Genomic DNA, 56,907 nt, shown 5'->3' with positions numbered 1-56,907 from the left:
ACGAACTCTCCGAGGGAGCGCTCGGAGCGGTCGTCCTCGCCGACACCCGGCGGCTCCAGGAGTGCTTCTCCGCCGTGGACTTCTTCGAGCGGCGGGGCATCCAGTTCGTCGTCGCGGTCAACGAGTTCGACGGCTCCTACCGCTACGAACCGGACGAGATCCGGTCCGCCCTCGACCTCAAGCCGGAGGTGCCGGTCGTCCTCTGCGACGCCCGGATCTCCAGCTCCGGCATCCGCACCCTGCTGACCCTCGTCCAGCATCTGCTCACCACCCTCCCGGCCGCCGCGCCGAGCTACGGAGCCACGCCATGACGTACGACCCGACCGGTCACCTCCTGCTGACGCCCATCGACAAGGACGCGCCGGCCCGTGTGCAGCGGCTGCGCGAGCTGGGTCTCGGGGAGCGGCCGGAGCCGGCGTTCGACGAGTTCGCCCACCGCCTCGCCGAGGTGACCGGGGCCCCGTTCTCGATGGTCAACTTCATCGACGAGAACCGGCAGTTCTTCGCCGGCCTGCACACCCCGGAGGGCACCCACTCGGGCAGCGACCTGGGTGCGGCCGCCGCGGGCTCCGGTGGCGTCGGGCGCTTCATGGCCCGTGACCACGGCTACTGCCCGCACGTGGTCGTGCGCCGGAAGGCGCTGGTCCTGGAGGACGTGTGCGACTACCCGCGCTTCGCGGGGAACCCGGTCGTGGACGAGATCGGCATCCGCTCGTACATGGGGGCGCCGCTGATAGACCGTACGGGGGTCGCCCTCGGCACCATCTGCGTGGTCGACACGGACGTACGGCCGTGGGGGCGCGCCGGTCTGGAGACGATCAAGACGATGGCGGCGGAGCTGATGGAGCAGATCAACCGCCGTGAGGACGGCATGTTCTGACCGTCGGCGTCCGGACACGCCCGGGACGCGTGGAGCCCCGGTACGGCATCGGCCGTACCGGGGCTTCCGGCATGTCGAGGCGCGACGCGCGGAGTTCGGGCGCGTCGAGGGGCCGCGGTTCCGGTGGACGGAGGCCGGGCGCCGACGGGCCGCGGTTCCGGCGGTCCGCGGGTCAGGCGTGGACGGGCTCCGGGGCAGGGGTGCGGACCAGCTCGGACAGTCGCTCCGACCAGCTGCCCTTGTCCTGGCCGAGGGCGACCTCGGCCAGCCTCAGGAGCTGGATGTCGGAGGTGCCGGCCGGGGCGAAGATGTGGTGGGCGTCCCGGAGGTAGCGCTCGATGGCACGGTCGGTGAAGAGGCCGGCGGCGGCGTGGATCTCCATGGCGTTGCGGCCGGAGTCGATCGCCGACTCGACGTTGACGAGCTTGGCGTTCATCAGCTCGGCGTCGCAGGAGAGCCCCTGGTCGAGCAGGTGCACGGCGTGGTACGCGGCGAGCCGGGCGGTCATGAGGCGGGACTGCATCTGACCCAGCTTCAGCTTGACCGTCGGGAGGTCGTGGAGCGGCTTTCCGTACCGGATGCGCTCGGAGGCGAAGCGGGTGGTCTCGTCCAGGATCGCCTGGTGGATGCCGAGCGAGACGGCGGTGAGGTTGGCCCGTCCGTACAGGACGCTGGAGGAGTACGCGACGGACAGGCCGTCGCCCTCGTCGCCCAGGCGGTTGGCGGCCGGAATCCGGCAGTTCTCGAAGATCAGCTCGCCGAAGCTGAACCCGTGGAGACCCATGGCCTGCTGCTGCGGACCGGTCCTGAAACCGGGGCGATCGGATTCGACCAGGAAAGCGGTCAGTCCCTTCGAACCGGGACCGGTCCTGACCACCACGCCGTGGAGGTCGCCGACGTGACTGTTGCCGACGAAGACCTTGCTGCCGTTCAGGATGTAGTCGTCGCCGTCCCGTACCGCGCTGGCGCTCATGCCGAGGACATGGCCACCGGACTCGGGCTCGGTGACCGCGATGGTCGGCAGGCACTCGCCCGCGGCGATGGCCGGGAGCCAGGTCTTGCGCTGCTCGTCGCTGCCGAAGTGGACGATCTTGGCGGTGCCCAGCTGGGAGGCCTGGACCATGGCGCCCATGGCGCCGCTGACCCGGGACAGCTCCTCGATGATGATGGTCTTCGCCAGGTGGCCGGCGCCCATGCCGCCGTACTCCTGGTTGATGGTCGCGCCCAGCCAGCCCTGCTCGGCGATCAGCCGGGACAGCTCGTGGTGGACCGTCCGGGACTCCTCCATCTCGGGTATCCGCGGCCGCACCTCACGCTCCGCGAAGTCGCGGACCGTCTCCCTGAGCTGATGATGCAGCCGACTGCTGAAGTAGCCGTCCATCCGAGTTCCTCCCCTGCGAGACGCCTGGTCGGTTCTCCGCCCAGGTGGTGCATCGGCAGTGGTCCCGTCCCGAACAGGCCGACACTTCATGGTGTTGATCTTTCCGGGACGGATCAATATCGCCACGAGTTTTGTCCGAAACCCGAACGGTTGACGATCGGTTCCGACTGTGTTTTCGGTGGTCCCGCCCTGCTCGGGCCCATGAGCAGCGGATTCCGCTTGGGCATTTTTCTGCCACATGCCAACGGCAACGATCCGACCGGCATATGCGTACGAACCACTCTGTTCGCCACATGGGCACCTTCCGTACCCAAGACGGCTCATCCCGGAACTCGCCCCGTCGCCCCCCGCCCCGCACGCGAAGCCCCCAAGGCGCTACGGAGCGTGACCGTCACCCCCTCTCGCCTCCCCGTGCCCGAGGCGCCCGGAAAGGGGTTCGTGACCACCGGGGAAAGTGCGGTATTGTTCTCATGCGCGTTCAGCCAGGGGAAACCCCAGGTCAGACGGGCAACGGGACGTGGCGCAGCTTGGTAGCGCACTTGACTGGGGGTCAAGGGGTCGCAGGTTCAAATCCTGTCGTCCCGACTTGAGAAAGTCGGATTCCGAGGGGCCGTTTCAGAGCGATCTGAAACGGCCCCTCGGGCGTTTCCGGGGGCGGCGCAGTGCGCTCCGGTCGTGCGCCGCCGCGCGCCCCGGTGTGCGTTCGGTGCACCGGGGCGCGCGGAATCGAAACGGGCGCCACCGCCCCGGCGGGGTGCTCTGCTGTGCTCATGACGCACGGCTCGAACACCGAGGAACGCGTGCCGTTCCTCCACACCCTGTCGCCCTCGGCGCGTGAGGCCTTCGACCGGCTCGGCAGCCGGCGCCGCTACGTCGTGGGGGACGTACTGATCAACGAGGGCGACCACGCCCGGGAGTTGGTGGTCCTCCACGAAGGGGTGGTGAAGGTGACGGCCCGACTGGACGGCGAACGGGTCTCGCTCATGGACATCAGGCTCGCCGGGGACGTCGTGGGCGAGGTGGCCGTCATGGACCACGGGCCGCGGTCCGCCACGGTCACCGCCTGCGGCGACGTGCTCGCCACCGTCGTCCCCGGGCACGCGCTGCAGCCCTTCCTCGGGGCGCACCCCGAAGTGGCGCTCGCCCTCGGCCAGGTGCTCTGCGGCCGGCTGCGCCGCTCCGACCGCCTGCGGCTCGAACTCGGCGGATACCCGGTCCTGGTGAGGCTGGCCCGGGTCCTCGTCGAACTCGCGGAGTCGTACGGCGAGCCGGGGTGGAAGCAGTCGGTACGCATCGACGTGAACCTCTCCCAGGCCGAGTTCGCCGCCCTCACCGGGTCCACCACGCACACCGTGCACAAGGCCCTGGCCCAGCTGCGCGAGGACGGGCTCATCACCACCGGGCACCGGCGGACCTTCGTACGGGACATGGCGCGGCTGCGGACGGCCGCCCGGCTGAGTGTGCCCGCCGTGCCCGGGCCGGGGCCACGGAGTCGCACAAATACGGGTTGATCGACGGCTCGGAACCTTCCTCGCAGAGTGGGCGTGCACCGCACCCGACAAGCCATGGAAGGTGGCGATCCACCATGAACGAACCCTCCCTCCGGCAGCCCGACCCCGTACCGCACCGTCGGCTGTGCCTCGCGGCCGACGTGGAGCGGTACAGCCTCCTCGACACCCGGGCCCAGTCGGCGGTCCAGGCCGATCTGGTCCGGCTCCTCGACCGGGCCGCGAGGCTGACCGGACTCGACCGCGCCGGCTGGGCGCGCCAGCCGCAGGGCGACCAGGAGTTCGCCGTACTCCCCGAGTCCACCCCCGAGGCCGTGGTGCCCGGGGCCTTCGTGACCGAGCTCGCCGCCGGCCTCGGGGCCCTCAACTCCCGTCCGGGGGCCCCGCGAGTCAGGCTCCGCCTCGCCCTCGACGCCGGTGTCGTCGCCGACGCCGCACTCGGCCACGCCGGACCCGCGCCGGTCGCCGTGGCCCGCTTCGTGAACGCGCCGCCGCTGAGGGCCGCGCTGGCCGGCCTCACCTCGGCGGACCTGGCCGTCATCGTCTCGGACCGGCTGTTCCAGGACGTGGTGCGCTTCGGGCACCCCGGGCTCGACCCGGCCGACTACGTGCGGGTGGACGTGCGGGTGAAGGAGTTCGGGGGCTACGGCTGGATCCGCGTACCCGGCCACGGCCCGGACGACGTACGGCCGTGGGTGGAGGGGACGCGGGGAGAGGGGACGCGGGGGGTGAGGCACGAGCCGTCCGGGTCGGCCGCGCCGTCCTCGCGGCCCGCGCCGTCCGGGTCGTCCTCGCCGTCCTCGCCGGACGGTTCGGGGCCGGGCCGGCCGGCCCTCTCCCAGTACGTCCAGCAGGGTGCCGCCGTCGGGCGGGACGTCAACGGTGGCCTGCGGATCGGCCTGCCCGTCGTCCCTCCGCCGGCCGGTCCCCGGCGCGCCGGGTGACGGCCCCGTACGACACCGGGGAGCAGTACGAAGGCGGCGTCGCGGGCGGCGGTGGCCAGTGGGCGGACTTCGGGGTGAACGTCGGCCACGCCGTGTACGGCGACATCCACATCCATCCCGCCGCCCCGGCGGACCTCCCGGCCAGGACCCGGACCGCACCGCCGGGTCGGCGTGCGGAACCGGGCCACGCATCCGTGCGCGCGGCGGTCGTCGACCTCGTGCGCGCCTGCGAGAGAGCCGTCGCCGCGCTGTCCTCAGCGGCCCTGACGAGGTGGGAAGGAAGAGACGATGACATCGACTGAACCCGGGGGCGCGTTCGCCCTGATCGACGGGGCGCTGCTCGGAGTGCCGCAGCGCGCACGGCCGTCGCTCACTGTGCGTGTCGGCCGCACCCCCGTACGACTGTCCCCCGAGGAGAGCCGGAACGCCCTGTACGGACCGCGGCGCGACCCCGCTCTGGGGGCGGAGGTCTGGCGGCAGGCGGTCGCCGCCGCCCTGCGGGAGCCGCGGGGCGGCGAGGGCAGGGGACGGCTGTTCGTCGTGTGGCTGGCCATACCCGGTCTGTACCGGAACCTCTACCGCATTCTGCGCCACTTGCGCGTCGAACGGGCCGACCTGGAATCGGAGGCCGTCCTCGGCGTCCTCGCGGCCCTCGACAAGGCGGAACCGGACGAAACGACCCCGGACGGCGCGGACTTCGACGGCCGGGACTCCGACGGACCGGGCTCCGACGGACCGGAACCCGAGCGATCCGCCCCGGAGCGCCCCGATCCCGGTGGCCTGATCGTGAAGGAGGCGGTGAACCGCATGTGGGCCTACGCCGGCCGCTTCCGGTGGGAGGTGCCCGTCGTGGACGTCGCGGCCTTTGCCGCCGCCCGCGCCGCCGCCGTACCGCCGGAAGGGCCGCCCCCGCCGGACGAGGCCTGGGAACTGCACGTCACGCCCCCGTCCCGCCCCGACGGGCTGGCCGCGACCCTCTGCTTCGCCGAGTCGCGCACCCGGCGCGAAGGGGAGCGGATCGGCGCGCTCGCGCACCACGCGGGCCTGCGCGACCTGGTGTTCCGGGCCCGCCGTCACGAGGACGCCGAACTCCTCGGCACCCTCGTGCTGCGCCCCGCCGGAGGCCGGCGGTGAGCCCCCGGTCCGGGCCGCCGCTGGGCTTCGCCGAGGCCTTCGACCTGCCCCTGAGCGTCGACCTGCGCACGGCCGCCCGCGCCTTCGGCGTCTGCCCCGCGACGGCGTACAAGCTGATCCGCCTCGGCACCTTCCCCTGCCCGGTGCTGCGCGTCGGCGGACGCTACCGCATCCCGACCGCGTACCTGCTGCGCTCCCTCGGCATCGAGGAACGGCCCCTGTACGCCGTCGACCTGGAAGCCGGCGCCGCGCACGCCGCCCGGTTCGACACCACCGACCCCCACGAAACGGAGGACCCCGCATGATGGCGTCACAGGCTGCCCGGCCCGAGCCCGACCGGCCCCGGACGTGTTTCGTCGTCGGCCCCATCGGTGATCCGTACGCCGCGCACGGCAGCCCCGAGCGCGAGGCGTACGAGCACCACCTCGGGGTCTACGAGCAGGTGATCGCCCCCGCCTGCGCGAAGTACGACATCGAGGCCGTGCGTGCCGACGGCATCCCGCAGGCCGGTGACATCAACGCGCAGATCTGCTCGCACGTCATCGAGTCCGACCTCGTCATCGCGGATGTCAGCGGCGGCAACCCCAACGTGATGTACGAGCTGGGGCTGCGTCACATCACCGGCAAGCCGACGATCCACATCGGGGAGGCCGGGCAACTGCCCTTCGACATCGCGTCCATCAGGACGATCCGGTACCAGCGGTCGCGCAGCCGGCTGGCCGACGCGCGCAAGGAGATCGAGAGCGCCTTGGAGGCCGGGCTCAGGGACGGCTTCGAACTCCTCACCCCCGCACGGGTCCTGCGCGGAATCCAGGAGGGGGACGGGCCGTCGTCCGTACCCGGAGAGAAGGGCGAGGGCCCGGGCGCGGACGACGAGAGCCGGTGGGACGACGACTCGCCCGGTCTGCTCGACGACTTCGCCGCGATCGAGGAGGGACTGGACGAGATGGTCGCGGACATGGAGGCGATGACCCGGACGATCGAGACGATCGGCGCGCTCACCGAGCGGTCCAACGTCGAGATGTCCGGTCTCACCCAGGCGAGCGCGCCCGCGAGCGCCCGGCTCGCGGCCGTGGCCCGCTTCGCGGAGGCGCTCGGCGCCCCGGCCGCGGAGCTGAACACGGTCGCGGGCGGGTTCGCCGAGCGCATGCCGACCCTCGACAGCGGAGTACGGGCGGCGCTCGGCTTCATCGAGACGGCACCGGCCGAGGAACGCGACGAGGGGACCACGGAGTTCCTGGAGCAACTCATGTCCCTGGACGAGGCCGCCCAGGAGGGGCTGGCGCAGATGGGTCTGCTCGGCGCGTCCGCGGGCGAGATGGTCCGGTTCAGCCGGCACTTCCGCAAGCCGGCGAAGGACATCTCCGCCGCCGTGAAGCGGACCGCCTCGGCCATCGCGTGCATGGGGGAGTGGGCGGGCAAGGCGCGGGCCCTGGCCGCCCACGGCGCCACCCTCTGACAGACGGTGCCGCGGGACCCGGACCTTCGAGGTCCGGGTCCCGCGGTGCGACGTGCATCCCGGCGGCCGTACCCGGACGGCTGTCGCTCCGGCCCCACCCCGGCTGCCGGCCGCCGGCCGCGCTCCGGCCTCCGGCTTCGGGCCTCTGCCTGTGCCCCGGTCTCCGGCTTCGGGCTCTGTCCGGGCTCCGGCCTCCGGCTACGGCCTTCTGCCCGCCCCCCGGCACCTGTCGCTCTGGCCGTCCCCCGGCCCCCGGTGCCATGATGATCCCCGTGATCAGGAGCGCCGAGTGAACCCCCGCCCCGACCTGCCGTCCTGGCTGACCTGGTGGGAGCGGCCGTTCCCGAACGCCCACACCCTTCTCCTGCACGGACGCCAACCGGCCCTGATCGACAGTGGGTTCGTCGGCCACGCCGAGGAGACCGCCGCCTGGGCCCGCGCACGGGCGGGCCGGATCGACCTGGTCGTGAACACCCACTGGCACTCCGACCACGTCGGCGGCAACGCCCTCCTCCAGGCCGGCGGAGCCGCCGTCGCCGCCGGCGCGCCCGAGGCGGAGGCCATCACCCGCCGGGACGCGGGCTGTTGCGCCGCCGAGTACCTGGACCAGCCCGTTCCCCCGTACACGGTCGACGTGTCGCTCGACGACGGTCAGGTCCTCCGGCTCGGCGACACCGACTGGGAGGTCGTCCGCACCCCGGGGCACACCCCGGGCCATCTCGCCCTGTGGCAGCCGGAGGAGCGGCTCCTCGTGGTCGGGGACGCGCTCTCGGACTACGACGTGGGCTGGGTCAACCTCGCTCTCGACGGACCCGACGCGGCCACCACCGCACTCGCCTCCCTCCAGCGGCTCGCCGACCTCGCGCCCCGCGTGATCCTGCCGTCGCACGGCCCGGTGCCCGCCGACCCGGCCGCGGCCCTCGCCGCCGCGCTGCGGCGGGGACGGCGCCTCGTCGACGACCCCGAGGGCGCGGTCCTGTACGGGGCCCGGCGGATCTTCGCGTTCGCCCTGATGATCCGGGGCGGCATCCCGGCCGACGAGGTGGAGCCGTATCTGCACGCCCGCGCCTGGCTGAAGGACGCGGCGCGGCTCCTCGGCCTCACTCCCGAGGTGCTCGCCTCCGACCTGGTCACGGGCATGCTCGCCGGCGGTGCGACCGTCCTGCGCGACGGCCGGTTCCACGCCGCGGCCCAGCACACCCCGGTGCCGCCCGAGAAGCTGCGGGTGCCGTACCCCGGGGCCTGGCCGCTGCCCGAGCCGCACGGGGTCAGGCGACGGTGAGGACGTCCTCGGGGGCCTCGTCGAGCACGAACCCGTTGCCGAAGCGGACGCGGACGGTCACCCGGGTCCGTTCCCGCTGGTAGGCGGTCCACTCGGGTTCCAGGGCGACGATCTTCTCCTCCAGCCGGCTCCGGCTCCCCGGCGGCATCTGGTGTCCGAAGTCGTCCAGCAGGGACTTGAGGCGTTCGTACTCGCGGGCGGCGTCGTTCGGCCGCTTCTCGTGGGTGTCCACGCGCTCGACGACGCCTTCGAGGCCGGCCGCCAGCGCCAGGAACCCGGCGAAGGCGGCCTCCGCGGCACCCGCGTCCGCCTCCGGCTCGTCGGAGGTGACGGGCCCGTCGGCCCGCGTGACCGCACCGGTCAGCCTGAGGTCCGTCGCCAGCCTCACCCGCTGACCCTCTTCGAGTGCCATCGCTCCCTCGCCCGTCCCCTCGGATCAGCCGGGCCGTGACCCCGTGTGTCCGGGAAGCCCGAGGGAGCCCATTATCCGGGTCCCCCGTACGACGCCGCCGGGGCGGGGCGGGAGCCGGGGCTCCCGCCCCGGCCGGGTCAGCGGGCCAGGCGGGCCTCCAGCCACTGGAGGATCTCGGGGGTCACCGGGTCCGTGATGTCCGCGAACTCCTCGTGCTTCTTCAGGAACTTCGCCACGTAGGGGCAGACGGGCACGATCCGCATCCCGGAGGCGCGTACGTCCGTGAGGGCCTGTTCGACGAGGATCGAGGCGAGGCCCTGGCCGGCGTACGCGTCGTCGATCTCGGTGTGGAAGAAGACGCGCCGGTCGTCGCGGTCCCGGTACGCGGTGAGGCCGGCGCGCTGCTCGTCGACCAGGATCTCGTAGCGGTGCCGGGGCTCGACGTTCCGGACGACGGGGGCGTTCCCGGGGGTGGTGGTCTCCTGCTCGGTCATGGCGTGCCTTTCGTTGCTGCGTCGGGGTGGGGGAGAGAGTGGGGGAGAGAGTGGGGGCTGCGCGATCAGCCGCGGGGCGGGTTGCCGCGTGGTGTGAGGGCCGCGTTCGGGAGGGCCGGGGCGGGGAGGCGGTCGCCCGGGTAGCCGTCGACGTGGCCGAAGCGTTCGGAGGCACGTTCCCACGCGTCCCTGGCCTCCACGATGTCCTGGTGGCTGCGTCCGATGAAGTTCCACCACATGACGATCCGCTCCTCGAAGGGCGTGCCGCCGAGGAGGACGGCCCGCGCGCGGTGGCCGGACTCGTTGGTGAGGGTCAGGGTCGTGTGCCCGGTGCCGACGTAGCCCAGTTCGGCGGGACTCACCCGGGTGTCGCCCAGGAGGACGGATCCCTCGTCGACGAGCAGGCCGTGCTCGAAGGAGGGGTCGACGGTGAGGGTGACGGTGGCACCGGCGTCGAGGAGCAGTTCGGCGCCCAGGAGCGGGGTGAACGTGGGCACCGGGGAGGTGTCGCCGGCCAGCGTGCCGAGGAACACCCGGAGTTCGGCGCCGTCGAGGCGCACGGGCCGCGGCGCGTGGTGCCGGAAGTCGCGGTCGGTGTGGCGGTGTTCCTCGGGCAGCGCCACCCAGAGCTGTACGCCGTGCAGGACGGTGGTGCCGGGGGTGGAGACCTCGGTGTGGCTGATGCCGTGGCCGCCGGTCATGAGGTTCAGCTCTCCGGGCCGTACGATCGCATGGCTGCCCAGGCTGTCGCGGTGCTCGATCTCGCCGCTGAACAGCCAGCTGACCGTCTGCAGACCGGTGTGCGGGTGCGGGGCGACGTCCATTCCGCCGGACTCGGCGACCTCGTCGGGGCCGTAGTGATCGGCGAAGCACCAGGCTCCGATCAGCGTGCGGGACCGCTGGGGCAGGGTGCGTCGTACGGTCATGGCGCGCGGTCCGCCCAGCGGTACGTCCCGGGCGGTGAGGATCTCGACCTCGGTGTCGTGCATGACCGGCCCTTCTCGCACAAGGCGATGTAGTTTCGTTTTCAACAATTATGAGTGATCATAGCCCCAGAACCCGTGACGTGCACGGGTTCGCCGAAGGAGCGCATCGTGAGTGACGTGACACAGGCCGCCGGCGGCCCGCGGGTGTACCTCGACAAGCAGAGCCCGGCGGCCTACCAGGCCCTGGTCAGGACGGCCGACGCCGTGCGCGCGACGGCCTCGGAGGCCGGCCTCGACCGCATCCTGGTGGAACTCGTCAACCTGCGGGTGTCGCAGATCAACGGCTGTGCCTACTGCCTCGACGTGCACACCAGGGCCGCGCTGCGGGCGGGCGAGACGACCCGGCGCCTCGGCGTACTGCCCGCGTGGCGGGACGCCGATCTGTTCACCGCCCGGGAGCGCGCGGCGCTCGCCCTGGCGGAGGCCACCACCCACCCCGCCGACGCCCTGGCGCAGGAGCGGGCCTACGACGCGGCCCGCGAGGTGCTGAACGACGACGAGGTGTCGGCGGTGATCTGGGTGGCGATCACCATCAACGCGTTCAACCGCGTCTCGATCCTGAGCAAGCACCCCGTACGGGAGGCGTGAGGTTCCCTCCGGGTGGGCGAGTGGCCGTGTCCGTCGGCGGGGCGGGCCGTTGTGAGGGTGTGACTTCTACCCGACGCATCACCTCACTCCTGGCCGTGGCCGCCGCCTTCTCCTGCCTCGGCGCCTCCGCGGCCCAGGCCGTCGCCGCCACCGGCCCGCTCGGCCCGCCGATCAACCCCGTCAGCGAGCTCGACGCCCTCTCCACCACCGGCATCCCGGCGGAGTCCCGCGCGCAGTTCCCCGGGATCGCCGGTCAGCTGGGCGGGCTCAACCGTGTGAACGACCTGAACCAGCTCCGCCAGCTCACCGACCTGGCCGCGCCGGTCGCCGGGGTGCTTCCCGAGATCTCCTGACCGGTCCGCGGTCCCGGGCTCCGGGGCGGCGCGGAGCCGGGTGTATCCCGGCGCGCGTGACGGTCATCGGCGGGGCGGTACCGCGTCACAGCGCGCGGTGCCGCCCCGTCGGCCGTGCGGCGGGCCGGGTCACCAGCCGAAGCGGCGGTTCACCAGGCCCGCGAACTCCTCGAAGCTCAGCACGCGGTCGCCGTTCAGGTCGGCCTCGTCGAAGAGCGCCGAGGCGTCGTCCGCGGTCCCCACGCCCCAGAGCGGGATCACGCCCTGCGCCGCGAGCGTCGGGCCCTTGGCCTGGAGCGCGAGGATGACCTCGGTACGCGTCAGGGTGCCGTCCCGGTCGAGGTCGAGCGCGTCGAAGAGGGTGCGGGCCTTCTCGCTCATCGTGTGTCCTGTCCTGTGTCCCCCGGCCGGGTCGGTCCCGGTCGCCGGTCGTGTCGGTCGTGGCGGCCGTCGCGGCCCGGTGGTGCCGTACTGCCCGGTGGTGCGTACTGCCCGTGGTGCCGTACCGCCGGTGGTGCGGTACTGCCCGGTGGTGCCGCTCTGTAGGACGTCGTCCGCGTCCCGGGCGTTGCCTCGGAGGTTGTCCACAGGTTGCGGCGGGCCCGGCCGGGGTGTCCGTCCCGGCCTATAGGCTTGACGAATGGTTCTCACCGACGAATCCGCCGAGATCTCCGACGCAGCGCGGGTGCTCCACCGCGTCTTCGGTTACAGCTCCTTCCGAGGGGAGCAGCAGGAGATCATCGAGCAGGTCGTCGACGGCGGCGACGCCCTCGTCCTGATGCCTACCGGTGGCGGCAAGTCGCTCTGCTACCAGATCCCGGCCCTGGTCAGGGACGGCACCGGTGTGGTGATCTCGCCGCTCATCGCCCTCATGCAGGACCAGGTGGACGCGCTCAAGGCCCTCGGGGTGCGGGCCGGATTCCTGAACTCGACGCAGGACCCGTACGAGCGGCAGGCCGTCGAGCAGGCCTTCCTCGCCGACGAGCTCGACCTCCTCTACCTGGCCCCCGAGCGGCTGCGGACCGAGGGCACGCAGAGGCTGCTCGACCGCGGCAAGGTGTCGCTGTTCGCGATCGACGAGGCGCACTGCGTCGCCCAGTGGGGCCACGACTTCCGGCCCGACTACCTCGCCCTCTCGATGCTGCACGAGCGCTGGCCGAAGGTGCCCCGCATCGCGCTGACCGCGACGGCCACCGAGGCCACGCACAAGGAGATCGCCGCGCGGCTCGGCCTGGAGGACGCCCGGCACTTCGTCGCCGGATTCGACCGGCCGAACATCCAGTACCGGATCGTCCCGAAGAGCACCCCGCACAAGCAGCTGCTCGAACTCATCCGGAACGAGCACCAGGGCGACGCCGGAGTCGTGTACTGCCTCTCCCGGTCCTCGGTGGAGAAGACCGCCGCGCTCCTCGTGGAGAACGGCATCGACGCCGTGCCGTACCACGCGGGCATGGACTCCCGTACGCGCGCGGCGAACCAGGCCCGCTTCCTGCGGGAGGACGGGGTCGTCGTGGTCGCGACGATCGCCTTCGGCATGGGCATCGACAAGCCCGACGTGCGCTTCGTGGCCCACCTCGACCTGCCGAAGTCCGTCGAGGGCTACTACCAGGAGACCGGCCGCGCCGGCCGTGACGGAGAGCCCGCGACGGCCTGGCTGGCGTACGGCCTCCAGGACGTGGTCCAGCAGCGCAAGCTCATCGACGGTTCCGAGGGCGACGAACAGCACCGGCGGGCCCTGGGCATGCACCTCGACGCGATGCTCGCGCTCTGCGAGACCGTCGACTGCCGCCGCGTACGGCTGCTCGCCTACTTCGGCCAGGCGGGCGAGCCCTGCGGCAACTGCGACACCTGTCTCACCCCGGCCGAGTCCTGGGACGGCACGGTCGCGGCGCAGAAGCTGCTGTCCACGGTGTGGCGGCTGGCCAAGGAACGACGCCAGAAGTTCGGTGCCGGTCAGATCATCGACATCCTCCAGGGCAAGAAGACCGCCAAGGTCATCCAGTTCGACCACGACGGGCTCTCGGTGTTCGGCGTGGGCGCGGACCTGGGGACGGCCGAGTGGCGGGGTGTCGTCCGGCAGCTGCTCGCGCTCGGCCTCCTCACGGTGGAGGGCGACTACGGCACGCTCGTCCTCACGGAGGGCAGCGGCGAGGTGCTCGGCGGGCGCCGCACCGTCACGATGCGGAAGGAGAAGGCCCCGGCCGCCACCCGCAAGGAGTCCGGCGCGCGCTCGGGCAAGGGCTCCCGCGTACCCGTCGACCTGCCCGCCGCCGCGGCGCCGGTCTTCGAGGCCCTCCGCGCCTGGCGGGCCGCGACCGCCCGCGAGCAGGGCGTCCCCGCGTACGTGGTCTTCCACGACGCGACGCTGCGGGAGATCGCGACGCTGCTCCCGAGCACCGTCGAGGAGCTGGGCACCGTCGGGGGCGTGGGCGAGGCCAAGCTCACGAAGTACGCCGAGGGCGTCCTGGAGGCGCTGGCCGAGCACGGCGCCGGGGCGGGTGCGGGGAGCGCGTCCGCCGGGACGGGGGCCGGCACCGGGGCCCCGAGCACGGGTACCGGCGCCCCGAGCACCGGCACCAGTGCCCCGAGCGCCGGTCCCGGGGCCGACTCCTTCTCGTACGACGAGGAACCGCCCTACGACATGGACGAGTCGGAGGAGCCGCCGTGGGACGACTGGCGGTAGCCGGACCCGGCTGATGCGGGGCCGGGTCAGGCCGGCTGCGGTGTGAGGCGGCGCAGGCCCCTGCGGTCGTAGTAGTGGGTCATGGCGAGGCCGAAGGCCAGCGCCAGGACGACGCCGACGGCGATCATGATCCAGCCGCGTGCCAGGCCCGCGTCCGCGCGGGCGTCGAAGTAGAGGATGGACCGCACCCCGGCGCTCAGCTGGTGCATCGGCTCGAAGACGCTCAGGAAGCGGAAGAAGCCCGGGGTGGCCTCCAGGGGCACCGTCGCCCCGGAGGAGGGGAGGGCCAGGGCGATGAAGACGAACATGGACACGAGCTGGCCGATGCCGCCGAAAGCGGCGTTGATGGCCTGGACGCCCAGACCGACGGCGGTCGTCGCGCAGTAGGAGAAGAGCCACAGCATCGGCAGGTGGGACGCGTCCATGCCGAGGACCGCGATCGTGGCCACCATCACGAGCGTGGTGGTGAGGACGGAGATCCCGGCCGTCATGAGCATCTTGAGGACGAGCGTCTGGGTGCGGCTGATCGGCACCGTGGGGTGACGGGAGTGCCAGGGGCCGATCTCGCTGTCCGCGTAGCCGAGTGCGGTGTCGACGCCGCTGTTGACGAGGTTGCCGCCGATGAAGCCGCCGAGGACGAGCAGCAGGGTGTAGTAGAAGGCCGACAGGCCCAGGCCGCTGTGCCGTCCGATCGGATGCCCGACGCGGGTGGTGACGCTCACCGGGTCGGTCAGCAGCAGCCGGGTCGTGGAGTCGGCGGAGGCGGTGGTGGGCGAGGCGGTGAGTTGCTTGCCGAGGGTCAGCGAGGTCTGGTGGGCCGCCGCCTGGCTGATCTGGGACGCCATCGACGAGCCCAGGCTGCCGAGCCCCGGGTTGGTGAGCACGGTGAGCGTCGGCCGGGTCTTCGCCCGTTCCGTGGTCAGGGCCGCGACGGAGGCGGTGAAGTCCTCCGGGACGACGAGGGCTCCGTAGACCTTCCCGGAGGCCAGCGCGTCCTGGGCCTCCGAGGGGTCGAGCCGCTGCCACTCCACATGGGTCCCCGAAGCGCCGGTGGCGGCGATGGAGTCGGTGATCCGGCGGCCCAGGTTCTGGCTCTGGCCCGGCAGCGGTTGTCCGCTGTCGGCGTCGACGAGGGCGATGGGCAGTCGGTGGAGGCTGTCGTTCGGGTTGAGGATGCCGCCCATGTAGAGGAATGCGAGGCCCAGGGCGACCAGGGAGCTCAGGACGGTGGGGACGAGCCACAGCTTGGGGCGCCGGACGAGGCTGCCGGCCCGGACCTGCGGGCCGGGGGTGTGCGGGGGGTTCTCGGACGTCATGGTGCCATCGTCGACGGGCGCGCGCCGGAGCCCGGGATTGCGGGCCGTACGGGGTGGGCGGGCGTGTCGGCGGGGCGGGGTGGCCGTGAGTCGGCCGGGGCCCTTCGCGGGGCTCGCCGGGATGCCGTCGGTGCCGGGGTCGGCCTCCCGGGGGCTCCGTGACGGACCTGACTCCAGCCCCGCCGCAGCCCCTGCCGCGCCCTCACCGCAGCCCCGCCGGGTCCCCGCCACGTACCCGCCACGGCCCCGGATCCCGGGGAATCCGTTCCGGTTGCGCGGCCCGGAACGTCACGTTTGAGTGGGTTCGACCCCCCATGCGTCCCTGGAGCTGAGATGTCGATGGCGTTCGGTTCACCCTTCGGTTCGTCCGACCCGTTCAGTGACATGCTGAACCGGTTCTTCGGAATGTCGCCGGCGTCGTCGCCGCCCGCCGTGCAACGCGTTCCGATCGGGCGACTGCTGACCGAGTCCTCGCACGAACTCCTCAACCTGGCCGCCCGCAAGGCCGTCGAGGACGGCACCTCCGACCTCGACACCGAGCACCTGCTGTGGGCGGCGACCCGCGTCGACCCCTCGCGCAGGCTGCTGGCCCAGGTCGGGGTGGACCCCGAGGCGCTCGCCGCCCAGCTCGACCAGGTGCTGCCCCGGGAGTCGGGCGAGCCCTCCTCGGAACCCGGACTCACCCCGGCCGCCAAGCGCACCCTCGCCGCCGCCTACGCGCGCTCGCAGCAGGCGGGCGTGTCGTACATCGGCCCCGAGCACATCCTCGCCGCCCTCCTCGACGACGCCGACTCGGGGGCCACCCGGATGCTCGGCGCCGACGACCACGACGTGAAGAAGCTGCGCGGCCTCACGGACCGGGCGGCCGGCTCCGACGGCGGCGCCCCGGCGGCCGCGAAGGAGCCGGCGACGACCCTGGACGAGTACGGCAGGGACCTCACGGAGGAGGCGAAGGCCGGAAAGCTCGACCCGGTGGTCGGCCGCGCCGAGGAGATCGAGCAGACCATCGAGATCCTCTCCCGGCGCTCCAAGAACAACCCGGTGCTCATCGGTGAGCCCGGCGTCGGCAAGACCGCCATCGTGGAGGGCCTCGCCCAGCGGATCGTCGCCGGCGAGGTGCCCGACACCCTCAAGGACAAGCGGGTCGTGTCCCTCGACCTGTCCGGCATGGTGGCCGGCGCGCAGTACCGCGGCCAGTTCGAGGAACGCCTGAAGAAGGTCATCGAGGACGTCCAGAACGCCGGCGGCGAGATCATCGTCTTCATCGACGAACTCCACACCGTCGTCGGCGCGGGCGCGACCGGCGAGGGCTCGATGGACGCGGGCAACATGCTCAAGCCCGCCCTCGCGCGCGGCGAGCTGCACGTCGTCGGCGCGACCACCATCGACGAGTACCGCAAGCACATCGAGAAGGACGCCGCCCTGGAACGCCGCTTCCAGCCCGTCCTCATCCCCGAGCCCTCCGTCGAGGAGACCGTGCAGATCCTCGAAGGGCTCCGGGACGCCTACGAGGCCCACCACCAGGTCCGGTTCGCCGACGGCGCCCTCGCGGCGGCGGCCGAACTCTCCGACCGCTACATCAGCGACCGCTTCCTGCCCGACAAGGCCATCGACCTGATGGACCAGGCGGGCGCCCGCGTACGGCTGCGCAGCGCGGGCCGCTCCACCGAGGTCGTCAGCCGCGAGGACCGCCTCGCCAAACTGCGCCGCGAGAAGGACCAGGCCGTCGCCGCCGAGCAGTTCGACAAGGCCTCCGACCTCAAGCGCCGGATCGCCGAGGTCGAGGGCGAACTCGCGGGCATCGAGGAACGCCGCGAGGGCGTCGTCTCCGTCACCGCCGCCGACATCGCCGACATCGTGTCCCGCCGTACCGGCATCCCCGTGTCCCAGCTGACCGCCAGCGAGAAGGAGAAGCTGCTCAAGCTGGAGGAGGAGATGCACGCCAGGATCGTCGGCCAGGACGAGGCCGTCACCGCGGTCTCCGAGGCGGTGCGCCGCAGCCGCGCCGGCATGGGCGACCCGAACCGTCCCGTCGGCTCGTTCCTCTTCCTCGGACCGACCGGCGTCGGCAAGACCGAACTCGCCAAGACCCTCGCCGGCCTGCTCTTCGGCGACGAGGACCGCATGATCCGCTTCGACATGAGCGAGTTCCAGGAGAAGCACACCGTGGCCCGGCTCGTCGGCGCGCCGCCCGGATACGTCGGTTACGAGGAGGCCGGCCAGCTCACCGAGAAGGTCCGCCGCAACCCGTACAGCGTCGTCCTGTTCGACGAGGTGGAGAAGGCGCACCCCGACGTCTTCAACACGCTGCTCCAGATCCTCGACGACGGACGGCTCACCGACGGACAGGGCCGCACGGTCGACTTCCGGCACTGCGTCGTCATCATGACGTCCAACATCGGCGCCCACCGCATCCTCGCCCACGAGGGCGACGCCGCCGAGCTGAAGGACGAGCTGATGGAGGACCTGCGCGGGCGCTTCCTGCCCGAGTTCCTCAACCGGATCGACGACATCATCGTCTTCCACAGCCTCACCGAGGCGGACCTGTCGGAGATCGTCGGCCACCTCCTGGACCGCAGCAAGCACCGGGTGCACGCGCAGGGCATGACCCTGGAGGTCACCGAGGCGGCGAAGAAGCTCCTCGTCGCCCACGGCTACCAGCCGGAGTTCGGCGCGCGCCCGCTGCGCCGCACGATCCAGACGGAACTGGACAACCGCGTCGCCTCGCTGCTCCTCGGCGGGGAGGCCGACCCCGGCGACACGATCGTCGCCGACGTGATCGACGACTCGCTGCACTGCACGGTACGCAAGCACGAGGCCGGGACCGGGGCGAAGGCGGAGCCGGCGGAGAGCGGCGCGGTCGCCGCGTAGGCGTCCCCCGCCGCTCCCGGGCGACGGTCACGAGCCCGACCGGTACCGACCGGTCGGGCTCGTCCGTACGGCCCCCGCGCGGCACCGGTCGCGCGGAACGGCACCCCACGGCTCGGACGGCCTCCCACGACGTCGATCGCCGCAGGTCAGGCCACGGGCAGCGGATCGAGCCGCTCGTCTCCCGTGTAGACGTTCATCGACGCACCGCGCAGGAAGCCGACCAGGGTGAGACCGCTCTCCGCCGCGAGGTCCACCGCGAGCGAGGACGGCGCGGAGACCGCCGCCAGCAGCGGGATCCCGGCCATGACCGCCTTCTGCACCAGCTCGAACGACGCCCGGCCGCTCACCATCAGGACCGACCCGCGCAACGGAAGCAGGCCCTCCCGCAGGGCGTGGCCCACGACCTTGTCCACGGCGTTGTGCCGGCCGACGTCCTCCCGCAGGCACAGCAGCTCGCCCTCGGCGGTGAACAGCCCGGCGGCATGCAGCCCGCCGGTGGTGTCGAACACCCGCTGCGCCGCCCGCAGCCGGTCCGGGAGCGCCGCCAGCACGTCCGTACCGATGCGCAGCGGGTCCTCGGCCACCGACCAGGCGGCCGTGGTGCGCACCGCGTCCAGACTGGCCTTGCCGCACAGCCCGCACGACGAGGTCGTGTAGAAGTTCCGCTCCAGGGACGCGTCGGGGGCGGCCACACCGGGGGCGAGCCCGACGTCGACCACGTTGTACGTGTTGCCGCCGTCGGCGGTGGCGCCCGCGCAGTACCGGATGCCGGCCACGTCCGCCGCCGTGTGCACCACGCCCTCGCTCACCAGGAACCCGGCCGCCAGGTCGAAGTCGTCACCCGGGGTGCGCATCGTCACCGTCAGCGGCCGTCCGCCGACGCGGATCTCCATCGGCTCCTCGGCGGCCAGGGTGTCCGGGCGGTAGGAGGCGTCCCCCTCCCGCACGCGCAGGACGCGCCGCCGTACGGTCACTCGGCCCATGGTTCGCTCCTGTCCCCGGAGCGCCGCTCCGACGGTGTGTGTGGTGGTCGTGCCTGTTCGGGCGGCCCGGTACGACTCTGTCACGGGGCCGCGGCCGGCGCCGACCCCGGTACCGGTGTCAGGGGACAGTGGCGGGGAGGACGGATCGGTGGCGCCGATCACACAAGGAGAGAGGCTCTTGCGGTACTGCCCAGCGGGGCAGAGGGAGCAGGGGAGCGGGGGCGATCAGGCCGCCGGATCGATGGTCACCTTGACGTGCTTCATGATCGGCTGGTCGCTCTGGGTGCTGTAGTCGACGAGCGCGCACAGCACGTTCATCTCCGGCATGTACCCGGCCGCGCAGCCCCGGGGGATGTCGTACGGGACCGCCAGGTACCCCTTCAGGTGCCGCTTGCTCCCGTCCTTCGCGGTGCTCGTGATGTCCACGGGGCCCATGTCCGCGATCCCGCGCTCGCGCATGTCCGCGCGGTTCATGAAGACGAGCGTGCGCAGGTTCTTGATGCCGCGGTAGCGGTCGTCGTCGGAGTAGATGGTGGTGTTCCACTGGTCGTGGGACCGCATCGTGCCGAGCGCCAGGGTGCCCGCTTCGGGCACGACGTCGGGCAGCGGGGCACTGGAGAACTCGGCGAGGCCCGACGGGGTGAGGAAGACCAGCTCGCGGGCCGGCTGCCGGATGCGGAAGCCGAGCGGCAGACGGACCCGCCGGTTGAAGTCCTCGAAGCCGTCGAGGGCCCGGGCCATGGTGTCCCGGATGCGGTCGTAGTCCTCGATGTACCACTCCCAGGGGGTGGCGCTGTCGGGGAGCGCGGCCCGCGCCATCCCGGCGACGATGGCCGGTTCGGACAGCAGGTGCGGCGACGCCGGGCGTTTCATGCCGAGGGACAGATGGACCATGCTCATCGAGTCCTCGACGGACGTGCTCTGCACGCCCTTGCGCTGGTGGTCCTTCTCGGTGCGGCCGAGGCAGGGCAGGATGAGGGCCTGCTTGCCGTGGACGATGTGGCTGCGGTTGAGCTTGGTGCTGACCTGGACGGTGAGCCCGCAGTTCCGCAGCGCCGCGTAGGTGACCGGGGTGTCGGGGGCGGCCAGGGCGAAGTTGCCGCCCATGCCGACGAACACCTCGATCTCGCCGCGTCCCATCGCCTGGATCGTACGGACGGTGTCCATGCCGTGCTCGCGCGGCGGCTCGATCCCGCAGACCTCGCCGAGCCGGTCGAGGAAGGCGTCGCCGGGGCGGTGGTCGATGCCGCAGGTCCGGTTGCCCTGGACGTTGCTGTGACCGCGTACGGGCGAGGGGCCCGCGCCCTCCCGTCCCAGGTTGCCCCGGAGCAGCAGCAGGTTGACGATCTCCCGGACCGTGTCGACGCCGTGCTCGTGCTGCGTCAGTCCCAGGCACCAGCTGATGATGCTGCGGTCGGCGTCGCCGTACACCCGGGCCGCGTCGAGCACGTCGGCCCGGCTCAGCCCGGACTGCCGCTCGATCTCCTCCCACGGCGTGGCCTCGCACACCGCGCGGTACTCCTCGAAGCCCGAGGTGTGACGGTCGATGAACTCCCGGTCGAGCGCCCGGGGATCGGTCGCGGAGAGCTCCAGAATCGCCTTGGCCATGCCGCGGATCAGCGCCATGTCGCCGCCGATGCGCGGCTGGAGGTTCAGGGTGCTCGTCTTCGTCGCCTTGAAGAGCGCCATGTCCGTGAAGTCGTGCGGGACGATCGTGCGGGTCGCCGCCGCCTCCACGAGCGGGTTGACGTGCACGATCCGCGCGCCGCGGTCGTGGGCCTCGGCGAGCGCGGTCAGCATCCGGGGCGCGTTGGAGGCGGCGTTCACCCCGAAGACGAACAGCGCGTCGGCGCTCTCCCAGTCCTTGAGGTCGACCGTGCCCTTGCCCGTGCCGAGGGAGGCCTGAAGGGCACGGCCGCTCGCCTCGTGACACATGTTGGAGCAGTCGGGCAGGTTGTTCGTGCCCAGCTCACGGGCCATCAGCTGGTACAGGAAGGTGGCCTCGTTGCCGAGTCGCCCCGAGGTGTAGAACGACGCCCGGTTCGGGTCGTCGAGGCCGCGCAGCGCCCGGCCCACCACCTCGAACGCGTCCTTCCAGGTGATCGGCACATAGTGGTCCGAGGCCGGGTCGTAGACCATCGGCTCGGTCAGCCGGCCCTCGTTCTCCAGGTCGTAGTCGCTCCACTCGGCGAGCTCGGACACCGTGTGGGCGGCGAAGAACTCACGGCCGACCCGCTTGCGGGTCATCTCCCAGGTGACGTGCTTGATGCCGTTCTCGCAGATGTCCAGGTGGAGGCCCTTGGTGTCGTCGGGCCACGCGCAGCCGGGACAGTCGAAGCCGGACTTCTCGTGGTTCATCCTCATGATCGCGCGCGGCCCGTCGACCAGGGCCCCTTCGCGTACCAGGAACCCGGTCACGCTCTTCGCGGCGCCCCAGCCGGCGGCGGGGTGGTGGTAGGGGTGGAACTCGGGGTCCCCCTCGGGGGCGGGACCCACCCTGGGCTCCAGGGGCTCCGGCGCCTCCGCGGCGTTCTGCGCTTCCTGGTCGGTGCTCAAGGCGCTCCACCCTTTCACCATGGGGAAAACGGGCAAACAGGGGCATGGCGGAGGAATCGCCATCCTTCGGCAGGCTATGGCCGGGGGTGGGGGCGTGCCACTCGGGTGGGGGCGTGCCGCCCTTCGGTGTATCCCCGTGCGTGCGGCGCCCGCCTTCGGCGTATCCCCGTAGGTGCCCCGCCTCGCGCCCCCGTCGGGCTGCGGCTCCGATCGTGCGCCCCTACGCTGACGCTGTCCCTATTCTTCCCTCTTGTTGATCCTTGCTGATCACCTTCCGGCCGGGAGCGCCATGGTCGTCGTCCAGCCCGTCGTCACGTCGCCCACCCGGGCCGCCGTCTTCCTGGTGGCCACCGTCAACCCGGGCGGCGAGGCCACGGTGAGGGACGGGCTCCAGGAGCTGTCGTCCCTGACCCGCTCCGTCTCGTTCCGGCTGCGCGACGCCGGTCTCGCCTGCGTCGCGGGCATCGGGTCCGACGGCTGGGACCGGCTCGTCGGCGGCCCCCGCCCCCGCGAACTCCACCCCTTCACGCCGCTGGCCGGACCCCGGCACCGCGCCCCGGCCACCCCGGGCGACCTGCTCTTCCATCTGCGCGCCCGGCGCATGGACCTCTGCTTCGAGCTGGCCAGGCTGATCACGGACCGGCTGGGCGGCGCGGTGACCGTCGTCGACGAGGTCCACGGATTCACCTACTTCGACGAACGCGACCTCCTCGGCTTCGTCGACGGCAGCGAGAACCCCTCGGGCGCGGTGGCGGCCGGAGCCGTCCACATCGGCGACGAGGACCCCGGCTTCCGCGGCGGCAGCTATGTCGTGGTGCAGAAGTACCTCCACGACATGGGCGCCTGGGACGCGCTCACCGTGGAGGAACAGGAACGGGTCATCGGGCGGGCCAAGGCGTCCAACGTCGAGATGCCCGACGACGTCAAACCGGCGAACTCGCACGTCGCGCTGAACACGATCGTCGACGAGGACGGCGTGACCCGGCAGATCCTCCGCGCGAACATGCCGTTCGGGCGGGTCGGCGGCGGCGAGTTCGGCACGTACTTCATCGGGTACGCGCGGACCCCCTCCGTCACCGAACGGATGCTCCGCAACATGTTCCTCGGCGACCCGCCGGGCACCACCGACCGCATCCTCGACTTCTCCCGGGCCGTCACCGGCGGCCTCTTTTTCGTGCCGAGCGCCGACTTCCTCGACGACCTGCCGGCCGCGCCGCCGGACGCCGCCCGCCGGGGGGAGACCCTCGGCATCGGCGGCCTGAAAGGAGCCTGAGCACCCATGACGACCCCCGACACCACACCCGCCGCGCCGCACGGACTCACCACGAACAACCTGCACCGCGAACTCGCCCCGATCACCCCGGCGGCCTGGGCCGAGATCGAGGAGGAGGCCCGCCGCACCTTCCGGCGGAACGTCGCGGGACGCCGGGTCGTCGACGTGCCCGACCCCGGCGGTCCGGAACTCTCCGCCGTCGGCACCGGGCACCTCACGGAGATGAGCCCGCCCGCCCCCGGCGTCACGGCGCACCTGCGCGAGTCGAAGCCGCTCGTCGAGCTCAGGGTGCCGTTCACCGTGTCGCGGGCCGCCGTGGACGACGTCGAGCGCGGGGCCAAGGACTCCGACTGGCAGCCCGTCAAGGACGCGGCCCGCGCGATGGCGTTCGTCGAGGACCGGGCGATCTTCGACGGGTACGGGGCAGCCGGCGTCGACGGTCTCCGCGCCCGCTCCTCGAACCCGGTGGTACGGCTGCCCGCCGAGCCTCGTGACTACCCGGACGCGGTGAGCCGGGCGCTGACGGCGCTGCGCCTCGCCGGCGTGGACGGCCCGTACGCCCTGCTCCTCGGCCCCGACGAGTACCGCGCGGTCAGCGAGACCTCCGACCACGGCTACCCGATCGCCGCGCACCTCGGGCGGATGCTGGACGGCTCCCCGATCTGGGCCCCGGCCCTCAGCGGCGGTTTCGTCCTGTCCACGCGGGGCGGCGACTTCGAGCTGGTCATCGGCCAGGACCTGGCGATCGGCTACACGGGGCACGACGCGACCAGCGTCCAGCTTTACTTCCAGGAGACGCTGACGTTCCGGACCTACACGGACGAGGCCGTCGTCGTCCTGGAAGGCTGACGGCCCCGGTCCGGGCCCGCGCCTCGGCCCCACCCCGCCCCCACCCCAGCCCGGAGCCCGGGAGCCGCGCCATGATCCCTCGGTTGCTGTTCGCCGCCGTACCCCGGCTCGCCGCGTCCATGGTCGTCGGTGCGGCGGCCGGCTGGCTCGTCGCCGCGCTCACCCACGTCCCCCTCGGCATCCTCACGGGGATCGCCGTGGCGGAGACGCTGTTCGTCGTCGCCGGGTGGATCGCCCTGTGGCCGATGGACGCGCTGACCACCCACCGCAACGTACGCCGCGAGGAGTTCCGGCCCGTCGTCGAGGAACTCGCCGTCGTGGGCACGGCGGTGAGCGGTCTCGTGGGCATCGTCGCCCTGCTCCTGGTCGGCAGGTCCGACCTGAGCCACGCCGCCGCCGCGACGGCGCTCGCCGGCGTGTTCATGGCCTGGGCGGCCCTGCACCTGATGTACGCCACCCGATACGCGTACCTCTACTACCGGAAGCCGGGAGGCGGCATCGACTTCAACGCCCCCCGGTCCCCGCGTTACAGCGACTTCCTCTACTTCAGCTACAACCTCGGCATGACCTACCAGGTCTCCGACACCAACGTCTCCGACACGACGATCCGCTCGGTCGCCCTGCGCCACTGCCTGCTGTCGTACGTCTTCGGCGCGAGCATCCTGGCGACCACGATCAACCTGGTCACGGGCATCGTGACGGGCTGAGGCGGCGGACCGCCCGGAGCGGTGGACCGCCGGGGGCGGTGGACCGCCGGGCGCGGGCGAGCGGGAGGCCCGACCGGGCGGTGCGGGCATCCGGGGCGCCCGTCGGACCGGTCAGCCGCGCCACCACGGTTCGCGTACGTAGAGGCTCTCGACGCCCACACAACCCAGGCCGTTGGAGACCTCGTCCGTCGCGAGGTTCCAGCCGACGACGCCGTTGCCCTTGCGGCCCAGCTCGATCAGCCGGTCGCTCGTCGTCCGGGTGCCGTCCGTGACCTGGCACTCGACGATCGAGGTCCACGCCCGGCCGTCGAGCGCCGACGCGAAGGCCAGGAACGGCAGGACGACCACGGTCAGTCCGAGTGCCACCCACTGCTCCACACCGGCGGCCCGGCGCAGCCAGGCGGGCGGCCGGTACGCGCTGTCCGCGCCCGGACGGCTCCGGTGGTGGTGGGAGCGCCGCCGCCCCGTGCGGTACTCCACGACGACGCCCTGGCGGAGCGCGTACGCGGCGAGTCCCGTGCCGAGTCCCCACCACGGGCCGAAGAGACAGGCGTCGATCACGCCGACGGCGACCGGGTTCACGATCGTGAGGGCGGCGCGCCGGGCCGCGCCGACGAAGCCACCGCCGAGCGGGACGGCGCCGCGCGCCGCGAACAGGGCGAAGACCACCCGCGAGATGACGACGGCGAGGACCGAGCCGAGCAGCGGGTCGGTGATCATCATGCCGATCAGGACGTCGGGCCAGTTCGCGAGCTCCATGCCGACGAACACGTCGCGGACGGCCTCTCCGCCGCCGACGGTGTACGCCACCTTGGTGACCGGCACCGCGAGCGCCAGGGCGAGCAGGACCGTGTGCCCCGGACCGCCCCTGCGATCGGCCTCCTTGACCTGCTCCTGATCACGGGCCTCGGCCTCGGCCCCCGAGTGGTCCCCGTCGGGTCGTGGGTCCGGCACCGGTCAGTCGCCGAGCGACAGGACGAGAACGGTGGCCGGCCCGTCCGGCGTCACGTATCCGACGGTGTCGCCCGCGCGGTGGCCGAGCAGGGCGCTGCCGAGCGGGCTGTCGGCGGTGACCATCGTCCGGTCGAGGACGGCGGCGACCTCACCGATCTGGACGGTGGTGTCCGTGCCGTCCTGGAACCGTACGGTCACCGTGCTGCCCACGCCGATCGCGTCCGTACGGGGTGCTCCGGCGGCCTTCGCCTCGCTCAGCCGTCCGTGGATCTCCTCGATGCGGCGGTCCAGGCGGTCGAGTTCCGTGGCGCGTTCGAGCTCGTCGGCCTGGTCGGCGCGGTCACCGGTCTGGTCGCCGCCCCCGCCCCGCAGGGTGACGGCGACGGCCTCGCGTTCGGTGCGCAGATCGTCGAGTTCCCGCTCCAGTGCCTCGCGGGCGACGTCGCTGATGGGCTCGGGTCCACCGGTCATTCCTGCTCCCGTTGTACGGCGGCACGGCTGCGTGCCACAGGTCAAATGCGGCATTTCCGACATTATCAGCAGGGTTGTCGCGCGGCGGGGGAGGGAACCCCGCGACGGTCACTCCGCGCCCGGGTCCTCGGTCACTCCGCGCCCGGCCGGTCGCTCACTCCGCGCCCGGGTCCTCGCTCGGCGGAGCCGCCGGGACCGGGATGTCGTAGACGTGGTCCGGCGTCACGATCTGGGTGACGGCCTTGCCGAAGAGGGTGCTGGGGGCGCTGCCCTCGTGCGTGACGTCCGTGTTGAGCAGGATGACCAGGGTGGCCTTGGCCTCCGGCAGATAGACCGTCAGGGACTGGTAGCCGGGGAGGGAGCCGTTGTGGCCGATCCAGCCCTGGATGTCGAAGATGCCCAGCCCGTATCCGGAGCCGGGGGTGTCCCCCGGATAGACCCTGAGGCGCTCGGCCTGGGTCTTCGGGGTGAGCAGCGTCCCCGTCGCCACGACCCGGGCCCAGGTCCGCAGGTCCTGGAGGTCGGAGATCATCGCGCCGGCCGCCCAGCCCCAGGACGGGTTCCAGTCGGTGGCGTCCTCCAGCTGCCCCGAGGCGGTCTGCTCGGTGTAGCCGTGGGTGTGCGGGCTGGGGAAGGCGGCGTCCGTCGGGAAGGACGTGCGGGACATGCCCGTCGGGCCGACGATGTTCTTCCGGATGAAGTCCTGCAGCGGCATGCCGCCGACCTTCTCCACGACGAGGCCGAGGACGACCGTGTTCGTGTTGGAGTACTCGAACCCGGCGCCGGGCTGGAACTGGACCGGGTGCTCGAACGCGTAGTCGAGCAGTTCCTGTGGCGTGAACGAGCGCTCGGGGTTCGTGGTCAGCGCCTTGAAGAAGTCCTCGTCCGCCGTGTAGTTGAAGAGGCCGCTGCGCATGGCGGCGAGTTGGCGGAGGGTGATCTTGTCGCCGTTCGGGACGCCGTCGACGTACCGGGAGATCGGGTCGTCCAGACCCACCTTGCCCCGGTCGACGAGCTGGAGCAGCGCGGTCACCGTGAAGGTCTTGGTCTCGCTGCCGATCCGCATGTACAGACCGGATTCCATCGGCCGGTGGGTCTCCGTGTCCGCGACGCCGAAGGACCGGATGTACGTGCCCTTCCCCGGGGCCGAGAGGGCGACGGTCACGCCGGGAACCCCGGCTTCCTTCTGCACGTCCTGGATCGCCTGGTCGAGGCGGGCGGCGACGGCCGGGGTGAGTTCGGGGAAGTCCGACCGGGCCGACGCGGAGGCGGAGGGCGCGGCCGGCGCGGCGAAGGGGGCGGGGACGGGTGGGTCGGCGGCGAACGCAGTCCCCGCGCCGGCCGGCGCGGCGAAGATCCCGAGAGCCGCGATCCCCGCGACTCCCGCGCAGACGCGCCTGCGGCATGTGCGTGAGCACCTCACGGCGGGCCTCCCGCCTGCCGGGGACAACTCCACCTCCAGGCTAGGCCGGGTCGAACGGGCCCGCTCGGTGACCTCGCGTCATGGTCTGTTACGTTGCGGATCCCCGGGGCGCGGAGGGCGGCCGGGGCACGAAGGCGAGGGAGACCGCACGATGGCCGTCATCCACCACACCACCCTGCGTCCGACGAAGCTGGAGCTGCTCACCGAGTGGCTCCCGACCCGGGAGTGGTACGCCGGTACGGAGCCGCGGCCCGCGAAGGCGGGGGGCTTCCGGCTGGACGACCCGGCGGGCGAGGTCGGCATCGAGTTCATGGTGGTGACGGACGGCGACGGCTCCGCGTACCTCGTCCCCATGACGTACCGCGCGGGCCCCCTGGAAGGCGCCGAGCACGCCCTCATCGGCACCTGCGAGCACGGGGTCCTGGGCACGCGCTGGATCTACGACGGAGCCCACGACCCGGTGCTCGTCACCCAGTTGTACGCGCTGCTCACCGGCCGCACGCAGGCGCAGGCGCAGTCGGAGACCGACACCCCCGACCGCACGGTCACGGTCGCGCCCGTCGCACCGGCGACCGGGTCGGAAGCGGAACTCGTACGGGCGGAGGACGGCCCCGCCGCCACCGACGTACGGGTACGGACCTCGGGAACCCCTCTCACCCTGCGGCTCCACCGCACCCTGACCCCGGCCACGGACGCGCCCCCGGCCGAGGCCCCCAGGCTCACGGCGGAATGGCACCTCCCCGAGGGAACGACGGCGCGGGGCACGTATGTGACCGTGCTCGGCGCCGACGGGTAGGTCAGCCCTACGGCCGCCCCCCCACGGGCGGAGTAATTCGGTGGCATGCGGTGGGGGATTCGGGAAGGGTCGCGCGCATGGTTTCTGTGGTGCAGAACGTGGCGATCGACTGTGTGAATGCTCATGAGCTGGCCCGGTTCTGGAGTGGTGTGACCGGCGCTCCGTCGGACCCCGAATGCCCGCCGGGGCACCCGGAGGCTCAAGTGCTGCCGGCGGAGGGGCCGGTGCTGTACTTCCACCAGGTGCCCGAGGCCAAGACGATCAAGAACCGGATCCATCTCTGCCTGCGCCCGGAGACCACGCGCGAGCAGGAGGTGCAACGGCTGCTGGGCCTCGGCGCCACCTTCGTCACCGACCACCGGAATCCCGACGGCACCGGGTGGGCGGTCCTCGCCGACCCGGAGGGCAACGAATTCTGCGTGCTGCGCAGCGCCTCCGACCGCGCCGCCACGACCTCCTGACGCTTCGCCGAGACGAGCGAGGTCGTTCCCTCCCTGGTCACGGGCGTGTGTCCCCGTGATCGAGGGAGGAGCGGTGTCATGGGTCGCCGACAGGGCGTTCAGCCCCCGAGGGGGTCCGGGGTGAGGGTGAGTTCCCAGTGGTGGCGGCTCTTGTCGATGACGATCAGGAGTGGCCCCTCGGGGATCCGGACCTTCTCCTTCACCCGGCGGCCGTTCCACGCGTGGACCAGCTCCTCGGCCGGGCGTCGCAGGTCGGAGGGGGTCTCGCCCTGGTGGTGGTTCAGCTGGAACCAGCCGTTGTGGCGGTCCGTCGCCCGGACCTTGAGCTGGGCCGCCGGGCCCGTGTGGAGGAACACCTCGCGGCCGCTTCCCTCGACCGTTCCGGCGCCGATCGGGCGGGCCGCCGACAGGGGCAGGACGGTGAGTTCCCACGTCCCGGAGTGACCCACCTTCAGCTTCACGGGGCCGCCCTTGCGCGGCGGAACGAGCAGCGCGCGGCCGTAGAAGTCGGGCAGCTCGGAGCAGAAGATGTCGTCGGAACGGCCCGGGATCTCGACGTGGAGGAACTGGTACTCCTCGACGCGCGCCTCCAGGAGCACCGGCGGGGAGTCCGGGGGGAACGGCAGGTCGACGGTGACCGTCTTGCCGCCCTTGCCACGGAACTCCACCGGCTCGAATTCGAGGAATCCGGGTCCCCAGTAGGGGGTGGAGGCGGGCGAGAAGGGGGTCGGTGAGGTCGAGGTCGGCTCGGACGGCGGCGGGGTGGCCAGGAAGGCGGGCGCGGGTGCCGGTGCGGTGGTGGGTGCGAAGGGCGGCGTCAGCGTCGCGGTCGGCGGATGCGGGTGAAGGGATGCCGAGCCCGTCTTGGCCACGCCCTGGAGCGGTACCGGCCCGGCCGTCGCCAGCGGCACCGGCCCGGCTGCCGGAGCGGTCACCGGTGCGGCCGTCGGCTCAGTCCCCGGCGCGAGCGTCGGTGCGGCAGCCCCCGCCACGACGACGCCGAAGTCCGTCGCCAGCCCCGCCAGCCCCGAGTCGTATCCCTGACCCACCGCACGGAACTTCCACGCGCCCTCGCGCCGGTAGAGCTCCCCGAGCACGAAGGCCGTCTCGGTCGACGCGTCGGTCACGTCGTAGTGCGCGACGACCGCGCCGTCGGCCACCACCTGCGCGCAGAGCCCGGGCACCTGCCCGAACGTTCCGCCGTCGCAGGACCCGACGACCAGCACCCGCTGGACGGCCGGTTCGACCCGCGGCAGGTCGACCTCCAGCCACTCGGCGAGCTGCCCGCCGCCCTCGCCGCCGCCCAAGTGCCGTACGGCACCGGACGGGTGAGCGGGCTGCCGGTGGAAGACGATGTCGGCGTCACCGCGTACGACGCCGTTCGCGTCGAGCAGCAGGGCGGCGGCGTCCACGACCGGAATCCCGGGCACCCGGTGCCGCCCTACGGCGATCCGCAACGGGGCGACGGGGACGGGGACGTTGGCCCCCTTGGCGATGTGCGTCATAGGTCACATGGTGACAGTGAAGACGGTGTGAAGAAAAGATCGTCGGCGGAGCGAGGGGCCGCCGTGCCCGTACCGGGACACGGAACCGGCGGCTCGACGCGAACGTCCCAACGCCATGACTCGGAGACCTGGACAGATCGTTCTCGCCCTCGCCCTGGCGGCCGGGGCACTCACGGGCTGCGCCCGCGCCGACAGCGGCGCGGGCGCGGACCGGACCCCAACGGCCGGCCGGACGATCGCCTTCGACCTCTACACGCATTGCGGCATCGAAGGGACCTACATCGGCTCGACGTGGTTCGCGGCGGACATCCCGCTCTCCGACGGCGAGGGGAACGCGGGGTGGGGCAACCCCTACCAGCACGGCACGATGACCCTGAAGTCCGAGACGGAGGCCGTCTTCACGGACGACGCCGGGCACGAGATCGTCTTCCACGCCCGACCGGAAAGCGCCCCCAAGCGCCTCTGCGCCTAGATCGTGTCCACAACGCGTTTCCTCCTAGCCCTCCACGCCGTGTTCCCTCAGGAAGGCGCCCGCGTAGGCTGCGGCCTCCTCCTTCGTCGGGTGGGAAGGGGTGGGGGTGGTCGGACCCAGGGTGCCGTTGGCGGACCGGGCCCGCCAGGTCCAGGTGCCCGATGTCCGGTCCTCCGTCAGTTCCGCTGTGCCGCCGAACAGTTCCAGGATCGTCGGGGGCGTCGCGGGTCGGCTGCCCACCGCGTCCGGCCATTTCTTCCGGGCGCCCTGGCGGGTGATGCCCCAGGCCGCTCCCAGTTGTTCGTAGCTTGCGCCGTACGCTCCGGCGGTGCCCGCGGCTGTCGCGGTGAGGTGTTTGACCCGTGCGTCCAGCACCTTCCAGGTGGCCAGGACCGACAGGGTCACTTCCACGGGATCCGCGTCCCACATGCGGTGTTCCGGCAGGCCCGTGGCGCGCGAGCGCAGGGCCGAAGCCAGGGGGTTGAGGGCGTCCAGGAGGGCCTTGTCGAGCGCGCCGCGCTCTTCCGGGGTGATCTCGGGCGACACTGTCATGTGACAACTGTAGTTTACGGATGCCGGGCGATGCAACTTTGGTTGTCGGATGTGCCGGGTGGCTTCAGACCCAGTTCACCTCCGCCGCCGCCAGCAGCGGGTCGTCCAGCAGTTCCCACAGGGGGACCGCGAAGTTCCCCGTGCGGTAGCGGCCGCCGAAGTGGAGACCCAGGACGCGGTGGTCGGTGAGGTCGAAGACCGGGGAACCGCTGTTGCCGCCCAGGGTCGAGCAGTCGTGCTTCATCACCAGGCCGCCCGGCGTGAAGTCCGTCGCCGTGCCCGGCTGCAGCCGCTTCACGTTGTAGACGTCCATGAAGATCCGGCGCATCGACTCCGGCTCGTTGCGCCGCCCGTCCCAGGCCGGATAGCCGATCACGTACACCGGGCGGCCCGGCACGCTCGCCGGCGGGTCCGCCGCGACCGCAAGCGGCGTGGGCAGACCGCCCTCCGCCGAGGGCTCGACCCGGAGCAGGGCCATGTCGACATCGGGGTGGATGCCGATGATCTCCGTGATCTCGTACGGGGCGGACGCCCCGGCCGTCGCGTCGCCGTCCACCGGCAGCTCCTCCGCGGGATCGACCCGCGCCGACATCCCGTACGCGAAGTTCCAGCGCCCCCCGTCACCCCCGTTCTCGTCCAACCGGCTGAACTCAGACGCCACGTGACGATTCGTCATCACCGTGCGTGGGCCGACGAGGAAGGCCGTTCCGATCCAGTCCAGGCTGGGGTGCCCGGTGACCTCGACCCGGCCCACCCGCGCCAGGGACTCCCGGATCGCCGGCCGGTGACCGTCCAGGATCGCCCACTCGTCCCGCTGCGGGGCGAAGTCCTGGCGCTGCACCAGGATCGCCGGGCGGCCCTCGAGGAGGACGATCGCCTCCACACCGAAGGTCTCGTCCCCGTCGAGCTCGTCCTCGCGGTGCGCGGCCAGCTTCTCCAGGCCGCTGACCCCGGCCTCAAGGACCCGGGCCCGCTCCTCGCGGGCGAACCGGGAGATCTCCGCCGCCGGTGCCGCCGCGGCGGGGAGTTCGTACGTGGACTCGGCGATCTCCGCCTCCAGTTCACCGCGCACCCGCGCGGCGACCTCCCGCAGATCGCCGAAGACCCGCTCGGCGGCGGTCGCGACCGGCGACACGTTCCGTGATCCGTTCGGCATGGTCACTCACCTCGGCTTCCCGTTGCTCCCGTCCCCCGGTGCCGGCCGCCCCGACTGGGCCGCCATGATCTCCTCGTACAACTCGGGCCGGAACTCACCGAGATGGGCGAGGATGCCGCTCATCTGGGTTCCGACGTTCACGAACCGTGTCCTGGCGCCCTGGAACTCGACGTCGTCGACCTTCTTGGTGCCCCGGTGCAGCCCCACGACCGTCCAGTCGTCGAGGCAGACCGGCGAGCCGGACGAACCGCCACGGGTGTCGGTGAAGTACAGGATGTCGTGCTCGTCGGCCCGGTACACCAGGTTGTTGCGCAGCGCGACGCGCTTCGGCAGGCCGCCCGGGTGCTGGATGATGTTGACCGGCACGCGCTGCCGCTCCCGTACCAGCAGCGGCCGGGTCGCGACCCGGAGCGTCGGCCGCGGCTCCTGGCCCGGCGCGAGCCGTACCACGGCGTAGTCCAACGCCGCGTCCCAGGCCGCCAGTTCACCGGCCGTCGCCTCCGGAGCGGCCGCCGCGTTCTCGACGAAGTCGAACCGTGAGCGCGACATCTGCACCTGGAGCCGCAGGTCCTCGTCGCTCACGTACGGCCGCACGCCCGCCTCCCGCGAACGGGCCATCACCACATGGTGGTTGGTGATCAACAGTCCCGGAGCGATCATCCAGCCCGTACCCCCGTGCGGATACGAGGGCAGCAGCGGCGCGCCCGACTCGTACGGCGGGATCCTGAGCAGCGCCACGGAGGCGCCCGCCCGGATGCCGCCGTGCAGGAACTCGTACGGCACGGTGTCGTCCTGGAGGACGATCTCCTCCTTCATCTCCCCGGGCATCATCTCCGCGGGAAGCTCCGCCTCACCGGTGATCGCGCGGGACACCGTGTCCAGCGCGCCCTGGAGGACCGCGCGCGGGCCCGGCTCCCGGCTGCCCTCGATGGCGTTGTGCAGCCAGATCTCCAGCGGCACGAGTCCGTCGATGAGCCGCTCGACCTGGTTCATCGCGTTCAGGTCGGCGTGGATCTGGTCGCGGGGGTCGGCCAGCGGCTCCAGGGTGGCCGTGAACGAGCCGGGGATCCCCTTGAGCAGGGCCGGGCGGAGGTCGCGGTCCGCCAGTCCCGCCTCCGTCGCGGCGTTGCGGACCCGGACGAGTTCGCTCTGCGGCAGGAACGGTTCCTTGCGGAGCGCGGCCCCGGCGGCGGTCGGCGGGGGACGCGCCCAGAGGCCGGCGCCGGCGCGTACGTACGTGGCCGTGGTGCCGCGGACCGCGCTGCCCCGCGTCGTCGCGGGACCCGCGAACGGGCCGGTGACGGCGGCGTCCCTGGCCTGGCGTGGGGTCGTCCCGCCGCCACCCGGACCTTCACCGCCCCCACTTTCGCCGCCACCGCCGCCGTACGCCGTCGGCCCGGCGTCCATCGCGGACGCGACCCCGAGGAGCAGGTCTCCGCTCTCGTCCCGGAGGGTCAGCACCTGCCGGGCGACGCTGTCCAGCGTGCCGCGCCGCCGTGCCTCCCGCAGGTCCCGCTCGATGCGGTCGACGTCCAGGTCGGCATCGGGGCCGGCGTCCAGGCCGGAGGAGTCGAGAACCACACCGGGACCGGCGTCGGCTCCGATGCCCGGGACGGTTCCCGCCCGGCCCTGCGGAGACGCCGCGCTGCCTCCCGCCGCCTCCAGAATGCGGGAGAGCGGCTCCCGGAGCGTCGGTTCGGCGGGGACGGTGGTGGCGATCCAGCGGGCCAGCTCGGTCACGACCGCCTCCTCGTCCGCCGGAAGCCCGACGAGACGCAGGGTGTGCTCCAGGAGGCGGGGGTCGGCCGGGCAGGCCGTGGCCGCCGCCGCACGGGCCAGCGAGGGCTGGCGGGCCAGTTCGGCGTCGGGCATCGCGCGCAGGGTCCTCGCGAGGCGTTCCCGCGCCGGGGAGGCGTCCAGGTCCGCCAGCGACGCGAGCCGGGACCGGGCGACCAGCACGCCGAGCGACTCGTACCGCAGCCCGAGGCCCGCCGCGATCTCCTCCGCCTCCTGCAGGTCCCGGTCCGCTCCCGCGAAGTCCCCGGCGTCCTGGGCGAGCCGCGCCGACAACTGGAGCAGTTCGAGCTGCGTCTCGGCACAGCCCGCCTCCGCGGCACCGTCCACCGCCCGCTCGACCCCCGCGCGCGCCTCCGGCGTCCGCCCGGAGCGGGCGAGGGTCTCCGCGAGCAGCGCGTGCAGCCTGCTGCACGGCGTCCACGGGCACCGCTCGGCGAGCCGCTGGGCCGCGGCGTCCACGTACCCCTGGGTGAGCAGGTCCTCGACCTCGCGGACGGCGATCCGCTCCCAGTCCTCCTGGTCGGCCTCCGTCATGATCTGGTCGGGTACGTGCCCGCCGATCCGGCCGAGGAGGAAGGCGGCGGAGCGGTGCGGCATCTCCTGGTGGGCGGTCCCCCCGAGGTACGGGACGACGTCCGGTTCCCAACGGGCCTCGACCGTACGGGGGTTCTCGCCGAGGCGCAGCCGGTGGTAGATCTCCTCCGCGCGGTCCCTGGCCCCCTCGCGGGCCGCGTAGTACGCGACGGCGCTGCGGTCCACCGCCCGCATCAGGTCTGTCCGGGCGCTGTCCGAGAGGCGCAGCATGATGGTCCGGAGGTCGGCCCGGTGGCGGATGGCCTGGGGGCCCGCCGGTTCCATCAGATCGACCCGTGAGGTCAGCAGCCCGTACAGGCGGCGGGCCTCCGCCGGGGTGCCGACCCGCAGCCCCGCCGGCCCGGCGAGCACCTCCTGGACCAGCGCGGGGGTGATGAACCGCAGGGCGAGGCCCGCCTGGACGAGGGCCCGGACGTCGTCCTCCGGGATGTGCTTGAGGATGCGGTCGTACAGCGTGCCCTGGATGAGCATCTGGTCGACCTGGCGGTCGAAGTAGCGGCGCCTGGACGGGAGTCCGCGCAGCAGGCCGCCGATGTCGGGTGCGTCGGAACCCACGGCGACCGCCGTGCGGGCCGCGAGCTTGAGGCTCAGCGGGTGGCCGCCGATCCGCTCCGCGAGGTCCTCGGCGAGCGACTCGTCGAGGACTCCGGACGACATCAGGAGGTCCACCGAGGCCTCGTGGTCGAGTTCGGTGAGCTCCATGGTGCGCGGGGTGAGGACCCGGGCCGGGTGGTCGATCGGCGCCCGCCCCGAGACGATGAACCGCAGCCGCGGGTATCCCGCCCGCAGGGCCGTCCAGATCGCCCACATCCGCGCGATGACGGGGGAGCCCCGGTACTGGGCCTCCTCGAAGGAGTCGACGACGACGAGGAACGGCGGCGCCGTCCCGCCGGGTGCGGAGCGGACCGCTTCGTGGACCGACGAGGCGACGCGGTGGGCGAGTTCCTGCTCGCGGGCGCTGGCGCGGGCGTGGAAGTCCGAGGAGTAGTCGCGGCCGATCGTGGCCCGGGTGCCGGCCAGCTGGTACAGCCCGTCGAGCTCGTTGCGTTCGGCGCGCTGCACGGCGGCGGTCCGCTCCGCGTCGTCCGCGAGCGCCTCGAAGACGGCGTGCTGCGCGGGGTACTGGACGCCGAGCTGCCGGGCGGTCTCCGCGATCACGGTGGCGGGTTCGTGGACGGACAGCGTCGGGCGCGCGAAGTCGATGTACGCGAAGGGGAATCCGGCGGGGGAGGCGGCGGCGAGCGCGTCGACGAGGAACCTGGCGAGCAGGGTGCTCTTGCCGATGCCGCCGATGCCGTGCAGCAGGACCGGAGGCTCCGCCGGCTCCTCGGGCAGGGCGAGATAGGCGTGCAGGGCGTCGAGTTCGGCGGTGCGGCCGTGGAAGGTGCCCCGGACGAGGCGGTGCATCGGCTGGAGCAGCCGGGCCTTCTCCAGCCGGTGCTGGACGTCGTCGACGGCGGGCAGCCCGCTCACGCCGGGCACGCGGCCGAGCCAGAGGACGGCTTGGAGGGTGTCGGAGAGGGCGTCGACGTCCGCGGCTGTACGCGGATCCGTAGCCGTTCCGACGACGGCTCCCGTACCCGCATCCGCACCGGCATCCGTACCCGCGCCCGTGAGCAGCATCAAGGCCGTACGTTCCGGCCCCGGCCCTTCAGGTCGCAGGCCGAGATTCGTCCGCAGGGCCCTGAGGGCGGACGCGGGGCCCGCGAACCCCGTCAGTGCCGCGTCCCGGACCTCCGGCTTCAGGGTCCATACCGTGGCGCCGGGGGAGGGGAGCGCCGTGCAGTCGTCGACGAGCTCCAGGACGGCCCGTCCGGTCGGGCGCTCCTCGCCGGGCAGGCGGAGCAGCGCGGGGTCGAACTCCTGGAGCAGGCAGGCGGCCTCACGGTAGGAACGGCGGGGTTCGAGGACGGTGCCGGCGGGCGTGGCGAGGGTCGCGCGCAGGGTGTCGCGCAGCAGGTGACCGGCATCGCCGGGCGGCGGTGACGCCGGGGGCAGGGACCGGTGGAACCGTACGACGTCCTCCACCGCCGTACACAGGCGGCGCATGTAACTGTCTCTGCCGGAAGGGGAGTCGGCGGCACGGAGCACTTCGGCGACGGAGGTCTCGACGAGTTCGTGGACGGCTCTCTCCTGTCCCTCTCCGCCGGTGTCGGCGAAGAACTCGGTGAAGAAGGACCTGAGATCGGCCTCGTTGGCGACGCGCGTGGTGTCGCGGCACTCGTTCTTGCGTATCTCGTAGGGGAGTTGGCGCATCGTCGTCGCGTAGCCGAGCAGGACGAGGCGGGGCACGGTGTCCGCGCGTACCGGCGTGTGCTCGTAGATGGCGCGCGCCAGGACGCCGATGGCGTCCCACACGTCCGCGTGCGGGTCGAGCCGGTCGCAGTCGTCGAGGACCAGCCAGAAGCGTTCCTCGGCGGCGGTCGCGCGGGCGACGATCCGATGGGCGGCGTCCTCGAACGAGGGCAGTGGATCGTTCAACCGTGTGGGATTCAAAGGGAATCCGTCGGACTCCGGCCCCGCCACGAAGGCCGAGAGCCGCTCCAGCAGACGCGTCGCCGTGGAGGTGCGCGACAGGGTGACCCGTACCGGACGGAAGTCGAGGTGCTGGCCGAGATGGCGGATCAGCTCGTACGTGTAGGACCGGCCGCTGTCCGGGGGGCCGTCGACGACGAGCACCGTCTGCTCCGGGTCGGCCAGGAAGCCCCGGAGCTTCTCGCGCAGTTCGCTCCGGTCGAGGAAGACCTCGGTGCCGTGCTTCAGGAGCAGGCTGTCGAAGGGGTCCCGGGGCGAGCGCCGCAGCCGTTCGTCCTCCCGCAGCCGGGTGAGCAGGTTCCGGGCCTCGGCACCCTGCTCGAAGGCGCGCGGATCGTCGATGGCGGCCAGCGCGTCGAGTCCGGCGAGGACGGAGAGCAGCCGGCGCTGGTGGGCGATGTCACGGCGGGCGGCGGCGACCACGAGGAGGGCGTTGCGGCCCGGGTCGGGGGTGAGCGGCAGATCCGCGACGAAGTCGGCGGGGAGACCGGCGCGGAGCAGCCGTTCGCGTGGCTCGGGGGTGTCGAGGAGATGGTCCCGCACCCAACTGGCGACGAGCCCCCACTCGGTCTCCGTGAGCGGCATACCGCACCTGCCCGGCGCTCTTCGCGCAGCGCCGGTCGCTCCGGCGCCGGGACGTGAAGGACCGGCCGTGCGCACCCCGAGCGGGTCGTGGCGACCACCCCGGGCGATCGTGGCGGCCGATCCCTTCATCGCTCTGTCGATTTCATCGTTTCACCGGGCCGGGAAGCCCGCAATCGCTGCCCGGTGGCTTCGTCGCCGCAGGTCAGGGGTGCAGTACGAGGTCCTCGTACGTACGCAGGCGCCGCCAGCGGTCCTCGGGCGCCCGGGTCGGCGGCATGACGTCCACGTCCGGCAGCGGCCCGAACTCCAGCTCGGTGATCTCGGCGACGTCCGCGACGGGCACCTGATAGGTGCGGAACGGCCCGAGGGGCGGCGGCGCCCCGGCCTTCGCCCCCGCCAGGGCCCGTTCCGCGTCCCGGCTGAGATCGGGACTCTGGTCGAGGACGTACGCGGCGGCGGCGAGCGCCCCGTCCTGCATGAACGCGGCCACCTTCCAGAAGCGCATCGGCACCTGGATGCCCCGGTAGGGCGGGTCGGAGTCCTGGAGCACCGGGCCGGTGAGGACCGTCAGCCGGCGGTCGAAGGCGGCGGCGTGGTCGAGGAGGTAGTTCTCCAGCCCCTGCCAGAGCTGTTTGCCCTGGTTGAAGACATCGGCCTGGGGAGCGGCGTTGGTGAAGTGGAAGGTGTCCGTATTGGCGCGGCCGGCGACGGCGGCGGCGCCCCAGACCGGGTCGAGCCGCCGGACCAGATGGCCCCGGTCGAGGCTGTTGTTCCGGTAGACGTCGTCGCCCGCCTGCTGCTCCTCGGGCAGCCGGGGGTCGTACGACCAGACGTCGTCACGCGGTACGTCCTCCAGGAGTTCGCCGCCCTCGATGCACACGGCCGTGGAGGCGGCGAGCCGCCGGTCGGGCCGGAACACCACGGTGAAATGGGTGTACGGCAGGATCACCGTCGTGACCGCCTCCCGGGCCGGGAGCGGCAGCGGGACGACCGGGCCGAGGAAGGTCTCGTCGTATCCGGTGCGGTCGGCGAGCGCGTGGCGGGGGTCGGCGCCCGCGCGGCGGGGAGCACCGCCCGCGTCTGCGGGGGACAGCGGCTCGGAAGGGTTCATACGATGTAAGTACCGCGTGGAGAGGGCCGCGCTCGGCACCGGACCACAGGCCACTCGAACAGACGCCCCCGGTGGCACCACCACCGGACGCACCCGGTGACCTGATCGGCAGCCGCCCCGGCCACCCCTCCGCTTCCCCACCAGGAGGCACCCCATGGCCACCGGACTCGCCCTGCACGTCGGACTCAACCGGGTCGACCCCGCCCGCTACGAGGGCTGGGACGGCACCCTCGTCGCCTGCGAGAACGACGCCCACGACATGGCACGGCTCGCCCGCACCGCGGGATTCGAGACCACTACGCTGCTCACCCGCGACGGCACGGTCGCCAACGTCACGGGGGTGCTCGCCGAGGCCGCCGCCCGGCTCGTCCCCGGCGACATCATGCTCCTCACCTACTCGGGCCACGGCGGACAGGTGCCGGACGCCCCCGGCCCCGACCGCGAACCGGACGCGCTCGACGAGACCCTCGTGTTCTACGACCGCCAGTTCCTCGACGACGAGGTCCAGGCGGCCTTCCGCGCCTTCGCCGACGACGTACGGATCGTGGCCCTCTTCGACTGCTGCCACAGCGGCAGCGGCATCGAGCTGCCCGGCGGTGCGGAGGCCGAGGGCCGCTTCATGCCCGAGCCCCGGCAGCGGCAGCTCTACGACCGCGACCGGGCCTTCTTCACGGAGCTGCGGCGCTCGCTCGCCGAGGACGCCCCCGCCGGCGCGGCTGGCCCCGACGCGCTCCTCGTGTCGGGCTGCCAGGACAACCAGGTCGCCGCCGACGGCGACGTCAACGGGGCCTTCACCGAGGCGCTGCTCAAGGTCTGGGACTCCGGCGCCTTCCAGGGCGGCTACCGCGACTTCCACCGGGCGATCCAGCGCGAACTGCCCCCGACCCAGAGCCCGAACCTCTATCTGACGGGCACACCGGACCCGAGCTTCCTCGACCAGAAGCCGTTCACGATCTGAGGAGGGCGACCGGCACTGCCAGACGCCGCGGGGCCGCCCTCCGGACGGCGACGGGAGTGTGACGACAGGCCCTACGGCCGCAGCGCCATGGCCAGCTGCGCCCGGGAGCGGACGTCGAGCTTCTGGTAGATCCGGGTGAGCCGCGCCTCCACCGTCTTCACGCTCAGATACAGCTTCGCCGCCGCCTCCTGATTGCTCGCCCCCTGCCCCACGAGCCGGGCGAGCCGCAGCTCGGCCTCGGTCAGCGAGGACAGCGCCGGCAGGGCGTCCTCGCCGCCGGAGCCGCTCCCGGGCCCCTCGCCCGCCGCGCCCGCCGGGGCCTCGCTCGCGAGCGCGAGCCACGGGGCCGCTCCCGCCCGCTCGAACAAGGACGCCGCCTCGTGCAGCGCGCTCTGCGCCGCCGACCTGCGCCGTCTGCGCCGCTCCACCCGGGCCAGTGCGATCAGCGCCCGCCCCTGCTCCAGCGGAAGCCCGGCCTCGTCGAAGCGCCCGGCCGTGCGGGTGAGCAGGACCGCCGCTTCGTCGGTCCGCCCGTCCGCCGCGAGACAGAGGGCGTACGCGCGGTCGCAGCCGAGCAGGACCGTGGACCGGCCGAGCCGGGCGGCCACCGGACGCACCTCGTCGAGAACGGCCAGGGCCTCGTCGACCGCGTCGTTGGCGAGCAGCGCCTCGGCGAGTTCCTCGTGCCAGCGCAGCATGGAGGGGTCCACGGTCGACTGGGCGCGCTCGTCGGCCTGGACGCGGCGGAGCGTCTCCAGGGCCGCGGCGACGTCACCGTTGACGAGCTGGACCCGCCCGAGCGCGTACCGGCTGCGGGAGAGGAAGACCCGGTCGCCCTCCTCCTCAGAGGCCTGGACGCTCCGCCGGGCGTAGCTCGCGGCCCGCGCGAAGCTGCCGCCCGCGGTCTCGGCGAGCGCGAGCGCGTACCAGGCGGGGCCGGGGGAGAGACCCGCCTCCAGGGTGAGGGCGAGGGACTGCCCGGCGTGCGCGAGGGCTGCGGAGCAGGGGCCGATCCGGGACTCGATCTCGGCGAGCGTACGGAACAGCTCGATGGCGTCCTCGACGGCACCGCGCCGCTGCACCAGCGGGAGCAGCGCGCCGAGTTCGTCGCGGGCGTCGGCGAGCCGGTCGTCGAAGAGTGCGTGACGGATCGTCAGGATCTGGGCGGCGTTGCGGATTCCGAGCGGACGCTCGGCCAGCTCCAGGCCGCGGGCCTGCGCGAGGACCGCCTCGGCGTCCGGCGACCCGAGGGCTCGCTCCATCCGCGCCTGCACGGTCAGGGCCTGCGCGGCGAGACGCGGATCGCCCATGGAGGCGGCGAGCGCGGCCGATTCGACGGCGGCGGTCCGCGAGCGCTGCGGATCGCCGTCCGCCAGGACGTACTTGACGGCGAGCCGCAGCTGTACGGCGGCCCGCAGCGCGGTGTCCCCCTCCGAGTCCTCCATGGCGTGGACGTACATCTCGTCGAGTCCGGTGAGTCCCTGGCCGGCCGTGTCGAGCACGGCGAGCCGGGCCCTGACCCGGTCGGAGGGGTCCGCGTCCCGGGCGAGGAGGTCGGTGGCGGCGCGCATCGCGAGGTCGGCGCGGGCCGCGCGGGCGGCCTCCTCGGCGGCGTGGACGAGCCGGGTGATCCGCCGCGTGCCGTTCCTGCCGGGGGTGGACTCGGCGGCGAGCAGGGCGAGTTCGGCGGCGAGGGCGCTGTTCCCGCGCCGCCGGGCCAGGTCGGCGGCGGCGGCGACCTCGGCGGCGAGGTCCTCGTCCGGGCTGTCGGTGGCGAGCGCCCGGTGCCGTACCGCTTCCACGGTGTCGTCCACGACCTCCGCGAGGGCCGCGTGCCCGGCGCTCCGCTCCGCCCAGCAGGCGTCGTGCACCAGCGTGGAGGGCAGCAGCCCGGCGGTGAAGGTGACCGAACCGTCCTCGGCGAGCGAGACCAGGCCGGCCCGCTCGGCCGCCGACAGGTCCGCCTCGGCGTTGGGCCGGCCGGCCCGCCGCACCAGCGTCGCCGAGGGGCGCAGCGCGAGCGCCGCGAGCAGCAGCGTCTGGCGTACGGCGAGGGGTGCGGCGCCCAGCAGTTGGCGGGCGAGGTCGCGGGCGCGGCCGGAGAGCGTCAGTGCCTCCGCGTGGTGCACGGGCGTCCGCGCGTCGGCCAGGGACCGGCCGACGGCGAGCGCGAGGCGCGGATTGCCGCCGCTGGCACGGTGGATGCGGCCCGCCATCCGGGAGGGCAGCCGGTGGTGGATGAGGAGTTCGGCGATCTCGTCGGCGTGCAGCGGGGGGACGAGCAGCACGTCGGCCTCGGACGGCACCCACAGGTGGGAGGCGTGCGGGTCCTCGGGGCGGTGGGGCTCGCGATACGGCTCGCCCGCCTCGGCGTACGGCTCGGGGGTCTCGACGGCCACCACCCGCAGGGAGGGCGGCGCCAGGTGGAGGGCGAACCGCAGCAGGTCCGCGCTGTCCGGGTCGACGTGCTGCACGCCGTCGACGACGAGGAGGACGGGACCCCGGCGGGTCAGCGTGCGCAGGATCTGGGCGATGCCGAGCCGGAGCGCGATCGGGTCCCAGCCGCCTGCGGCGATCGGCGCCTCGCGGCAGAGCATGGCGACGGCGGTGCGCTGCGGACCGGGCAGTTCGTCGAAGACCCCGGAGGACTCGAAGACCCCGCAAGTGGCGGAAGCCGCAGGAGCCTGCGAGGCCCCGGAGGCCCCTGAAGCCCCGGCGACCGCATGGGTGGCATGGGCCGCGGAGCCTTCCGCCCCGGGTGCGCCCGGGCCGCCCGGCCAGACCACCGTCGACGCGACCGAGGCGACGAGCGCGGCGGCCGAAGCCCCGGGTATCTCGCGGTCGGACGGCAGGGTCGCGAGCCAGAGCACGGTCTCGCCGCGCGCCTCCGCGCGGGTCGCCTCTGCGAGCGCGAGTTCGGTCTTGCCGACGCCGGCGGGTCCGGTGAGCAGGGCGCGGCCCCGGGTGTGGAGGGCGCGTTCGAGGCGGGCGAGGAGTTCCTCGCGGCCGACCGGCGCCGGGGTGCCTCCCGCGCCGGTGGGGCGCAGGGTGAGGTACGGAGCCGCTGTCGCCACTGTCCCCCACCTCCGCCGCACTCGGGCCCTGCCCATGGGCCCCGTGGGCAGAGAATACGGAGCCCGCGCGCGGAGTCCAGGCCCCTTGTCCGGCATACGGACACGGCGCCCTGTCCGTACCCCCTCGCGAGACGCCAGGACGCGCCCGTGGTGTAGACCACGGGCGCGTCGCTGACCAGCAAGAATGCTGATGTGGGGGGTGGTTCAGTGGTGGAGCGGTGGTGCGTCAGAAGGTGAGGCTCCAGGAGTCGATGTAGCCGGTGTCACCCGTGGCCACATCGCGGACCTGGAGCTTCCAGGTGCCGTTGGCGACCTCGCTCGACGCGTCGACCGTGTACGTGGTCAGGACGTTGTCGGTGCTGTCCGAGGAGGAGGACGCCTTGAGGTTGCGCACCGTGCCGTCGGGGGCGACCAGGTCGATGACCAGGTCCCCGCGCCAGGTGTGCTTGATGTCCACGCCGACCTTGAGGGCGGCGGGGGCGTTGCCGGTGCGGCCGGTGACGGCGATCGAGGACGACACCGTGGTGTTGTCGGGGATCGACACGTCCGTCGCGTTGGTGAAGACGGAGCCGGTCGGCGGGGTGGTGCCCAGGACCGCGTCCACGGACTTCACGGAGTCGGCGATGCCGGTGCCGCAGCCGCCGGTGCAGGTGCCGGGCAGCGGACGGGCGTTGGTCTTGATCGCGGACTCGATCTCGGCCGGGGTGAGGGTGCTCTTGGCCGACTTGAGGAGCGCGGCGAGGCCGGCGATGTGCGGCGCGGCCATCGAGGTGCCCTGGTAGGGCTTGTAGGTCTCGGTCGACTGGGTCGTCGCGCCCGAGTTCAGCGTGGAGTAGATCGCGTTCTCGGGGGTGGTGACGGTGCCGGGCGTGTCGGTGGCGTTGCGGGTCTCGCCGCCGGGCGCCGCCACGTCCACGATGGTGCCGTAGTTGGAGTAGTACGACCGGGAGCCGGCGCGGTTGGTCGACGCCACGGTGATGACGTTCGAGCAGTTCGCGGGGGTGAACCCGGAGGCGTTGGCGTTGCTGTTGCCCGCGGCGACGACGACGGTGGTACCGCGCGACACGGCGCCGTTGATGGCGGTCTGGTAGACGCTCGGGCAGGTGGAGCTCGCGCCGCCCAGGCTCATGTTGATGACCTTGGCCGGGTTCGGGTTGGCCGGGACGCCCGGCACGGTGCCGCCGGAGGCCCAGGTGATGGCGTCGGCGATGTCGGAGGACGAGCCGCCGCACTTGCCGAGCACGCGCACGGGCTGGATCTTCGCGTTGTACGCGATGCCCGCGATGCCCTTGGTGTTGTTCGTGACCGCGGCGATGGTGCCGGCCACGTGGGTGCCGTGCCAGGAGGAGCTGGAGGCCGTGGAGCCCGTACCGCACTCACCGGCGGTGGCGTTCCAGTCGCCCTCGTCCTTCGGGTCCGCGTCGCGGCCGTTGCCGTCGCGAGCGTCGGCGGAGGTGGAGATGAAGTCGTAACCGGAGACGATGTTGGTCGCCAGGTCCGAGTGCGCGGCGTAGCCGGTGTCGATGACGGCGACGGTGACACCGGAGCCGGTCGTCTTGTCCCAGGCCGCAGGAACGTTCATGCCACCGGTGGGCTCGAAGAGGTCCCACTGCTTGGCGTAGTCGGTGTCGTTCGGGGTGACCGCCATCGCGTACGCGCGGATGTCGGGCTCGACCGAGGCGACGGACGGGTCGGCGCGGAAGGCGTTCATGACCTCCGTGACGTCCTGCTGGGTGGCGCTGTCGCCCAGGTCGACCAGGGCGCCACCGCCGGCGAGGCGGCGCTCGAAGGCGAGCTTCTCGCCCGTCTTCGCGGCCTTCTCGGCCGTGTCGCTCTTCGCGGCGGTGTTGGAACCGGCCTCGGCGGCCTGGTTCTTGTAGGTCACGATGACCTTCTCGACGGGGGCGCTGGGAAGCGCCCGCATCGTCTGCGAAGCCGGAGCCGGCTTCGGGGTGACAGCGCCCGGGGCGGCGGCGATGGCCCCGGTCGTGGCAGCGGCACCGAGGATCGCGGCGCTCGCGACCACGGATATGACTCTCCGCCTGGAACCGTTCAAGGTGTGGCCCTTTCGAGTACGACGTAACTGCGGAGCAGTGGCGGCGGCGCGGGACACACGGGGCGAAGTGGGGTCGCGGTCCGAGGTTCCCTGGGCTTGGGGGGCCCGTGCGCCGCCACCGGCGCGACGGCCCGGGTCAAGGCCGTCACCGGCGGACACCACCCTCCGCATGCACCTGTCAGGGTGCGGTCGGGGGATGATATCTGCCGGTGCGGAGGACAGTAGGGAACGGGGGGGTGAACCCGATACGGGGAAAACCCTTGTCACCCCTCGGACGGCGGCGGGGGGTCGGCGAGGGGGAGCGGGCGGGGGTGCGCCGAGAGCGGGCGGAGGAGTACGGCGTACGCCGAGGGCGGGTGGAGGTCTACGGGCGCGGGGGAGAGGTGTCCGGAAGGGTCGTCCGCCGAGCGCCCAAGGCACGTGAATCCAGGTGAATGCGTATCAAACCGGGCGAAAGTGGCCCGCAGGTCAGCCGAGTTCGAGCGTCGTCACACCGAAGACCCGCTCGTGCGCCACCGGACGGACCGGGCCCGTGTACATCCGGGCCGTCTCGAAGGTCGGTTCGAGGCCCCGCTCCTCGGCCAGCCGGGCCGCCGCCGGATTCGACTCCGGCATGTCGACCGCGATCCGGGCCGCGCCGAAGGCCCGCGCCTCGGCGGCGAGCGCGTCGAGCAGCACGGCCGCGTCGGCCGGCGTGTCCGCGAACAACGGCCCGATCCGTGCCTCGTCCTGCGCCGGGCGGACCACCCCGTACCCGGTCGGACGCCCGTCGGCCACCCGTACCAGCGCACGGTGCCCCGGCGTCGTCAGCCAGGCGCCGAGGAAGCGCGGCCGGTCGGCGTGGTGGCAGGCGCTGTCGTACGCGGCGAGGGTGGCCGGATCGACCCGGTCAGCGGCCACCACCCCGGTCGCGGGACCGTCGGAAGCGGGGATCTCACCCACGTAGCGCGCCGTCCGGTACGCGGTGGCGAAACCGGATCGCCGGTAGTTGTCCTGCTGCGCGGGGACCCCGTCGAGGCCCACGGACCGGGCGCCCGCGTGGGCGAGGGCCGCGCGCCAGGTGGCCAGGCCGTGACCGAGCCCCCGGAGTTCGGGGCGGACCAGGTAGAAGCCGAGGAACGCGTACGCGTCGTCGTAGGTGACGACCGAGATCGCCGAGACCGGCTCCCCGTCGAGCCGGCCGAGGAAGAAGCCCCCGGGGTCCTGCGCGAAGAACGCCGGGGCGTCGGAGAGCCCCGGGTTCCACCCCTCCTCGGCCGCCCAGGAACGGACGAGTTCCCAGTCCCGCGCCGAGGCGGGGGAGACGGACAACGAGCCGGAGGTGGCGGAGGCCATGGGGTTCCTTCGACAGCCGGGAGCGGGCGGGCGGTTGCCCGGCCGGACGGAAAACCGGACAAAGCGCGCCGAGCATAGCGCCGCGGGGGAGGGCTCCCGCCCACGGCCGGTGGATTTCGGCCGCGGTCGGGGGAGGGAGCGCGGGAGGGTGCACGGGAGGGTGCACGGGAGGGGGGTATGCGGCGGTCGGAGGCGTACGGCGGCGGAAGCGCGTACGGGCGGTCGAGGGTGCGCCGGTGTCGGAAGGGGCGTACGGCGGTTGGGGCGTACGGGAAGGCGCAGGCGCACGGGCCGGCGGGGGGCGTACAGCGGCCGAAGGCGTACGGCGGCGGAAGCGGCGTACAACGGCCGAAGGCGTACGGTCGGCGGAAGCGGCGTACAACGGCCGAAGGCGTACGGTCGGCGGGAGCGGCGTGCCGGCCGGGGCTTGTTCCGGCGTCGGTCTCAGTGCACGAGCCGCAGGCGCGTCCCCGCGACGGTGAGGCGGACGGTCTGACCCCAGGTCAGTTCCAGCGCGTCCGATTCCACCCCGTCGCCGAACGCGACCAGCCGGTCCGACTCGACCGTGAGGCGCAGCCCCTGCTCCCGGTCGAGCAGCCCCTCGACCCGGCTGGTGCCGGTCGTCGGCGACGGCCAGGCCTCGCGGACGAACCAGGCGAGCCGGGAGTCCGCCGGCGCGGGCAGCGCCAGCGCGCTGGAGCGCTGCTCCCACAGCGAGCGGAGCCAGCCCGTCGCGCCCGTGCCGGTGCCGACGAGCACACCGGACGAGGCCTGGGCCTCGGGCTCCGCCGCGTCCGCCTCCAGCGTGTAGCGCGCCGTCTGGTGGCCGCGCGGGCCCACGTAGATCTCGTTGAGCGCGAGGAGCCGCTGCGCGTCGTCGGTCACGGCCTCCACCATCGTCAGCTCGTCGACCGTCGCGCCGGCCGCGACCGCGTACGGCAGCAGCCGGCGCGCCCGGTCCGCGCGGTGCCGGACCAGGACGCCCGGATTCCGCCCGGGGTCGGCGTCGATCCCGATGACGGGCTGCCCGGTCAGGTACTTCGCCGCGTTGGCGACCAGGCCGTCCTGTCCGACCACGACGACCACGTCCTCGGGGCCGAACAGGAACCGGTCCAGGTCGGCGCGTTCCACCCGGGTCTGCCGCCAGGTCAGCGGCACCGCGCCCGCCACCTCGGCCAGCGCCCGGTGGCCGCGCTCGTGCCGCTCGCGCACGGCGTCGATCGAGCGGCCGCGCGCGGCGAGGAAGAACGCGGCCTGGCCGTGCGTGCCATGCCGGGCGAGCAGCTCCTCGTACTCCGTGGTCCGGTGCACGAGGACCGCGCGCGGTGCCAGGCTCACGGCCGCGCCCCGCCCTCGCCCAGCCTGGCGAGCAGACCGGTCAGCACGTCGGGCGAGAGCGTCAGGTGCTCGATCCGGGGCAGGTTCTCCGCGGCGCTGTTGACGGCGAGGGCGTGCAGGGTGGCGGGGTCGACCTCGGCGTGCGCCCGCAGCCACTCGGACTGCGCTCCGGCGCGCGCCTCGCCGACCTCGCGCGCCGCCTCCGCCTCGGCCCGCGCGAGGCGGACCTTCCGTACGGCCTCGGCCTCGGCGCGCACCGCGTCGGCGGCGGCGTTCTCCTCGGCCTCGCGGCGCGCGTTGGTGCCGCGCTGCTCGACGAGCCGTTCCTCCTGCCGGGCCAGCTCGATCTTGCTGGCCAGCTCGTTCTCGGCGATGGCGCGTTCGCGTTCGACCGCGACGGCACGGCGCTCGTACGTGGCCCGGTCGGCCTCCTGCTGGATCTGCTCGCGGGCGGGGGTGCGCAGGGCGCGCTCCACCTCGGGTTCGGGGCGGATCGCGACGACCCGGACGGCGACGACCTCGATGCCGGTGGACGGCAGCCGGGGCTCGGCCCCGAGCCCGGCCGTCACGCGGTCCCGTACGGCCGCGACGCCGTCGACCAGCGCCTCGGCGAGCGTCGTGCGGGCGAGGACGTCGAGCGCGTGCTGCTGGGCGGTCTCGGTGAGGAGGGTGGCGATCTGTTCCAGCGGGGTGCCGCGCCACGCGCCCGTGTCGGGGTCGATGGAGAAGTCGAGCCGGGTGGCGGCGGCCGCCGGGTCGCCGATCCGGTACGTGACGGTGGACTGGACGCTGACGTCCTGGAAGTCGGCGGTACGGGCGTGGAAGGCCATCGCCAGTTCGCGGTCGTTGACCGGGACCTCGGAGAGGGCGGCGGTGCGCGGCCGGAACCAGAAGCTCAGGCCTTCGCCGTCGTGCACGAGCCGGCCGCGTCGCTGGTGGCGGATGTGGGCGGTGGGCGCGGAACGCAGATGGCGCCAGCCGGCCCGCCGGGTGATGTCGGCCATGGAAGGACCCCCTTGTCGTCATGTTGACGATAGGGGGTGGGGTTGGTTTTCGTCAAGGTGACGAATTCAAGGTGCGGGGCGGCGGCCTGTCCTCAGCCCGCGACGGGTGCGGGGGCGGGCCCGGCGTCCGGCCGGGCGAGTCCGGTCCCGGGGCGGGCGGTGACGGCGAGGTCGCCGGAGAGGCGGTCGCCGCCCGGCCGGTCTCCGGCTGGTCGGTCGATGACGCTCTGGTTGATGACGGTACGGCCGGGGGCGGGCCGGCCGGTGAGCGCGGGATCGGCGGTGCGGGCGGCCGTGCGGGCGGTGGGCACCGGTCGGGTCGCCCAAGGAGTACGCGCGCGCGTGGAGCCGGATTTCGCGGCGGCGGGCGCGGGTGCGGGCGTGGGCGCGGGTACGGACGCGGGCGCGCGCACCGGCACCGGAACCGCCCCGACGGTCGACGCCGTACCCGATCCGGACGCCGTGGCAGTGGCCGACAGGGATGCGGCCGGCGACGCGACCTCCGCCGCCCCGGCCGCGACCTCCGCCGCCCCGGTGGGTGCGCCCTTCGTCAGCAGGACCACGCCGCGGGCCGCGACCAGCGAGGCGGTGGCCGCGACGGCCCAGCCCCACGCGCCCGCGCGGAAGGTCTCGCCGAGCAGGGCCACGCCGATCACGGCCGCCGCCGCCGGGTTGGAGAGGTTGACCACGGCGAGGGGCGCCGCGAGCCCGCCCCGGTAGGCGGCCTGCGAGAGCAGCAGGCCGCCCGTCGCGAAGCCCGAGATCAGGACCGCGAGCAGCGCGGTCTGCCACCAGGTGGGCTCGCTGCCCGGGAGTTCGAGGGCGAGCGCGGCCGTCAGGGTCTGGGTGAGCGCGGACGCGACGCCGGAGGCTATGCCGGAGGCCGTGGCGTGCCCGAGCCCGCGCCGGGGCCGGTCCGTGGTGGTGCCGTGCCGGCCGGAGGCGAGTGCGGCGATCAGGAGGGCCGTCGCGGCGGCGACCACGAGCGCCTCGGTGAGGGTGAGCGCCTCGCCCGGAGCCGTCGGCCCGGTCACCGCGACGAGCCCGACCAGGCCGCCGAGGGTCCACAGCGCCCCGCGCCACTCGGTACGGGTCACCCGCCGCCGCGCGGCGTACGCGCCGAGGGGCAGCGCCGCCACCAGGGTCAGCGCGCCGAGCGGCTGGACCAGGGTCAGCGGCCCGTAGTGCAGGGCGACGACGTGGGCGACGGCTCCGGCGGCGTTGAGGCCGACGGCCGCCCACCACTGGCCGCGGGCGAGCAGCGCGCGCAGGGCGCCCCGCCCGTCCTGGACGGGGGAGGCGGCGGCGAGCCGGGACTGCGCGACGGCGGCGAGCGCGTATCCGGCGGCGGAGACGAGCGACAGGAGCACCGCGAGAACGGTGCCGGCGGCGGGGTTCATCGGAGGGCTCCGACCGGGAGAGGGGCCGTACCGAGGGCGCGGGGTACGGGGGGTGGCGCCGTGCGGCGACCGGGGGCGCGTACGGCGAGCAGGGCGAGGCCGAGCAGCGCGGCGGCGGCGAGCGCGTCGAACCAGTAGTGGTTGGCGGTGCCGACGATGACGAACAGGGTGAGCAGCGGGTGCAGCAGCCACAGGACGCGCCAGCGCGAGCGGGTGGCGGCGATGAGGCCGATCGCGACCATCAGGGCCCAGCCGAAGTGCAGCGAGGGCATGGCGGCGAACTGGTTCGCCATCGAGTCGGTCTCCGGCGTCGCCCCGTAGACCGAGGGGCCGTACACGCGGGCGGTGTCGACGAGTCCGTCGGCGGCGAGCATCCGGGGCGGCGCGAGCGGCATCAGCAGGTGCAGGGCGAGCGCGGCGCCGGTGACGACGGTGAGCACGCGGCGCGACCACACGTAGTGGGCGGGGCGGCGCAGGTAGAGCCAGACGAGGAAGGCGATGGTGGCCGGGAAGTGCACGGCCGCGTAGTAGGTGTTCGCGACCCGGACGAGGGACTCGCCGTGCAGCAGGAGCTGCTGGACCGTGGCCTCGCTGGGCAGGTGGAGCGCGCGCTCGGCGTCCCAGACGCGGTCGGCGTTCCGGAAGGCCAGGGCCTCGTGGCCGTTGGCGAAGAGCCGGCCGAACTTGTAGACGAGGAAGAGCGCGGTGACGAGGAGCAGCTCGCGCAGGAGGGGCGGCCGGGCGGTCCCGCCGCGGTCCTCTTCGCCGGGTCCGGGGGTAGGCGTCAGCCCCGGTCGTGCAGGACGTGGTCCTCGTATCCCGCGTATCCCGACAGCCATCGTGCGGCCCTCTAATCCGTCAAATCGCCAGCAAACGGAGTGAGCCTAGATCCGAATTCATCGAGACGCAAGCGTCTCGATACGTTTGCGTCTCGATTGTGCACCCCCTACTCTCGTATGTGCAGAGACAGAGGTGTCCGGGAGGGATCGATGTCCACAGAGGCCGCTACCGCCGCAGCCCGCCGCAGCAAGATCACGCCGGAGCGCGAGACGGAGCTGTACGACGCCGTGCTCTGCCTCCTGCGCGAGGGCGGCTACGACTCGGTGACCATGGAGGGCGTCGCCGCGAAGACCAAGTGCGGCAAGGCCACCCTCTACCGGCAGTGGGGCACCAAACCCCAGCTCGTCACCGCCGCGCTCGCCCAGCGGCGCTGCACCGTCTTCGCCGGGATCGACACCGGCACGCTCGCCGGTGACCTGCGCGAGGCGGGCCGCATCGCCGCCTCCCACCGCGAACGGGACGCCGAACTCATGGAGGCGGTCGCCCAGGCCTTCATCCAGCACCCCGACCTGCGGGCCGCGCTCCGCGAGACCGTCATCGCCCCCGAGGTCGCCGCGATCGACGCGGTCATCGCGCGTGCGGTGGAGCGCGGCGAGGTCGCCGCGGACAACCCCGCCATCGGCTTCGTCGCCCCCTGTTTCATGGGCATGCTCCGCATCGAACGGCTCTTCGAGGAGCGTTTCGCGGACGTCTCGACCATGCGGACCTTCGTCGACGCCGTCCTCCTTCCGGCACTGCGCGTCGAAGGGTGAGCGCGGGCGCCGTCCCGCACCCTGGGACCATGCCCGCACACAGCCACGACGTCCGCGTCCGCCGCATCTACGAGACCCCGTCGCCCGACGACGGTGTACGGGTCCTCGTCGACCGGCTCTGGCCGCGCGGACTCGCCAGGACCGACGCCCACATCGACGAGTGGCCGAAGGCGCTCACGCCCTCCACGGAACTGCGCCGCTGGTACCACGGACCGGAGGGCGCGTACGAGGAGTTCTGCCGTAGGTACGAGGCCGAGCTCACGGCCCCGGACGCGGCGGCGGCTCTCGAACGGCTCCGGGAACGCGCGGCGAAGGAGACGATCACGCTCCTGACGGCCGCGAAGGACCCGTCGGTCAGCCACACGTCGGTACTGCGACGCGAGCTGGAGGGGCCGGGGGAGTAGCGGTACGGGGGGTGGCGCGTCGGGCGTGGGGCGTGGGGGTGCGGAGGCGCGGCCGTCAGCGGAGTCCGGGGCGCAGGAGGGGTGCTTCGGCGATGGCGTCGACGGCGTCGACGGGGGAGGCCGGGGCGGCGTCGCGAGCCTTGGAGACTGCTTCGGGTGCTTCGGGTGCTTCGGGTGCTTCGGCGGCCCCGAGGTGAGCTGTCCCCGAGTCGACCGCCCCCGACTCGCCCGTCTCCGTACGTGCCGCCAGCGCGCGTGCCCAGGTGACGAGTCCGGCGGTGTCGATCCCGTACGGCAAGGCCGCCGTGCTCCCCGGGCCGCTCGCGAGACGGTCGGCGCCCCGGCGCAACAACCGTCCCCCGCCCGGCCCGTTGCCGCGGGCGGCGTGCGTCAGGCCCACGGCGAGCTGCGCGAGGCCCTGCCACAGGTCCCGTTCCGTCGCGGGACCGGACTTCCAGGCGTCCTCGAAGACCTCGTGCGCGTGGAACGGCATCCCGGCGTCGAGCAGCCGCTGCGCCTCCCGCAGCGTCTCGTCGGGGGCGCGCACCACGCCTTCGGGCTGCCGGGGCACACCCTCGGCCCCGTACGGCAACGGCCGCCCGAGACCGTCGCGGGGCCGCGCGCTCCGCGCCCGCCCCTCCTCGTCGCGGTCCCTGCCACGGTCACTCGGTGAGCTGTTCACCCGCCCATTGTCGCCCCCGAGACGATCAGGACGGCTAGGCTCGTCGGTCCGGCGATGCCCTGATCCGCGGGGGTGGCGGGGGTCGCTTTCATGCCGGTCGCTCGTGTGGGGGAGTGGGACGCCGTTGCCGTCGGATGCCGAGAAGCCGTCGCCGGAAGGACTGCCGGCGGGACTGCCGGAGGGACTGTCGGAAGGACCGTCGGAGGGGCCGCCGGAAGGGTCGTCTGCAGAGCCGTCGGAACCGTTCGGAGCCCCGGGGCGGAGGGTCCTGCTGGAACGCGCTCCGGAACTCGCCGCCGCCCACGCCGTGGACGGACTCGTCACCGGGGCGGCGGAGGGAGGCCCGGCGCGCGGCGGCGTCCTCGTCTACCGGGGCGAGCCCGGCCTGGGCAAGACGACCCTCCTCGCGGAGATCCGCGCCGCCGCCGAGGACCGGTGCACCGTGCTGACCGGGCGCGGCGGCGAGACCCTCACCTCGGTCCCGTTCCACGTCACCCGCCAGCTCCTCCAGCCCGCCCTCGACCTCCTCGGCGAGGACGACGTACGCGCCCTCCTCGGTGACCACCACGACCTCCTCGCCCCCGCGCTCGGGATCGCGTCGCCACCCCTGCCGTCGGCCGCGCCGGCGGACCCGCAGGGCGTACGGGACGGCCTCGCGCGCCTCATGGAAGCCCTCGCGGAGCACCTGCGCGACCGGCCGCCGGTGCTGCTGGTGGACGACGCGCACTGGGCGGACGCCGAGACACTGGCCTGGCTCGACACGTTCAGCCGCGCCCGTCGGACCGGGGGCGCGCCCGTCCTCGTCGTACTCGCCCACCGCCCCCTGCGGACGGACCCGCGCGGCGCGGGCGCACCCGCCACCCTGACGGCGCTCGCCGCCCGCGCCGTCCTGACGCTCGGGCTGAGCGCCCTGACCCGCGAGGCCACCGCCGTCCTCGCGCGCGAGACCCTCGGCGGGCACGCGGACGAAGCGTTCTGCGACGAACTGTGGGCGGTGACCTCGGGCAACCCGTACGAGACGGTCGAACTGCTCGCCAAGGCCCGCGACCGGATGCTCGAACCCGTCGCGGGCTCCGCCGCCCTCCTCCGCGACCTCGGCGCGGGCGCGCGCGGCGGCGGCCTGGTGGCCCGCCTGGAAGCCCTGGGGGTGGGCCCGACGCGCCTGGCATGGGCGACGGCGGTCCTCGGCACGGACAGCACGCCGCAACTCCTGGCGGCGGTCACCGGCCTGGAACGGGAGGAGATCGAGGAGCACACGGGGAGCCTGCGCCGCACGAGGATCATGCGGGAGGGAAGGGAGCGCCGGGACAGCAGGGACAACGGGGACGGCGGAGAGAGCGGAGACGGCCGCGACGGCAGAGACAGCAGCGAAAGCGGCGGCAACAGTGACGGCGGTGGTGGTGGCGACGACGGCCGGTCCCGGCAGCCCCAGCCCCCCGACCCCCTGGAGTTCGCGCACCCGCTCATAGCGACCGCCGTGTACGCCTCCGTCCCCGCGGCCGTCCGGACCGCCCTGCACGGGCGGGCCGCCTGGGCGCTCGCCGAGGCGGGGCACGGGCCGGCCGCCGCGTCCCGGCACCTGCTCGAAGTGCACCCGGACGACGACGAGGACGTGGTCGTCCGGCTGCGGGCCGCCGCCGTCGAGCACCTCGCCGTAGGGGCCCCGGAGGCGGCCCGCCGCTGCCTGGCGAGGGCCCTCGCGGAGCCGCCGGGCCCGGAGACGTACGCGAGGGTCCTGTACGAGCTCGGCTGCGCGTCCCTGCTGACCGCGCCGGGCGCGACCGTACGGCACCTGCGCTCCGCGCTCGACCTGCCCGGCCTCGACGACGAGCTGCGCATCGATGCTACGTACCGGCTCGCCGAGGTCCTCGCCCACAGCAACCAGCTCCAGGAGGCCGTGCGCACCGTCGCCGCCGAGGTCGGCCGTACCCCGCCGGGCACCGGCCGCCGACGGCTCCAGGCGGCGCACTTCATGTACGAGGGATTCCAGGCGGCCGAGGCGGACGGGCCCCGGCGCTCGCGCAGGCTCGCCGAACTCACCGCGGGCTTCACCGGCGCGGACGACTCGGAGCGGGCCCTCGTCTCCGTCCGTGCCTTCGACGCGATGCTCAGGGGCGAACCGGCCGACGAGATCGTCCGGCTCTGCGACCTGGCGCTGGTCGACGGCCTGCCGGCCCGGGGACTGGGCTGGACCGACCCCACCTGGGGCTTCGAGATCCCGGCGCTCACGGGCATCGCCTATGTGTTCGCGGACCGCCCCGACCGGGGCGAGGCCCTCTTCGGGGAGGCGGTCAGGGCCTTCGAGATCTCGGGCTGGAGCGGCGCCCACCTCGCCTTCGGGCACACGCTCCTGGGCCTGGTCCAGCGGAGGCGAGGGAACCTGCCGGGGGCGCAGCGGCACCTGGAGGAGGGGCTCGGACTGGCCGACCGCGTCGGCAGCGGCCTGCCGGTCCACTGGGACACGGCGTGCCTGCTGGTCGACACGCTGCTCGCCCGGGGGAGGGTCGCCGAAGCGAGAGCGGTGGCCGACCGGTACGCCTTCGGCCCGCCCTGGCCCGGCGCGATCGTGCTGCCCGACGGCCCGAGCGTGCTGGGCAGGCTGCTGCTGGCCGAGGGACGGCACGAGGAGGGCGTGGGGACCCTCGAAGCGGCGGCGGAGGCGCTGACCGTACGGGGCCGCCACCACGGCCTCTGGGCCCCCTGGCCCTTCGACCTCGCGCGCGCCCTGGCGGCGACGGACCCCGGCCGCGCGGCCGGGATCGCGGCGGAGGCCCACGCGCACGCGGAACGCCACGGCACCCCGACCGTCCTGGGGGAATCCCTCCGCTGCCTGGCCCTCTTCGCGGAGCCGGCGGAGGCCAGGGACCTCCTCACGCGCGCGGTCGCCCACCTGTCGGCGTCCCCGTCCCGCTACGAGGAGGCCCGCGCCCGCCTGGACCTCGCCCGCGCGACAGGCTCCGCCGAGACCCTGGCGGAGGCGAAGGCCCTGGCCACCGCGTGCGGCGCGAATCTCCTCCCCACGGACCCGGTGACAGCCCGTGCGTCAATCCACCCCCCGCGGTGAGGTAATGTTTCCCCTGCACGCCACCGAGGGAGCAACCCCACGGAGACGCGCATCGGGACGTGGCGCAGCTTGGTAGCGCACTTGACTGGGGGTCAAGGGGTCGCAGGTTCAAATCCTGTCGTCCCGACTCGAAAGAGTCGTAGATCGAGGGGCCGTTTCAGAGCAATCTGAAACGGCCCCTTGATCGTTTTTGGGGACCACCAGGGGACCCCGCGGGGCGAAGCCACTTCTCCGGCACGGTGACGCAGGGCCGTACGGACACGACCTCGTCCCCGCCCCTTCATGAGCGTCTCGCCGGCGGAGGTGCTGCCCTTCACTCGCGTCCGTCTATTGGCTCAACCGCAACGGCAGAGCCGCCGCGTCCTTCCGCACCGCCAGCTGCGCCGAGTCCACCGGCCTCATCTCGCCCTGGAACAGCTGCGCGTGACCATCCCTCGACGCGTCCGTCCAGGCATTGGTCGCGAACACGTACGTGCTGCCCTCCTCCAACCGCACAGCTGTCCCCTCGTCCAGGCCGTAGGTCACCCGGACCGCCCCCCTGACATTCCCCCGCAGCACCGAGCCGACCTCGACCCGGTAGACGTCCTGCGTCCACCCCTCGATGTCCCGCTGCTCCTCGAACGCCGTCACCCGCCCCGTGAACACGTTCTCGCTGTGCTGCGCGGTGCTCACCGGACTCGTCGCGTCATAGCCCCGCAGCACATGGCCCTCCAGCGGCTCCGACCACTCCTGATAGCCGAACCAGCCGCCCAGTGCCAGCACCCCGGCGGCCACCATGCCCGCCACCACGGCCGTCGTCTTGTTGATCATGATCATCCCCACAGTGCGTGATACGCCTTGATGTCTTTCGCGGTCGGCCCGTTCAGCCTCTGCTCCGCGATCTGGCCGTAGTCGGCCCACAGCAGAGACCGGCCCTCGTCGTACGACTT

At 73.2% G+C, this 56,907-nt stretch carries 47 protein-coding genes, 2 tRNA genes and 2 pseudogenes (2 of these 51 cut by a window edge); 25 read left to right on the top strand and 26 right to left on the bottom strand.

From position 1 onward, the window contains the following. Both ASD33_RS20980 and ASD33_RS20975 read left to right on the top strand, forming a co-directional pair. Window positions 1-311, top strand: the 3' end of a protein-coding gene (locus ASD33_RS20980) for an ATP/GTP-binding protein (protein WP_056562458.1). 313 nt of this gene lie to the left of the window's left edge; only the last 311 of its 624 coding nucleotides appear in the window; its start codon lies off the left edge, out of view; the stop codon is at window positions 309-311. Next, the gene (locus ASD33_RS20975) at window positions 308-880 is read left to right on the top strand and encodes a GAF domain-containing protein (RefSeq protein WP_056562454.1); all 573 of its coding nucleotides are present in this window, start codon (window positions 308-310) and stop codon (window positions 878-880) included. The genes ASD33_RS20980 and ASD33_RS20975 overlap by 4 nt, the downstream gene beginning before the upstream one ends. A 172-nt stretch (window positions 881-1,052) precedes the next feature. Here ASD33_RS20975 and ASD33_RS20970 read toward each other — a convergent pair whose 3' ends face one another. Then, window positions 1,053-2,261 (bottom strand): acyl-CoA dehydrogenase family protein, encoded by a 1,209-nt coding sequence (locus ASD33_RS20970; RefSeq protein WP_056562451.1) that lies wholly within the window; start codon window positions 2,259-2,261, stop codon window positions 1,053-1,055. Between the two features lie 511 nt (window positions 2,262-2,772). On the opposite strand from ASD33_RS20970, the gene ASD33_RS20965 reads away from it, so the two are divergent. The 8 genes from ASD33_RS20965 to ASD33_RS20930 all read left to right on the top strand — a co-directional run bounded on the left by ASD33_RS20965 (window position 2,773) and on the right by ASD33_RS20930 (window position 8,588). Then, a tRNA-Pro gene (locus ASD33_RS20965) sits at window positions 2,773-2,846 on the top strand. A 185-nt stretch (window positions 2,847-3,031) separates the two neighbouring features. After that, entirely contained in the window at window positions 3,032-3,772 is a 741-nt protein-coding gene (locus tag ASD33_RS20960; protein WP_063991992.1) for a Crp/Fnr family transcriptional regulator, read from the top strand. Between the two features lie 74 nt (window positions 3,773-3,846). Then, window positions 3,847-4,713, top strand: a complete 867-nt coding sequence (locus tag ASD33_RS20955) for a hypothetical protein (RefSeq protein ID WP_056562444.1) — start codon at window positions 3,847-3,849, stop codon at window positions 4,711-4,713. Next, entirely contained in the window at window positions 4,710-5,015 is a 306-nt protein-coding gene (locus ASD33_RS20950) for a hypothetical protein (RefSeq protein WP_056562441.1), read from the top strand. The genes ASD33_RS20955 and ASD33_RS20950 overlap by 4 nt, the downstream gene beginning before the upstream one ends. Continuing rightward, window positions 5,002-5,847, top strand: a complete 846-nt coding sequence (locus ASD33_RS20945; protein WP_056562438.1) for a hypothetical protein — start codon at window positions 5,002-5,004, stop codon at window positions 5,845-5,847. The genes ASD33_RS20950 and ASD33_RS20945 overlap by 14 nt, the downstream gene beginning before the upstream one ends. Then, window positions 5,844-6,152, top strand: coding sequence for a helix-turn-helix domain-containing protein (locus ASD33_RS20940; RefSeq protein ID WP_056562436.1), 309 nt, complete (start codon window positions 5,844-5,846; stop codon window positions 6,150-6,152). The genes ASD33_RS20945 and ASD33_RS20940 overlap by 4 nt, the downstream gene beginning before the upstream one ends. Further along, window positions 6,149-7,306 (top strand): hypothetical protein, encoded by a 1,158-nt coding sequence (locus tag ASD33_RS20935; RefSeq protein WP_056562433.1) that lies wholly within the window; start codon window positions 6,149-6,151, stop codon window positions 7,304-7,306. Before ASD33_RS20940 ends, ASD33_RS20935 begins: the two co-directional genes overlap by 4 nt. 289 nt (window positions 7,307-7,595) lie before the next feature. Then, window positions 7,596-8,588 (top strand): MBL fold metallo-hydrolase, encoded by a 993-nt coding sequence (locus tag ASD33_RS20930; RefSeq protein WP_056562430.1) that lies wholly within the window; start codon window positions 7,596-7,598, stop codon window positions 8,586-8,588. Here the strand turns inward: ASD33_RS20930 and ASD33_RS20925 are convergent. From ASD33_RS20925 to ASD33_RS20915, 3 genes are all read right to left on the bottom strand, one after another. Next, window positions 8,575-9,000: a hypothetical protein gene (locus tag ASD33_RS20925; RefSeq protein ID WP_056562427.1), complete on the bottom strand. Its 426-nt coding sequence runs from the start codon at window positions 8,998-9,000 to the stop codon at window positions 8,575-8,577. The genes ASD33_RS20930 and ASD33_RS20925 overlap by 14 nt on opposite strands. A gap of 137 nt (window positions 9,001-9,137) precedes the next feature. After that, on the bottom strand, window positions 9,138-9,494 hold the full coding sequence (locus ASD33_RS20920; protein ID WP_056562424.1) for a GNAT family N-acetyltransferase: 357 nt from the start codon (window positions 9,492-9,494) through the stop codon (window positions 9,138-9,140). Between the two features lie 65 nt (window positions 9,495-9,559). After that, entirely contained in the window at window positions 9,560-10,483 is a 924-nt protein-coding gene (locus ASD33_RS20915; RefSeq protein ID WP_079044908.1) for a pirin family protein, read from the bottom strand. Window positions 10,484-10,588: 105 nt separating this feature from the next. On the opposite strand from ASD33_RS20915, the gene ASD33_RS20910 reads away from it, so the two are divergent. After that, window positions 10,589-11,068: a carboxymuconolactone decarboxylase family protein gene (locus ASD33_RS20910; protein ID WP_056562420.1), complete on the top strand. Its 480-nt coding sequence runs from the start codon at window positions 10,589-10,591 to the stop codon at window positions 11,066-11,068. Between the two features lie 59 nt (window positions 11,069-11,127). Continuing rightward, window positions 11,128-11,421: a hypothetical protein gene (locus ASD33_RS20905; protein ID WP_063991984.1), complete on the top strand. Its 294-nt coding sequence runs from the start codon at window positions 11,128-11,130 to the stop codon at window positions 11,419-11,421. A gap of 129 nt (window positions 11,422-11,550) precedes the next feature. On the opposite strand, the gene ASD33_RS20900 is transcribed toward ASD33_RS20905, so the two are convergent. After that, window positions 11,551-11,802, bottom strand: coding sequence for an EF-hand domain-containing protein (locus ASD33_RS20900; protein ID WP_056562417.1), 252 nt, complete (start codon window positions 11,800-11,802; stop codon window positions 11,551-11,553). Between the two features lie 259 nt (window positions 11,803-12,061). Between ASD33_RS20900 and recQ the strand changes: the two genes are divergently transcribed. After that, on the top strand, window positions 12,062-14,104 hold the full coding sequence (gene recQ, locus ASD33_RS20895) for a DNA helicase RecQ (protein ID WP_056562413.1): 2,043 nt from the start codon (window positions 12,062-12,064) through the stop codon (window positions 14,102-14,104). Between the two features lie 26 nt (window positions 14,105-14,130). Here recQ and ASD33_RS20890 read toward each other — a convergent pair whose 3' ends face one another. Next, entirely contained in the window at window positions 14,131-15,420 is a 1,290-nt protein-coding gene (locus ASD33_RS20890) for a DUF3533 domain-containing protein (RefSeq protein WP_056562411.1), read from the bottom strand. Window positions 15,421-15,753: 333 nt separating this feature from the next. Between ASD33_RS20890 and ASD33_RS20885 the strand changes: the two genes are divergently transcribed. After that, window positions 15,754-18,291, top strand: a complete 2,538-nt coding sequence (locus ASD33_RS20885; RefSeq protein ID WP_056562408.1) for an ATP-dependent Clp protease ATP-binding subunit — start codon at window positions 15,754-15,756, stop codon at window positions 18,289-18,291. A gap of 146 nt (window positions 18,292-18,437) precedes the next feature. Here the strand turns inward: ASD33_RS20885 and fdhD are convergent, their stop codons facing one another. Beyond that, complete coding sequence (fdhD, locus tag ASD33_RS20880; protein WP_056562405.1) at window positions 18,438-19,274, bottom strand: formate dehydrogenase accessory sulfurtransferase FdhD; 837 nt, start codon at window positions 19,272-19,274, stop codon at window positions 18,438-18,440. A gap of 225 nt (window positions 19,275-19,499) precedes the next feature. Continuing rightward, window positions 19,500-21,851, bottom strand: coding sequence for an FdhF/YdeP family oxidoreductase (locus tag ASD33_RS20875; RefSeq protein WP_107103764.1), 2,352 nt, complete (start codon window positions 21,849-21,851; stop codon window positions 19,500-19,502). Window positions 21,852-22,119: 268 nt separating this feature from the next. On the opposite strand from ASD33_RS20875, the gene ASD33_RS20870 reads away from it, so the two are divergent. From ASD33_RS20870 to ASD33_RS20860, 3 genes are all read left to right on the top strand, one after another. Next, window positions 22,120-23,103 carry a Dyp-type peroxidase gene (locus ASD33_RS20870; RefSeq protein ID WP_056562400.1) on the top strand — a complete coding sequence of 328 codons (984 nt, stop codon included), beginning with the start codon at window positions 22,120-22,122 and terminating at the stop codon, window positions 23,101-23,103. A 6-nt stretch (window positions 23,104-23,109) separates the two neighbouring features. Next, on the top strand, window positions 23,110-23,952 hold the full coding sequence (locus ASD33_RS20865) for a family 1 encapsulin nanocompartment shell protein (RefSeq protein WP_056562396.1): 843 nt from the start codon (window positions 23,110-23,112) through the stop codon (window positions 23,950-23,952). Between the two features lie 71 nt (window positions 23,953-24,023). Beyond that, a complete protein-coding gene (locus ASD33_RS20860) occupies window positions 24,024-24,659 on the top strand; it encodes a DUF1345 domain-containing protein (RefSeq protein WP_056562393.1) in 636 nt (211 codons plus the stop codon). A 111-nt stretch (window positions 24,660-24,770) separates the two neighbouring features. Here ASD33_RS20860 and ASD33_RS20855 read toward each other — a convergent pair whose 3' ends face one another. The 3 genes from ASD33_RS20855 to ASD33_RS20845 all read right to left on the bottom strand — a co-directional run bounded on the left by ASD33_RS20855 (window position 24,771) and on the right by ASD33_RS20845 (window position 27,507). Further along, the gene (locus ASD33_RS20855; RefSeq protein WP_056562389.1) at window positions 24,771-25,613 is read right to left on the bottom strand and encodes a hypothetical protein; all 843 of its coding nucleotides are present in this window, start codon (window positions 25,611-25,613) and stop codon (window positions 24,771-24,773) included. A gap of 3 nt (window positions 25,614-25,616) precedes the next feature. After that, window positions 25,617-26,084 (bottom strand): GreA/GreB family elongation factor, encoded by a 468-nt coding sequence (locus tag ASD33_RS20850; RefSeq protein WP_056562386.1) that lies wholly within the window; start codon window positions 26,082-26,084, stop codon window positions 25,617-25,619. A gap of 154 nt (window positions 26,085-26,238) precedes the next feature. Continuing rightward, entirely contained in the window at window positions 26,239-27,507 is a 1,269-nt protein-coding gene (locus tag ASD33_RS20845; protein ID WP_056562383.1) for a serine hydrolase domain-containing protein, read from the bottom strand. Between the two features lie 151 nt (window positions 27,508-27,658). Between ASD33_RS20845 and ASD33_RS20840 the strand changes: the two genes are divergently transcribed. Then, window positions 27,659-28,303 (top strand): hypothetical protein, encoded by a 645-nt coding sequence (locus ASD33_RS20840; RefSeq protein ID WP_056562380.1) that lies wholly within the window; start codon window positions 27,659-27,661, stop codon window positions 28,301-28,303. Window positions 28,304-28,380: 77 nt separating this feature from the next. After that, on the top strand, window positions 28,381-28,764 hold the full coding sequence (locus ASD33_RS35530; protein ID WP_056562377.1) for a VOC family protein: 384 nt from the start codon (window positions 28,381-28,383) through the stop codon (window positions 28,762-28,764). Window positions 28,765-28,862: 98 nt separating this feature from the next. On the opposite strand, the gene ASD33_RS20830 is transcribed toward ASD33_RS35530, so the two are convergent. After that, window positions 28,863-30,269 carry a TerD family protein gene (locus tag ASD33_RS20830; RefSeq protein WP_079044906.1) on the bottom strand — a complete coding sequence of 469 codons (1,407 nt, stop codon included), beginning with the start codon at window positions 30,267-30,269 and terminating at the stop codon, window positions 28,863-28,865. Window positions 30,270-30,384: 115 nt separating this feature from the next. Here ASD33_RS20830 and ASD33_RS20825 point away from each other — a divergent pair, with 115 nt between their 5' ends. After that, the gene (locus ASD33_RS20825) at window positions 30,385-30,741 is read left to right on the top strand and encodes a hypothetical protein (protein ID WP_056562373.1); all 357 of its coding nucleotides are present in this window, start codon (window positions 30,385-30,387) and stop codon (window positions 30,739-30,741) included. 24 nt (window positions 30,742-30,765) lie between these two features. Here the strand turns inward: ASD33_RS20825 and ASD33_RS20820 are convergent, their stop codons facing one another. The 4 genes from ASD33_RS20820 to ASD33_RS20805 form a co-directional block, all read right to left on the bottom strand. Beyond that, window positions 30,766-31,293: a hypothetical protein gene (locus ASD33_RS20820; protein ID WP_242427147.1), complete on the bottom strand. Its 528-nt coding sequence runs from the start codon at window positions 31,291-31,293 to the stop codon at window positions 30,766-30,768. 64 nt (window positions 31,294-31,357) lie between these two features. Beyond that, on the bottom strand, window positions 31,358-32,449 hold the full coding sequence (locus ASD33_RS20815; protein ID WP_056563150.1) for a serine protease: 1,092 nt from the start codon (window positions 32,447-32,449) through the stop codon (window positions 31,358-31,360). A gap of 6 nt (window positions 32,450-32,455) precedes the next feature. Continuing rightward, the gene (locus tag ASD33_RS20810; RefSeq protein WP_056562367.1) at window positions 32,456-37,960 is read right to left on the bottom strand and encodes a trypsin-like peptidase domain-containing protein; all 5,505 of its coding nucleotides are present in this window, start codon (window positions 37,958-37,960) and stop codon (window positions 32,456-32,458) included. A gap of 202 nt (window positions 37,961-38,162) precedes the next feature. Continuing rightward, a complete protein-coding gene (locus tag ASD33_RS20805; RefSeq protein ID WP_079044905.1) occupies window positions 38,163-39,071 on the bottom strand; it encodes a DNA/RNA non-specific endonuclease in 909 nt (302 codons plus the stop codon). A 154-nt stretch (window positions 39,072-39,225) separates the two neighbouring features. Here ASD33_RS20805 and ASD33_RS20800 point away from each other — a divergent pair, with 154 nt between their 5' ends. After that, window positions 39,226-40,029 (top strand): caspase family protein, encoded by an 804-nt coding sequence (locus ASD33_RS20800; RefSeq protein ID WP_056562364.1) that lies wholly within the window; start codon window positions 39,226-39,228, stop codon window positions 40,027-40,029. Window positions 40,030-40,100: 71 nt separating this feature from the next. Here the strand turns inward: ASD33_RS20800 and ASD33_RS20795 are convergent, their stop codons facing one another. From ASD33_RS20795 to ASD33_RS20765, 7 genes and pseudogenes are all read right to left on the bottom strand, one after another. Continuing rightward, complete coding sequence (locus ASD33_RS20795) at window positions 40,101-43,103, bottom strand: AAA family ATPase (protein ID WP_242427146.1); 3,003 nt, start codon at window positions 43,101-43,103, stop codon at window positions 40,101-40,103. Between the two features lie 226 nt (window positions 43,104-43,329). After that, window positions 43,330-45,027 carry a S8 family serine peptidase gene (locus ASD33_RS20790; protein WP_056563141.1) on the bottom strand — a complete coding sequence of 566 codons (1,698 nt, stop codon included), beginning with the start codon at window positions 45,025-45,027 and terminating at the stop codon, window positions 43,330-43,332. Between the two features lie 600 nt (window positions 45,028-45,627). After that, window positions 45,628-46,494, bottom strand: coding sequence for a GNAT family N-acetyltransferase (locus ASD33_RS20785; RefSeq protein WP_056562360.1), 867 nt, complete (start codon window positions 46,492-46,494; stop codon window positions 45,628-45,630). A gap of 444 nt (window positions 46,495-46,938) precedes the next feature. After that, window positions 46,939-47,832 carry an NAD(+)/NADH kinase gene (locus tag ASD33_RS20780; protein ID WP_056562357.1) on the bottom strand — a complete coding sequence of 298 codons (894 nt, stop codon included), beginning with the start codon at window positions 47,830-47,832 and terminating at the stop codon, window positions 46,939-46,941. Then, window positions 47,829-48,836: an SPFH domain-containing protein gene (locus ASD33_RS20775; protein ID WP_056562355.1), complete on the bottom strand. Its 1,008-nt coding sequence runs from the start codon at window positions 48,834-48,836 to the stop codon at window positions 47,829-47,831. Before ASD33_RS20775 ends, ASD33_RS20780 begins: the two co-directional genes overlap by 4 nt. Window positions 48,837-49,375: 539 nt before the next feature. Next, window positions 49,376-50,236, bottom strand: a pseudogene (locus ASD33_RS20770) (DMT family transporter); the annotation flags it as partial. Next, window positions 50,233-51,075, bottom strand: a complete 843-nt coding sequence (locus tag ASD33_RS20765; protein WP_242427145.1) for a phosphatase PAP2 family protein — start codon at window positions 51,073-51,075, stop codon at window positions 50,233-50,235. The pseudogene ASD33_RS20770 and the gene ASD33_RS20765, both read right to left, overlap by 4 nt. Window positions 51,076-51,225: 150 nt before the next feature. Between ASD33_RS20765 and ASD33_RS20760 the strand changes: the two genes are divergently transcribed. Both ASD33_RS20760 and ASD33_RS20755 read left to right on the top strand, forming a co-directional pair. After that, window positions 51,226-51,828, top strand: a complete 603-nt coding sequence (locus ASD33_RS20760; protein ID WP_056562350.1) for a TetR/AcrR family transcriptional regulator — start codon at window positions 51,226-51,228, stop codon at window positions 51,826-51,828. A gap of 29 nt (window positions 51,829-51,857) precedes the next feature. After that, the gene (locus ASD33_RS20755; RefSeq protein WP_056562345.1) at window positions 51,858-52,232 is read left to right on the top strand and encodes a DUF488 family protein; all 375 of its coding nucleotides are present in this window, start codon (window positions 51,858-51,860) and stop codon (window positions 52,230-52,232) included. A 220-nt stretch (window positions 52,233-52,452) separates the two neighbouring features. Here the strand turns inward: ASD33_RS20755 and ASD33_RS20750 are convergent. Then, window positions 52,453-52,914: pseudogene (locus ASD33_RS20750) on the bottom strand (DUF309 domain-containing protein); the annotation flags it as partial. Window positions 52,915-53,221: 307 nt separating this feature from the next. Here ASD33_RS20750 and ASD33_RS36410 point away from each other — a divergent pair. Beyond that, window positions 53,222-55,978 (top strand): ATP-binding protein, encoded by a 2,757-nt coding sequence (locus tag ASD33_RS36410; protein WP_063991983.1) that lies wholly within the window; start codon window positions 53,222-53,224, stop codon window positions 55,976-55,978. A 53-nt stretch (window positions 55,979-56,031) separates the two neighbouring features. Beyond that, a tRNA-Pro gene (locus ASD33_RS20740) sits at window positions 56,032-56,105 on the top strand. 200 nt (window positions 56,106-56,305) lie between these two features. Here the strand turns inward: ASD33_RS20740 and ASD33_RS20735 are convergent. Then, window positions 56,306-56,788: a hypothetical protein gene (locus ASD33_RS20735; RefSeq protein ID WP_157870062.1), complete on the bottom strand. Its 483-nt coding sequence runs from the start codon at window positions 56,786-56,788 to the stop codon at window positions 56,306-56,308. Window positions 56,789-56,790: 2 nt separating this feature from the next. Then, on the bottom strand, window positions 56,791-56,907 hold the 3' portion of the coding sequence (locus ASD33_RS20730; RefSeq protein ID WP_056562340.1) for a matrixin family metalloprotease. The gene runs 147 nt beyond the window's last position; the window shows 117 of its 264 coding nt (coding positions 148-264); the start codon falls outside the window, past its right edge — the gene reads right to left on this strand; it ends in the stop codon at window positions 56,791-56,793.

It is taken from the genome of Streptomyces sp. Root1304 (genome assembly GCF_001426405.1).
GTDB lineage: Bacteria > Actinomycetota > Actinomycetes > Streptomycetales > Streptomycetaceae > Streptomyces.
The sequence above is the reverse complement of the archived record's forward strand: the minus strand, read 5'-3'. Positions and strand labels throughout refer to the sequence as shown.

Bases quoted from the DNA above. Each gene is read 5' to 3' on its own strand.
- ASD33_RS20790 (WP_056563141.1), bottom strand. From the start codon at position 45,027: ATGCGGGCGCTTCCCAGCGCCCCCGTCGAGAAGGTCATCGTGACCTAC.
- ASD33_RS20765 (WP_242427145.1), bottom strand. From the start codon at position 51,075: ATGGCTGTCGGGATACGCGGGATACGAGGACCACGTCCTGCACGACCG.
- ASD33_RS20840 (WP_056562380.1), top strand. From the start codon at position 27,659: ATGGCCGTCATCCACCACACCACCCTGCGTCCGACGAAGCTGGAGCTG.
- ASD33_RS20955 (WP_056562444.1), top strand. From the start codon at position 3,847: ATGAACGAACCCTCCCTCCGGCAGCCCGACCCCGTACCGCACCGTCGG.
- ASD33_RS20970 (WP_056562451.1), bottom strand. From the start codon at position 2,261: ATGGACGGCTACTTCAGCAGTCGGCTGCATCATCAGCTCAGGGAGACG.
- ASD33_RS20810 (WP_056562367.1), bottom strand. From the start codon at position 37,960: ATGCCGCTCACGGAGACCGAGTGGGGGCTCGTCGCCAGTTGGGTGCGG.
- ASD33_RS20945 (WP_056562438.1), top strand. From the start codon at position 5,002: ATGACATCGACTGAACCCGGGGGCGCGTTCGCCCTGATCGACGGGGCG.
- ASD33_RS20960 (WP_063991992.1), top strand. From the start codon at position 3,032: ATGACGCACGGCTCGAACACCGAGGAACGCGTGCCGTTCCTCCACACC.
- ASD33_RS20870 (WP_056562400.1), top strand. From the start codon at position 22,120: ATGGTCGTCGTCCAGCCCGTCGTCACGTCGCCCACCCGGGCCGCCGTC.
- ASD33_RS20825 (WP_056562373.1), top strand. From the start codon at position 30,385: ATGACTCGGAGACCTGGACAGATCGTTCTCGCCCTCGCCCTGGCGGCC.
- ASD33_RS20875 (WP_107103764.1), bottom strand. From the start codon at position 21,851: ATGGTGAAAGGGTGGAGCGCCTTGAGCACCGACCAGGAAGCGCAGAAC.
- ASD33_RS20865 (WP_056562396.1), top strand. From the start codon at position 23,110: ATGACGACCCCCGACACCACACCCGCCGCGCCGCACGGACTCACCACG.
- ASD33_RS20755 (WP_056562345.1), top strand. From the start codon at position 51,858: ATGCCCGCACACAGCCACGACGTCCGCGTCCGCCGCATCTACGAGACC.
- ASD33_RS20860 (WP_056562393.1), top strand. From the start codon at position 24,024: ATGATCCCTCGGTTGCTGTTCGCCGCCGTACCCCGGCTCGCCGCGTCC.
- ASD33_RS20925 (WP_056562427.1), bottom strand. From the start codon at position 9,000: ATGGCACTCGAAGAGGGTCAGCGGGTGAGGCTGGCGACGGACCTCAGG.
- ASD33_RS20735 (WP_157870062.1), bottom strand. From the start codon at position 56,788: ATGATCAACAAGACGACGGCCGTGGTGGCGGGCATGGTGGCCGCCGGG.
- ASD33_RS20775 (WP_056562355.1), bottom strand. From the start codon at position 48,836: ATGGCCGACATCACCCGGCGGGCCGGCTGGCGCCATCTGCGTTCCGCG.
- ASD33_RS20760 (WP_056562350.1), top strand. From the start codon at position 51,226: ATGTCCACAGAGGCCGCTACCGCCGCAGCCCGCCGCAGCAAGATCACG.
- ASD33_RS20935 (WP_056562433.1), top strand. From the start codon at position 6,149: ATGATGGCGTCACAGGCTGCCCGGCCCGAGCCCGACCGGCCCCGGACG.
- ASD33_RS20890 (WP_056562411.1), bottom strand. From the start codon at position 15,420: ATGACGTCCGAGAACCCCCCGCACACCCCCGGCCCGCAGGTCCGGGCC.
- ASD33_RS20805 (WP_079044905.1), bottom strand. From the start codon at position 39,071: ATGAACCCTTCCGAGCCGCTGTCCCCCGCAGACGCGGGCGGTGCTCCC.
- ASD33_RS20830 (WP_079044906.1), bottom strand. From the start codon at position 30,269: ATGACGCACATCGCCAAGGGGGCCAACGTCCCCGTCCCCGTCGCCCCG.
- fdhD (WP_056562405.1), bottom strand. From the start codon at position 19,274: ATGGGCCGAGTGACCGTACGGCGGCGCGTCCTGCGCGTGCGGGAGGGG.
- ASD33_RS35530 (WP_056562377.1), top strand. From the start codon at position 28,381: ATGGTTTCTGTGGTGCAGAACGTGGCGATCGACTGTGTGAATGCTCAT.
- ASD33_RS20900 (WP_056562417.1), bottom strand. From the start codon at position 11,802: ATGAGCGAGAAGGCCCGCACCCTCTTCGACGCGCTCGACCTCGACCGG.
- ASD33_RS20800 (WP_056562364.1), top strand. From the start codon at position 39,226: ATGGCCACCGGACTCGCCCTGCACGTCGGACTCAACCGGGTCGACCCC.
- ASD33_RS20815 (WP_056563150.1), bottom strand. From the start codon at position 32,449: ATGCCGAACGGATCACGGAACGTGTCGCCGGTCGCGACCGCCGCCGAG.
- ASD33_RS20975 (WP_056562454.1), top strand. From the start codon at position 308: ATGACGTACGACCCGACCGGTCACCTCCTGCTGACGCCCATCGACAAG.
- ASD33_RS20850 (WP_056562386.1), bottom strand. From the start codon at position 26,084: ATGACCGGTGGACCCGAGCCCATCAGCGACGTCGCCCGCGAGGCACTG.
- ASD33_RS20915 (WP_079044908.1), bottom strand. From the start codon at position 10,483: ATGCACGACACCGAGGTCGAGATCCTCACCGCCCGGGACGTACCGCTG.
- ASD33_RS20920 (WP_056562424.1), bottom strand. From the start codon at position 9,494: ATGACCGAGCAGGAGACCACCACCCCCGGGAACGCCCCCGTCGTCCGG.
- ASD33_RS20885 (WP_056562408.1), top strand. From the start codon at position 15,754: ATGTCGATGGCGTTCGGTTCACCCTTCGGTTCGTCCGACCCGTTCAGT.
- ASD33_RS20785 (WP_056562360.1), bottom strand. From the start codon at position 46,494: ATGGCCTCCGCCACCTCCGGCTCGTTGTCCGTCTCCCCCGCCTCGGCG.
- ASD33_RS20820 (WP_242427147.1), bottom strand. From the start codon at position 31,293: ATGACAGTGTCGCCCGAGATCACCCCGGAAGAGCGCGGCGCGCTCGAC.
- recQ (WP_056562413.1), top strand. From the start codon at position 12,062: ATGGTTCTCACCGACGAATCCGCCGAGATCTCCGACGCAGCGCGGGTG.